The organism is Phyllobacterium sp. UNC302MFCol5.2 (assembly GCF_000686005.1).
In the GTDB taxonomy this organism is placed as follows: domain Bacteria; phylum Pseudomonadota; class Alphaproteobacteria; order Rhizobiales; family Rhizobiaceae; genus Phyllobacterium; species Phyllobacterium pellucidum.
In genome coordinates this window covers 113,682-171,352 of the sequence record NZ_JMLL01000015.1, presented here as the reverse complement: position 1 = coordinate 171,352, position 57,671 = coordinate 113,682, and the positions used below count along the sequence as shown (strand labels likewise).

At 59.2% G+C, this 57,671-nt stretch carries 48 protein-coding genes (2 of these 48 cut by a window edge); 30 read left to right on the top strand and 18 right to left on the bottom strand.

What is annotated here, in order from left to right; all coding sequences use genetic code 11:
* Both galE and BR48_RS0120160 read left to right on the top strand, forming a co-directional pair.
* Positions 1–20, top strand: partial view of a UDP-glucose 4-epimerase GalE gene (gene galE / locus BR48_RS0120165; protein ID WP_027232965.1) — the 3' end only. The gene continues 1,000 nt to the left of window position 1, outside the view; the window shows 20 of its 1,020 coding nt (coding positions 1,001–1,020); its start codon lies beyond the left edge, outside the window; it ends in the stop codon at positions 18–20.
* A 136-nt stretch (positions 21–156) separates the two neighbouring features.
* Positions 157–1,155 carry a LacI family DNA-binding transcriptional regulator gene (locus tag BR48_RS0120160; protein ID WP_027232964.1) on the top strand — a complete coding sequence of 333 codons (999 nt, stop codon included), beginning with the start codon at positions 157–159 and terminating at the stop codon, positions 1,153–1,155.
* Between the two features lie 40 nt (positions 1,156–1,195).
* Here BR48_RS0120160 and BR48_RS0120155 read toward each other — a convergent pair whose 3' ends face one another.
* The 5 genes from BR48_RS0120155 to BR48_RS0120135 are packed head-to-tail and all read right to left on the bottom strand — an operon-like array spanning position 1,196 to position 5,022.
* Entirely contained in the window at positions 1,196–1,993 is a 798-nt protein-coding gene (locus BR48_RS0120155; RefSeq protein WP_027232963.1) for a transporter substrate-binding domain-containing protein, read from the bottom strand.
* Complete coding sequence (locus BR48_RS25100; RefSeq protein WP_051615279.1) at positions 1,990–2,940, bottom strand: isoaspartyl peptidase/L-asparaginase; 951 nt, start codon at positions 2,938–2,940, stop codon at positions 1,990–1,992. The genes BR48_RS0120155 and BR48_RS25100 overlap by 4 nt, the downstream gene beginning before the upstream one ends.
* A 3-nt stretch (positions 2,941–2,943) precedes the next feature.
* Positions 2,944–3,678 (bottom strand): amino acid ABC transporter ATP-binding protein, encoded by a 735-nt coding sequence (locus BR48_RS0120145; protein WP_027232962.1) that lies wholly within the window; start codon positions 3,676–3,678, stop codon positions 2,944–2,946.
* A gap of 1 nt (position 3,679) precedes the next feature.
* A complete protein-coding gene (locus tag BR48_RS0120140) occupies positions 3,680–4,351 on the bottom strand; it encodes an amino acid ABC transporter permease (protein WP_027232961.1) in 672 nt (223 codons plus the stop codon).
* On the bottom strand, positions 4,351–5,022 hold the full coding sequence (locus BR48_RS0120135; RefSeq protein ID WP_027232960.1) for an amino acid ABC transporter permease: 672 nt from the start codon (positions 5,020–5,022) through the stop codon (positions 4,351–4,353). The genes BR48_RS0120140 and BR48_RS0120135 overlap by 1 nt, the downstream gene beginning before the upstream one ends.
* Positions 5,023–5,345: 323 nt before the next feature.
* On the opposite strand from BR48_RS0120135, the gene efeU reads away from it, so the two are divergent.
* The 13 genes from efeU to repC all read left to right on the top strand — a co-directional run bounded on the left by efeU (position 5,346) and on the right by repC (position 20,657).
* Positions 5,346–6,188, top strand: a complete 843-nt coding sequence (gene efeU, locus BR48_RS0120130; RefSeq protein WP_027232959.1) for an iron uptake transporter permease EfeU — start codon at positions 5,346–5,348, stop codon at positions 6,186–6,188.
* A gap of 14 nt (positions 6,189–6,202) precedes the next feature.
* Positions 6,203–7,393: an iron uptake system protein EfeO gene (gene efeO / locus BR48_RS0120125; RefSeq protein WP_036815045.1), complete on the top strand. Its 1,191-nt coding sequence runs from the start codon at positions 6,203–6,205 to the stop codon at positions 7,391–7,393.
* Positions 7,394–7,398: 5 nt separating this feature from the next.
* Positions 7,399–8,706, top strand: coding sequence for an iron uptake transporter deferrochelatase/peroxidase subunit (efeB, locus tag BR48_RS0120120; RefSeq protein ID WP_027232957.1), 1,308 nt, complete (start codon positions 7,399–7,401; stop codon positions 8,704–8,706).
* 11 nt (positions 8,707–8,717) lie between these two features.
* Positions 8,718–9,545 (top strand): iron uptake system protein EfeO, encoded by an 828-nt coding sequence (gene efeO / locus BR48_RS0120115; protein ID WP_027232956.1) that lies wholly within the window; start codon positions 8,718–8,720, stop codon positions 9,543–9,545.
* Positions 9,546–9,720: 175 nt separating this feature from the next.
* On the top strand, positions 9,721–10,293 hold the full coding sequence (locus BR48_RS0120110) for a GbsR/MarR family transcriptional regulator (RefSeq protein ID WP_027232955.1): 573 nt from the start codon (positions 9,721–9,723) through the stop codon (positions 10,291–10,293).
* 4 nt (positions 10,294–10,297) lie between these two features.
* Positions 10,298–12,058, top strand: a complete 1,761-nt coding sequence (gene cydD / locus BR48_RS25095; protein ID WP_051615277.1) for a thiol reductant ABC exporter subunit CydD — start codon at positions 10,298–10,300, stop codon at positions 12,056–12,058.
* On the top strand, positions 12,058–13,749 hold the full coding sequence (gene cydC, locus BR48_RS0120100) for a thiol reductant ABC exporter subunit CydC (RefSeq protein WP_027232954.1): 1,692 nt from the start codon (positions 12,058–12,060) through the stop codon (positions 13,747–13,749). The genes cydD and cydC overlap by 1 nt, the downstream gene beginning before the upstream one ends.
* A 78-nt stretch (positions 13,750–13,827) precedes the next feature.
* Positions 13,828–15,405 carry a cytochrome ubiquinol oxidase subunit I gene (locus BR48_RS0120095; RefSeq protein ID WP_027232953.1) on the top strand — a complete coding sequence of 526 codons (1,578 nt, stop codon included), beginning with the start codon at positions 13,828–13,830 and terminating at the stop codon, positions 15,403–15,405.
* Between the two features lie 6 nt (positions 15,406–15,411).
* Positions 15,412–16,566: a cytochrome d ubiquinol oxidase subunit II gene (cydB, locus tag BR48_RS0120090; protein WP_027232952.1), complete on the top strand. Its 1,155-nt coding sequence runs from the start codon at positions 15,412–15,414 to the stop codon at positions 16,564–16,566.
* 16 nt (positions 16,567–16,582) lie between these two features.
* On the top strand, positions 16,583–16,708 hold the full coding sequence (cydX, locus tag BR48_RS25590) for a cytochrome bd-I oxidase subunit CydX (protein ID WP_051615275.1): 126 nt from the start codon (positions 16,583–16,585) through the stop codon (positions 16,706–16,708).
* A 266-nt stretch (positions 16,709–16,974) separates the two neighbouring features.
* On the top strand, positions 16,975–18,174 hold the full coding sequence (gene repA / locus BR48_RS0120080) for a plasmid partitioning protein RepA (protein ID WP_027232951.1): 1,200 nt from the start codon (positions 16,975–16,977) through the stop codon (positions 18,172–18,174).
* A gap of 83 nt (positions 18,175–18,257) precedes the next feature.
* Positions 18,258–19,223: a plasmid partitioning protein RepB gene (gene repB / locus BR48_RS0120075; protein WP_027232950.1), complete on the top strand. Its 966-nt coding sequence runs from the start codon at positions 18,258–18,260 to the stop codon at positions 19,221–19,223.
* A gap of 159 nt (positions 19,224–19,382) precedes the next feature.
* Positions 19,383–20,657, top strand: a complete 1,275-nt coding sequence (gene repC / locus BR48_RS0120070; RefSeq protein ID WP_027232949.1) for a plasmid replication protein RepC — start codon at positions 19,383–19,385, stop codon at positions 20,655–20,657.
* A 165-nt stretch (positions 20,658–20,822) separates the two neighbouring features.
* On the opposite strand, the gene BR48_RS0120065 is transcribed toward repC, so the two are convergent.
* From BR48_RS0120065 to BR48_RS0120050, 4 genes are all read right to left on the bottom strand, one after another.
* Entirely contained in the window at positions 20,823–21,167 is a 345-nt protein-coding gene (locus tag BR48_RS0120065) for a DUF779 domain-containing protein (protein ID WP_027232948.1), read from the bottom strand.
* Positions 21,168–21,228: 61 nt separating this feature from the next.
* Positions 21,229–22,746: an aldehyde dehydrogenase gene (gene adh / locus BR48_RS0120060; protein WP_027232947.1), complete on the bottom strand. Its 1,518-nt coding sequence runs from the start codon at positions 22,744–22,746 to the stop codon at positions 21,229–21,231.
* A gap of 158 nt (positions 22,747–22,904) precedes the next feature.
* The gene (locus BR48_RS0120055) at positions 22,905–23,873 is read right to left on the bottom strand and encodes a GAF domain-containing protein (RefSeq protein ID WP_027232946.1); all 969 of its coding nucleotides are present in this window, start codon (positions 23,871–23,873) and stop codon (positions 22,905–22,907) included.
* Between the two features lie 79 nt (positions 23,874–23,952).
* Positions 23,953–24,405 (bottom strand): Lrp/AsnC family transcriptional regulator, encoded by a 453-nt coding sequence (locus tag BR48_RS0120050; RefSeq protein WP_027232945.1) that lies wholly within the window; start codon positions 24,403–24,405, stop codon positions 23,953–23,955.
* Positions 24,406–24,527: 122 nt separating this feature from the next.
* Between BR48_RS0120050 and BR48_RS0120045 the strand changes: the two genes are divergently transcribed.
* The 4 genes from BR48_RS0120045 to BR48_RS0120030 all read left to right on the top strand — a co-directional run bounded on the left by BR48_RS0120045 (position 24,528) and on the right by BR48_RS0120030 (position 30,759).
* Entirely contained in the window at positions 24,528–27,581 is a 3,054-nt protein-coding gene (locus BR48_RS0120045; protein WP_027232944.1) for an aminotransferase class III-fold pyridoxal phosphate-dependent enzyme, read from the top strand.
* A 126-nt stretch (positions 27,582–27,707) separates the two neighbouring features.
* Positions 27,708–28,724, top strand: a complete 1,017-nt coding sequence (locus BR48_RS0120040) for an amino acid ABC transporter substrate-binding protein (RefSeq protein ID WP_027232943.1) — start codon at positions 27,708–27,710, stop codon at positions 28,722–28,724.
* A 168-nt stretch (positions 28,725–28,892) separates the two neighbouring features.
* On the top strand, positions 28,893–29,675 hold the full coding sequence (locus BR48_RS0120035) for a ThuA domain-containing protein (RefSeq protein WP_027232942.1): 783 nt from the start codon (positions 28,893–28,895) through the stop codon (positions 29,673–29,675).
* A gap of 34 nt (positions 29,676–29,709) precedes the next feature.
* Entirely contained in the window at positions 29,710–30,759 is a 1,050-nt protein-coding gene (locus BR48_RS0120030) for a Gfo/Idh/MocA family oxidoreductase (RefSeq protein ID WP_027232941.1), read from the top strand.
* Between the two features lie 4 nt (positions 30,760–30,763).
* Here BR48_RS0120030 and BR48_RS0120025 read toward each other — a convergent pair whose 3' ends face one another.
* From BR48_RS0120025 to BR48_RS0120015, 3 genes are read right to left on the bottom strand one after another with little or no spacing between them, the layout of a single operon-like run.
* On the bottom strand, positions 30,764–32,314 hold the full coding sequence (locus tag BR48_RS0120025; RefSeq protein ID WP_027232940.1) for a SpoVR family protein: 1,551 nt from the start codon (positions 32,312–32,314) through the stop codon (positions 30,764–30,766).
* Positions 32,315–32,326: 12 nt separating this feature from the next.
* The gene (locus BR48_RS0120020) at positions 32,327–33,652 is read right to left on the bottom strand and encodes a YeaH/YhbH family protein (protein ID WP_027232939.1); all 1,326 of its coding nucleotides are present in this window, start codon (positions 33,650–33,652) and stop codon (positions 32,327–32,329) included.
* Positions 33,653–33,673: 21 nt separating this feature from the next.
* Positions 33,674–35,623: a PrkA family serine protein kinase gene (locus tag BR48_RS0120015; RefSeq protein WP_027232938.1), complete on the bottom strand. Its 1,950-nt coding sequence runs from the start codon at positions 35,621–35,623 to the stop codon at positions 33,674–33,676.
* A gap of 467 nt (positions 35,624–36,090) precedes the next feature.
* On the opposite strand from BR48_RS0120015, the gene BR48_RS0120010 reads away from it, so the two are divergent.
* The 4 genes from BR48_RS0120010 to BR48_RS0119995 all read left to right on the top strand — a co-directional run bounded on the left by BR48_RS0120010 (position 36,091) and on the right by BR48_RS0119995 (position 40,897).
* Positions 36,091–36,825, top strand: a complete 735-nt coding sequence (locus BR48_RS0120010; protein WP_027232937.1) for a DeoR/GlpR family DNA-binding transcription regulator — start codon at positions 36,091–36,093, stop codon at positions 36,823–36,825.
* A gap of 254 nt (positions 36,826–37,079) precedes the next feature.
* The gene (deoC, locus tag BR48_RS0120005) at positions 37,080–38,009 is read left to right on the top strand and encodes a deoxyribose-phosphate aldolase (RefSeq protein WP_228017049.1); all 930 of its coding nucleotides are present in this window, start codon (positions 37,080–37,082) and stop codon (positions 38,007–38,009) included.
* Positions 38,010–38,013: 4 nt separating this feature from the next.
* Positions 38,014–40,398, top strand: a complete 2,385-nt coding sequence (locus BR48_RS0120000; protein WP_027232935.1) for an aldehyde dehydrogenase family protein — start codon at positions 38,014–38,016, stop codon at positions 40,396–40,398.
* Between the two features lie 43 nt (positions 40,399–40,441).
* Positions 40,442–40,897: an RbsD/FucU family protein gene (locus BR48_RS0119995; RefSeq protein WP_027232934.1), complete on the top strand. Its 456-nt coding sequence runs from the start codon at positions 40,442–40,444 to the stop codon at positions 40,895–40,897.
* A 59-nt stretch (positions 40,898–40,956) separates the two neighbouring features.
* Here BR48_RS0119995 and BR48_RS0119990 read toward each other — a convergent pair whose 3' ends face one another.
* Entirely contained in the window at positions 40,957–41,616 is a 660-nt protein-coding gene (locus BR48_RS0119990) for a peroxiredoxin (protein ID WP_027232933.1), read from the bottom strand.
* A 277-nt stretch (positions 41,617–41,893) separates the two neighbouring features.
* Between BR48_RS0119990 and BR48_RS0119985 the strand changes: the two genes are divergently transcribed.
* Positions 41,894–42,172 carry a HigA family addiction module antitoxin gene (locus BR48_RS0119985; RefSeq protein ID WP_051615273.1) on the top strand — a complete coding sequence of 93 codons (279 nt, stop codon included), beginning with the start codon at positions 41,894–41,896 and terminating at the stop codon, positions 42,170–42,172.
* Positions 42,173–42,194: 22 nt separating this feature from the next.
* On the opposite strand, the gene BR48_RS25965 is transcribed toward BR48_RS0119985, so the two are convergent.
* Positions 42,195–42,416, bottom strand: a complete 222-nt coding sequence (locus BR48_RS25965; RefSeq protein WP_081815964.1) for a cysteine rich repeat-containing protein — start codon at positions 42,414–42,416, stop codon at positions 42,195–42,197.
* Positions 42,417–42,644: 228 nt separating this feature from the next.
* Between BR48_RS25965 and BR48_RS25090 the strand changes: the two genes are divergently transcribed.
* The 3 genes from BR48_RS25090 to BR48_RS0119965 all read left to right on the top strand — a co-directional run bounded on the left by BR48_RS25090 (position 42,645) and on the right by BR48_RS0119965 (position 48,064).
* Positions 42,645–43,790, top strand: a complete 1,146-nt coding sequence (locus BR48_RS25090) for an efflux RND transporter periplasmic adaptor subunit (protein WP_036815042.1) — start codon at positions 42,645–42,647, stop codon at positions 43,788–43,790.
* Positions 43,787–46,936, top strand: coding sequence for an efflux RND transporter permease subunit (locus BR48_RS0119970; RefSeq protein WP_027232931.1), 3,150 nt, complete (start codon positions 43,787–43,789; stop codon positions 46,934–46,936). The genes BR48_RS25090 and BR48_RS0119970 overlap by 4 nt, the downstream gene beginning before the upstream one ends.
* A 105-nt stretch (positions 46,937–47,041) precedes the next feature.
* The gene (locus BR48_RS0119965; protein WP_027232930.1) at positions 47,042–48,064 is read left to right on the top strand and encodes a FecR domain-containing protein; all 1,023 of its coding nucleotides are present in this window, start codon (positions 47,042–47,044) and stop codon (positions 48,062–48,064) included.
* Positions 48,065–48,088: 24 nt separating this feature from the next.
* Here BR48_RS0119965 and BR48_RS0119960 read toward each other — a convergent pair whose 3' ends face one another.
* A complete protein-coding gene (locus BR48_RS0119960; RefSeq protein ID WP_027232929.1) occupies positions 48,089–50,260 on the bottom strand; it encodes an adenylate/guanylate cyclase domain-containing protein in 2,172 nt (723 codons plus the stop codon).
* 271 nt (positions 50,261–50,531) lie between these two features.
* Positions 50,532–51,599 carry a diguanylate cyclase gene (locus BR48_RS25085; RefSeq protein WP_081815962.1) on the bottom strand — a complete coding sequence of 356 codons (1,068 nt, stop codon included), beginning with the start codon at positions 51,597–51,599 and terminating at the stop codon, positions 50,532–50,534.
* Between the two features lie 308 nt (positions 51,600–51,907).
* Here BR48_RS25085 and BR48_RS0119945 point away from each other — a divergent pair, with 308 nt between their 5' ends.
* The gene (locus tag BR48_RS0119945) at positions 51,908–52,537 is read left to right on the top strand and encodes a hypothetical protein (protein ID WP_027232928.1); all 630 of its coding nucleotides are present in this window, start codon (positions 51,908–51,910) and stop codon (positions 52,535–52,537) included.
* On the opposite strand, the gene BR48_RS25080 is transcribed toward BR48_RS0119945, so the two are convergent.
* On the bottom strand, positions 52,538–55,057 hold the full coding sequence (locus BR48_RS25080; protein ID WP_051615271.1) for an EAL domain-containing protein: 2,520 nt from the start codon (positions 55,055–55,057) through the stop codon (positions 52,538–52,540).
* 155 nt (positions 55,058–55,212) lie between these two features.
* On the opposite strand from BR48_RS25080, the gene BR48_RS0119935 reads away from it, so the two are divergent.
* A complete protein-coding gene (locus tag BR48_RS0119935; RefSeq protein WP_027232927.1) occupies positions 55,213–55,449 on the top strand; it encodes a hypothetical protein in 237 nt (78 codons plus the stop codon).
* Positions 55,450–55,454: 5 nt separating this feature from the next.
* Here the strand turns inward: BR48_RS0119935 and BR48_RS0119930 are convergent, their stop codons facing one another.
* A complete protein-coding gene (locus BR48_RS0119930) occupies positions 55,455–56,051 on the bottom strand; it encodes a membrane protein (RefSeq protein ID WP_027232926.1) in 597 nt (198 codons plus the stop codon).
* A 188-nt stretch (positions 56,052–56,239) separates the two neighbouring features.
* Between BR48_RS0119930 and BR48_RS0119925 the strand changes: the two genes are divergently transcribed.
* A protein-coding gene (locus tag BR48_RS0119925; RefSeq protein WP_197030374.1) for a patatin-like phospholipase family protein crosses the window boundary here: on the top strand, positions 56,240–57,671 show its 5' portion. Its footprint extends 1,016 nt past the window's final position; only the first 1,432 of its 2,448 coding nucleotides appear in the window; the start codon lies at positions 56,240–56,242; its stop codon lies beyond the right edge, outside the window.

The following is a 57,671-nucleotide window of genomic DNA, read 5'->3' as shown; positions in this document are numbered from 1 at the left end:
AGACGCTCGCCAACGTCTAGACGAGTGTCGGCTGACGATCACGCTTTTATCATTGAACCCCATGCGGCGAACCGGTTAAGCAGGAGGGTGGTCTGACGCCACCCCGCACCGATCGCCATGGGGGGCAGCCTGGACCGTAAAGGGGGGCTGTGTTGCATGATTGAGCCGCGCAAGGGGACTGGACAGCCGACGATTGCCGACGTCGCCGAGCTTGCGGGCGTTTCGCGTGCAATCGCATCGCGCGCGCTTTCGAGCGAGCCGAGGCCGGTCTCGGCCGACAAGCGCGAACGTGTGCTCAAGGCGGCGCAGACGCTCGGCTACAAGCCGAACCTCCTCGCACGAAGCCTGACGACGAAGACGGTCAATCTCGTTGCCGTGGTGGTCAATCATATCCACGACCTTTCGGATCTCGACCTGTTCGATCTCCTGATCAGCGAGATCCAGTCCATCGGCAAGCAGGTGATCTTCGTTCGGGTCGGGTCCTCGCAAGGGATCGAGGAGTTCCTGCGCAACGGGATTGCCTATCACGTCGACGCTGCGCTGGTTTTCTCCGACTTTGCCGACGCCGCCACCGTGCGCAAGATGTTTCGCAATGACAGCGTGCTGATGCTGAACGGCATGCGCGACGCCGCCGCGCCCGCCATTATTCCCGACGAATTGACCGGAATCACGGCCGCAGTTGCGGATGCTGCCGGCAAAGGTGTTCGCACCGCTCTTCTCGTGACAGGGCGTGCGGCATCGGCCGTCGAGCAGGCACGGGTCGCACACTACAGGTCGGAACTTCAACGCAATGACATCGCGCTCGCCGGCGAGTTGCGCGGGGACTATTCCTACCAGAGCGGCCGACGCCTTGCGGTGTCACCCGACTGGAAGGAGGTGGACGCGGTATTCTGCACTTCGGATGCTATGGCCATGGGCGTGCTCGATGTTCACAGAGACGGGGTCCTGCAGACGCGTCCCAAAGCCTTTCGGCTCTATGGCTTCGACGACGTGACTTTGGCCGAGTATGAGGCCTATCCGATTTCATCCATAGGCTATGACAAGTCGATCTATATCAAGGAGATTCTGCGGTTCCTCACGCACCCGAAGGAGTTTCGGTCGGGCGGAACTCTGGTGCGGGTTCCGACCTATTTCGTTGCGCGCGACAGTTCCTGAACGAAAAGAATTGGGCCGGCAAGCCGGCCCATACCTGTCTTTACCAGAGCGGATTCAGCGTCGGCGGATTGGCCTTTTCGCCCCACCATTTCTTGTAGTTGGCCTCATATGCGCCGGACTGGATGTAGTCCGAAACGAACATGTCGAGCCAGCGTACAAATTCCGGGTCGCCCTTGGCGACGGCAATGCCGATCGGGTCGTTGGAAAAGAGGCCCGGAAGGGTAACGAGGTTGTCGTTTTTGGTCGCGAGGTAATCGAGGAGCGAAGAATCCTCGATCGCTGCATCGGCACGCTTCTGCTGGAGCAGAAGGACGCCATCCGGCGAGAAATTATCAGTATAGACCAGCTCAGCATCCGGAACCGCTTTTTTCAGGAAGCTTTCGCCGGTCGTTCCGCGGCCGACGACGACCTTCTTTCCGGCAAGGTCCTTAAGCGAAGCAATGCCAGCATCCTTCTGGACGATCACGCGCAGGCCGGCGCGGTTATAGGGAATGGAAAAGTTGACCGTCTTTGCCCGCTCAAGCGTCGCGGACGTATTGGCGACAACGATGTCGAGCTGACCGGACACGAGCATGGAAATGCGCGCATCGCCGGAGACGTCGGTGAATTCGACCGGCACGCCAAGCTTGGCCGCGAGTTGCGTCGCAACATCGACGTCATATCCGACTGGATTGTTCTTGTCGTCGCGGAAGCCGATCGGCTCGCCGCCGAGCGAAACGCCGATGCGCACCGTGCCGCGGTCGCGAATCTCTTCCAGCTTGCTGGCCTGCGCGGCGCCGGTAAATGCCACTGCCGCGGTCAGAGCAACGGCGGCAATCCTTGCAATCATGGTTTTCATGCATTTCCCCTTTGTGTTGTGGGCCGTGGATCGTATTGCCTCGCAATCCGCAGCTCAGGTTTGGATAATCGTGGCTCCCAGAACCAATATTTGATCTCTCCCGGGCAGCGGAAACTTGCGACGTCATGATTGCCCGCCGCATCGATTGCATGAACGACGACCCCGGCCAGGAAACCGGTGTCAAGTTCGGCAAGATCGTCGATCGCCATATCGACCGCTTCTCGCAATGAGTAGCCGAAGCGAAGGGCAAGCACGATGCTGCGCGCCGTGCCGCAGCGTATCGTCATTTCGCCGGTGTGGGTGCAGGCGGCCGCGCCATAGCGGCTATCGGCATAGAACCCTGCGCCGGCAATTGGCGAATCGCCGAGGCGGCCCGGATATTTCCAGGCCCAACCCGAAGTCGAGGTGGCGGCATGGATGCCACCCGCCATATCCTTCGACAGGAACACAGTGGTGTCGCGCACCCGTTCGGGGTCGGTGATGGCGCGGCTGAGGGGGGCGAGCGCTATGTCGGGGAACGCCGACAACTGTTCTGAGGAGAGCTCCTTTTCGAGCCTTTGCCACCAGACACGCTTGCTGTCGTCGAAAAGAACGTCGTCGAGCGGAAATCCGATCTCGGTTGCAAAGCGTCGGGCGCCGTCGCCGGTCAGCATCACATGCGGCAGCCGCCGCATGACTTCGCGGGCGAGCGCGGCCACGGCCAATGTATCCGGCACGGCACCTACCGCGCCGACATCGCGCGTCGTTCCGTCCATGACGCCTGCGTCAAGCTCCATCTTGCCGAGCATGTTGGGCCAGCCGCCATAGCCAACGCTGCGCACCTTGACCTCTCGCTCCACCTCGGTGATGCCGGCGACCATTGCATCGATGCCGTGGGCATTCTGCTGCAAGAGCTCGACAGATTTTTCGAAACCGGGCCAGGCCTCGGAATTTGCGATGAGGATCATGTTCTATTCTTTGCGCATTTTGGAGAGGAACTGGGCGATGCGAGAATTGGCCATCCCGCCATCGCCGGCAAAAAAACGGTCGGTCGGCAGGTCGACCACGAGGCGGCCCTTGTCGAGAAAGACGATGCGCGAGGAAATCGTCCGCGCGAATTCGATCTCGTGGGTGACGAACACCATTGTCGTGCCCGTACGCGCAAGCTGCGCGAGAATATTGAGCACCTCGGCGGTCATCTCGGGGTCGAGCGCACTGGTGATTTCGTCCAGCAGCAGGTAGCGAGGCTTCATCGCCAGAGCGCGACAAATTCCGACACGCTGTCGCTGCCCCCCAGAAAGCTGGGCCGGATAGGCGTCAGCGCGTGCCCCAAGGCCAACAGAATCAAGCAAGGCGCGGGCCTCGGACTCGGCCTGCGCGCGAGGAATCCTGAGCACCTGGATCGGGGCAAGCGTGACGTTTTCGACCGCGGTCATATGCGGGTAAAGGTTGAAGAGCTGGAACACGGTTGCCGAGCGCTTGCGCGCCTCGGCAAGGTCTTTCGGGTTCGAAACATCGAAATCGTCGATGGTGATGAGCCCGCCGTCCAGCCGTTCGAGCCCGTTCATGCAGCGGATCAGCGTGGACTTTCCCGACCCGCTGGAGCCGAGAATAGAGACGACCTCGCCAACGTTGACGTCAAGATCGATTCCGTCGAGGACCACGGCGGAGCCGAAGGATTTTTGTACGCCGCCGGCGCGGATCATCTCACAGACCTTTCCATGCAGTGTGAGCGCGCAGGCGCCGCTCCAACCGTGCGCCCCCAAGAGCGATGAGCTTGGCGGCGATGTAGTAGAGACCGCCGACAACGGTCCAGACGATGAATGGCTTCAATGTACGCAGATTAAGAATGTTGCCGATCTTGGTGAGATCGACGACGCCGATGACGGAGATCAACGATGTCACCTGGAGCTGGTTCACGAGGAGTCCCGTCAGGGGCCCAATGGCAAAGGCCATCGCCTGCGGCGCAACGACGTGGCGCAATATTTGCCAGCGCGACAGGCCGAAAACCCGCGCGGATTCGATCTGGTCGCGGCCGATAGACTCGATCGCCGCAACGGCTATCACGTAAATGAACGCAGCCGTGTTGCCCGATAGCGTAATAACAGCGGCCTCGACCGGCGTAACATTAATCTTCAACAGTGCGGGCAGGCCGAAAAATACAAGAAACAGCTGGACCAGAACCGGCGAGTTTTTAAGGAGCTCCGCGAGAAATGTAATAAGCGGCGTAAGCAGAGGCACGCGATAAAAGCGTATGACCGCCCATATCGTGCCGATCAGGAATCCGATGAGCGTCGTTACAAGAAAGAGCGCCACCGAGACGCCGAGCCCCTGCGCCAGCAATATAAGGTCGTAGGAGGTGAAGCTCGTATACCGCATCAGGCGACGTCCGGCATACGGTCGCGATTGAGGCGCCGATGCAGCGCGCCTATCGCGAGCGAGATAAGATAGGTCAAGCTTGCATAGACGATCAGGAGCACAGCATAGACCTCGAACGGGCGAAACGTATCGGAGGCCACGATCTTCGCCGAACCGGTCAATTCATTGAGGGTGATGGTCGAAAGGATCGACGAGGTCAGCACCAGATTGATAAAGACTGAACCGAGCGGCCTTATCGATGTGCGCAGGGCAATCGGCATAACGATCTTGCGAAATATCGTCGGTTTCGACAGCCCGCTTACCTCTGCAGCCTCAAGGATGCCTGTATCGATGGCGAGAATTCCCGAGCGAATGACATCGGAACTGAACGCACCTCCCGCAATCGAAAGCGCGAGAACTCCGGTCGTGAAGGCATCGATGTAGATGCCGATTTCCGGAAGCCCGTAGAAAAAGAAGAACAGCTGGACGATGAATGGGATATTGCGGAAGAGATCCACATATATGAAAGCGGCACGCGACAGGAGGGGCGAAGATGACGTGCGCAGGGCCGCGACGAGAAGTCCGATGACAAGGCTGCCGAACAAAGCCAGTGCGCAGGCCTCGGCCGTCAGAAGCGCGCCCTTCAGCAAGAATGGCACGTGCCGCGCCAGTATCATCAGGTCAAATTTCAAACGGCTATCCCCAAGCGAGTGAAACCGGTTTCACATTTGCCGAACGCAGACAGAGTGTCAAGTCGGATAGACAAGGTTCTATAAAGCGCCGTTCAGAATTGTGGCAATAATGCGGCAGCTCTCCATCTCGGCGCTTGAAGCGGATAAGCGCTATAGTGGACAAGCTTACTCAAGATACGGAAATAATTGAGGAATTCAGTCCAGATATAGATTAGAACACTTCTAATATATTGTTATTGCTTCGTTTTTAGCGAAAGTTTATGACTTGGCCCGCGTATAAGCCGTGTCATTCGCACGGCAAACCTGCGCTGGGGTTTGAATTCATGCTTGTTCCGTTTCTGATAATGCTGCGCGAGGGTATCGAGGCAGCACTTATCGTGGGTATCGTCGCTAGCTATCTCAAGCAGACCGGACGCCGTGAATGGATGCCTGCCGTATGGGTGGGCGTTCTCCTTGCAGTCGCCTTGTCGCTCTTTGTTGGCGCTGCACTGCAACTGGTCAGCGCCCAGTTTCCGCAAAAGGCGCAGGAGTTCTTCGAGGCAATCGTCGGCCTGATAGCGGTCATCGTGCTTTCGTCCATGGTTTTCTGGATGCGCAAGGCCGCGCGCTCGATCAAATCCGAGCTGCATACGCATATCGACGAGGCCCTCGCCCATACGTCCGGGCAAGCAACGGCACTGATCGCCATGGTGTTCTTCGCAGTGGCGCGCGAAGGGCTTGAATCGGTGTTCTTTCTGCTCGCCATCTTCCAGCAGAGCCCATCGAGCGAAGCACCACTTGGGGCCGTCCTTGGCATTCTGGTGTCGATTGCGCTCGGTTACGGCATCTATTTCGGCGGCGTGAGGATGAATCTCCGCCGGTTCTTCTTCTGGACGGGCCTGTTCATTCTCGTTGTTGCCGCCGGCATTCTGGCGGGCACGCTGCGCCATTTCCACGAGGCAGGTGTCTGGAACAGCCTGCAGACCGTGGTCATCGATTTGAGCGGAATCCTGCCTGTAAGCAGCCCGCTCGGAACCATCTTGTCGGGCATGTTCGGCTACCAGGATATGCCGACGCTGGGCGAAGTGATCGTCTACTTCTCGTTCCTTGCGATCAGCCTCTACTTTTTCTTGCGACCTTACGTTTCGGCTGCCGCAAACGCGCCAGCGACCAAGCCCTCGAACTGATCGGACGATTCTTCATGTCGCAATCCACCGGCTCCGCCTCCCCTCGCCCCGCATCACAGAAATTGATGCAATTGGCGGTCGTGGGGGCAGCGGCTCTCGTCGTCGCCGGCGGCGCCGCATTCTATTACGCGTCGAAAAGTGTAAAGCCAGTGGTAGTGGGCAATGCCATCACGGTTACAATCAAGAACGGCGCCTGCGATCCCAATGCGATTACCGTGGCCGCCGGTCCCTCTACGTTTACGATCGTCAACCAATCGGATCGCGCGCTCGAGTGGGAAATTCTCGACGGCGTCATGGTGATCGAGGAGCGGGAGAATATCGCGCCGGGAATCAGCCAGACGCTGCAGGCGAAATTGAAGCCCGGCGACTATGAGATCACCTGCGGGCTCCTCAACAATCCGCGCGGAACTTTGCATGTGACACCGTCCGCCGTATCCGACGCCGAGGCGGCGCGGCCGGCACTTCGCGCCTATCTTGGGCCGCTCGCCGAATTCCAGGTGTTTCTCGTCACCCAGGGAAACAGCCTCGTCAAGGCGAGCCAGTCCCTCGATGCCGCCATCAAGGCGGGCGATCTCGAAAAGGCCAAGGCAGCCTACCAAAGCGCGCGCGTTCCCTACAAGCAGATCGAGCCGATGGCAGATCAATTCGCGGACCTTCACAATGCCATCGATCCTGTCGCCGATTATCTCGAGAAGCGCGAGCAGGATCCGGCGTTCACCGGCTTCCATCGCATCGAATACGGCCTCTACACACAGAAAAGCACGGCGGGGCTCGAAAACTATTCGACCAAACTGCTGGCCGACGTGACAGCACTGAAAGACCGCATTCGCGGTTTGCGAATTTCCCCAGAGCAGATCGCCAAGGGTGCGCAGCGCCTCATGGCGTCCACGGCAGAGACGAAGGTGGCTGCGGGTGTCGACCACTACGCGCAGACCGATCTTTCCGACTTCGAGGCAAACGTCGCGGGCGTATCGCGGATGATGGCGCTGCTGAAGCCCGTCGCGGTGACCGCAGCCCCGCAGGTTGTCGGGGATATTGAGTTGCGTTTGACCGATGTGAGCACCGAGCTGAAGGCCCTTCGCGGGCCGGAGGGCTATCCTTCCTATGACGGCGTCAATGCCGATACCCGGAAGGTCCTTTCGCAGAAGATGCAGGCGCTGGCGGATGCGATCGGCAAGCTCAACGCCGCCGTGGGATTGGAGTAACGACGATGACGGCGAACGACAAGGGCCTCGTCACCACGCGCCGAAATTTACTGTTTGGCGTCGGCGCGGCTGGCGGTGTCCTCGCCACAGGGCTTGGCAGCGCAAGCGCGGCCGCGAAGCAGGAGGAACAGGTCACCGACGCTCCCGTCAGTGACAAGACGCAGGAGCGCCAGCCCTTCTACGGCGTGCATCAGGCCGGTATCATCACGCCCCGCCCGGCTGCCGGAATGATCGCAGCCTTTGACGTTCTCGCCTCGACGCCTGAAGACGTCGAGCGGCTGTTCCGCACCTTGTCGGAACGCATCGCTTTTCTGATGCAGGGCGGCAAGCCCCCTGTTTTCGACGACAGATTGCCGCCGTCGGATTCGGGCATTCTCGGGCCCGTCGTCCCACCAGATAATTTGACCATGACGGTCTCGCTCGGCTCGTCGTTCTTTGCCAAGCGCGATTGGCTCGGGGCACACAAGCCGAAGCGGTTGTCGCGAATGAAGGCGTTTCGCAATGACGCGCTTGATGGCGACCTTTGCCACGGCGATCTGGCGTTGCAGATATCGTCCAACACGCCCGATACCAACATTCACGCGCTGCGCGATATTATCAAGACCATGCCGGACCTTCTGGTTTTGCGCTGGAAGCAGGAGGGCTCTGTCCCTGTGTTGCCACCAAAGCCCGACGGCAGTCATGAAAGCGCGCGCAACTTCCTCGGCTTCCGCGATGGCTCGGCCAATCCGGACGCCAATAATACCGAGCTGATGGACCGTATAGTGTGGGTTACGGAGAACAGCGATGAGCCCGAATGGGCGCGTCGGGGCTCCTACCAGGTGGTGCGCATCATCCGCAACTTCGTCGAACGCTGGGACCGGACGCCGCTTGGCGAACAGGAGCGCATCATCGGGCGCAAGAAAGCAACCGGCGCTCCGTTTTCTGGCGAAACCGAACATGACCTACCGGATTATGCGAAGGATCCAGAGGGCAAGGTGACGCCGCTCGATGCCCATATCAGGCTTGCCAATCTGCGCACGCCGGAATCCGGAGCCAATCTCATCCTGCGCCGTCCGTTCAACTATTCGAATGGTGTCAGCAAGTCCGGTCAGCTCGAACAGGGACTGCTGTTCATCTGTTACCAGGCCGATCTTGAAAAAGGGTTCATCACTGTGCAGCGCCAGCTGGATGGTGAACCGCTGGAAGAATACATCAAGCCGATCGGCGGCGGCTTCTTCTTCACACTACCCGGCCCACTTGATGAAACCGACTTCCTGGGCCGGACACTACTCGAAGCAGCGGGTCACGCCGTGACTCGCGTCAGATCTTAAGGGGATAATCGATGAAGCTTAAACTTACACTCTCTGCCAGCCTGTTCGCCCTTTCCTCGGCCATCCTTCCTGGTGTCGCGGTGGCCGAGGTATCGCCACTCGATCTCGTGCAGCCGATCGCCGACTACAAGATTTATGTGTCGGAAAACTCCGAGAAGCTCGTGGCTGATACCAAGGCATTCACTGACGCCGTCAAGGCCGGTGATGTCGAAAAGGCGAAGTCGCTCTTTGGCGCGACCCGCATGAGCTATGAGGCGATCGAACCGATCGCAGAACTCTTCAGCGATCTTGACGGCTCGATCGACTCGCGTGCCGACGATCATGAGCTTGCTGAAAAGGACCCTGGGTTCACGGGCTTCCATCGGATTGAGTATGGCCTTTTCGCTCAGAACAGCACCGAGGGTCTTGGTCCGGTTGCCGACCAGCTCATGGCTGACGTAACCGAGCTCAACAAGCGCATTACCGACCTCACCCTGCCGCCGGAGAAGGTCGTCGGCGGCGCTGCCGTTCTGATGGAAGAAGTAGCTGCCACAAAGATCTCCGGCGAGGAAGATCGCTACAGCCACACCGACCTTTGGGACTTCAAGGCCAACTTCGATGGTTCGCGCAAGATCTTCGATCTTGTTCGTCCCCTGATCGAAAAGGATGAGGCCGCCTTCGTGACCAAGGTTTCGGCCAATTTCGACGCGGTCGATACGACCCTGGCGAAGTACAAGACCGCCGATGGCTACGAGCTATACGACAAGCTGAGCGAAGACGACCGCAAGGTCCTTGCCGCTGCCGTCAACACGCTCGCCGAAGACCTTTCGACCTTGCGCGGAAAGCTCGGCCTGAACTGACAAGCCTGAGAATCGAGAGGTGCAAGAGGCCCGGTCATCGCGACCGGGCCTTTTTGTTTGCCCGCTCGGCATGCGGCATTTTCGCCCCGCTCCGTACCCATTCTTGACCCGATCGCTTTCTTTGCTACTGTCATTTCAGTAATTTCTGAAATAACAGATAAAGCGAAAGAGTACCATGAATCTCCCGCCGCTCGTACAGTCCTTCGTTTTGCATTTTGGCGAAATGGGAAGCCGCTGGGGCATCAACCGGACGGTTGGCCAGATCTATGCGCTGCTCTATGTCTCGCCGGATCCGCTTAACGCGGATCAGATCGTCGATGCTCTTGGCATCTCGCGTTCGAACGTTTCCATGAGCTTACGCGAATTGCAGGCCTGGAATCTGGTTCTCTTGAAACACCTGCCCGACGATCGCCGCGATTTCTTCACGACGCCCGACGACGTCTGGCAGATCCTGCGTACGCTCGCGGAAGAGCGCAAGAAGCGCGAAGTCGATCCGACACTGTCGGTCCTGCGAGAAATTCTGATGCAGCAGCCGGCGAGTGAGGCGGAACGGCATGCGCAGGAGCGGATGAGTGAAATGCATGGGCTCATCGAGCGGCTGACGACCTGGTATGAGGATGTCAAGCAACTTGAGACCGACCGGCTGGCAACCCTGTTGACGCTGGGCGCCAAAGTCACGAAACTGCTGGAGGCGAAGGATAAGATCGTCTCGCTCGGCAGATCGAAGCGCACTACTGAAAAGGGTTGATGGCATGAAACCCGCAGCAGATGCATCATTGGCGCTTCGCTCAGAGGTGAGCCCGGCAGATGCATGCACTGTGCGGGAATCGACTCATAAGCCGTCTTCCAGTCTGCCGATTGACAAGCAAAAGCCCGCTCGCGCCAAGGCGGCAGCGTGGTTGCAACTAGCGGCGGCCCTCCTCTGGCTTCCGCAGGCATGGTTGCTGGCAATGGCGGTTGGCCAGATTATCGCGGGCACCGATTGGCGCAATATTGTCTGGCTCGCCGTTGGGGTTGTCGCCCTCGGCGTCCTGCGGTCTGCTCTTGACGCGGCGGGTACGCGGGTTGCGTTCCTTTCCGCCCGCAAGTCACTTTCCGAACTGCGCCAAACCGCTATCGCCTCCCTGGCGCGGCGCTCGCCTCTCGACATGACGCGTCCCGCCTCCGGGCTTGCAGCCAGTGCGATAACCGAGCAGACCGAGGCTATCCTGCCCTATCTGGCCCGCTTCCAACCGGCGCGGCTCAAGGCGACATATGTTCCCCTTGCCATCCTTGCCTCCATTGTCCCGTTCTCCTGGGTGCCGGCTCTGGTGCTGCTCATGGCCGCGCCGTTGATACCGCTATTCATGGCGCTGATCGGCTGGCGCGCCAAGGCTGCCAGTGAGAAGCAACTGGTCGAGATGGGTAGCATGAATGGCTTTCTTCTTGATCGCCTGCGTGGAATGACGACCATACGCGTTTTCGATGCAGTTGACCTGACGGCCGACCGGTTGCGCGCCAACGCCGAATCCCTGCGCTCGCGTACAATGGCTGTACTGCGGGTTGCTTTTCTCTCTTCAGCTGTACTTGAACTCTTTGCCGCCCTCGGCGTAGCCATGGTCGCCGTCTATATCGGTTTCCACTATCTTGGACAGTTGCCATTCGGTGCCTGGGGTGGGCGGCTCGATCTGAGCGAGGGCTTGTTCATCCTCCTGCTTGCGCCGGCCTTCTTCGAACCGCTGCGGGAACTTTCATCTGTATGGCACGACCGTGCTGCCGGTGAAGCGGCGCTGGCCGCACTTGCCGAGCTCAGCGATCAGGGCATCGCCATCGTGGGCGGGTCTGGCGGCAATGATCAGGACGACGATGATAAGGCCGCGTCAGTCTCAATCGAAGCGCTTGGCTATTCTCACGCGGGGCGTGATCGCGATGTGCTGGAGGACTTCGACCTCGAGGTAAAGCCCGGCGAGCGTGTCGCGGTACTTGGCCCGAGCGGGTCGGGCAAGTCCACTCTTCTTGCGCTGATCGCAGGGCTGGCTCCCCTCGAAAATGGCAGGATCATCATCGGCGGCGAGCATCTTACGAGCGCGACTGCAGATCAGTTGCGCAATCGAATGATTTGGATCGGCCAAAGGCCGCATATATTTGCCGGCTCACTATATGAGAATATCGCGCTTGGGCGTCCCGATGTCGACATGGCTCGGACCGACAGTGCACTGGCTGTTGCCGCCCTCGAACACGTCGCCGAAGCCCACGGCAGTTTTCAATTGGGTGAGGGCGGTTCCGGCCTTTCGGGCGGCGAGATATTGAGGTTGGCGCTCGCGCGTGCTGCTGCTGGCTCAGGAAAGAATCTTATCCTCGCCGATGAGCCGACGGCACATCTGGACACGTTCACCGCTCGCGAAATCACCGAAGGCCTCCTCGAAATCGCCAGGGGCAAGACACTGATCGTTGCAACGCACGATCCAATACTCGCCGCCCGCATGGATCGCATCGTCAGGCTATTCCCTCAGATCGCGCAGGAGGCTGCGTGATGGGGATCCTCCACACTTTCCGGCCGATCATTGCATTATTCTACCGAGAGCGCCGCAGCATGCTCCTTGCTGGTGCATTGCTCGCAGCGGCCACGGTTCTTGCCGGTATCATGCTGCTTGGCCTCTCCGGCTGGTTCATCACTGCGACGGCCATTGCCGGACTCTCATCTGCAACAGCATTTGCATTCGACGTATTCGCACCGGCTGCTGCCATCCGATTTCTGGCTCTCGCGCGAACGGCAGCGCGTTATGGCGAGCGCCTGACAACGCATGATGCAACGCTCGGCGTGCTCGCTGGTTTGCGCGAACAATTGTTTCGCTACTGGTCACGCCCGCAATCCGCAAGGTTGCTCGTTCAGCGGCCGTCGCGCCTGCTGTTCCGTCTTACCGCCGATATCGACGCGCTCGATTCGCTATATCTGCGCGTGCTCGTACCGGCAGCAGTTGCGATCGTGACAGCGCTCGCCGTTGCCGTAACTCTTGGGATGATGCATCCGCTTGTCGGTCTTGGCGCAGGGACATTCCTGCTTCTCACAGGGCTTGGCGTGCCGCTCATCGCCGCAAGGTTCGCGGGTGCCTCGTCGATACGCCGCGCTCACGCGCTTGAGGCGCTCCGCTCCCGCAGCATCGATCTCGTTGCCGGACAGACAGATCTATTGATGACCGGTCGGCTTGCGGCGCAAGTGGAAGGGGTGGCGGCCGCCGACCGCCGGGCGGCTGCCGCCGATAGCCGTCTGAACTGGATCGAGGTTTTCGCCGGCGCAGGGCTTGGGGTCGCCTCGGCGCTCCTGCTTGGCGGGACGCTCATGGCCATGGCGGCCCTGGCCAGCGCGGGCGCGATCAATGGTCCCGTTGCGGCGCTTGGCGTTCTGGTGGCCCTCGCAGCGCTCGAACCCTTTGCAGCATTGCGCCGGGGCGCCGTGGAGCTTGGCCGCACCTTACTCGCCGCACGGAGAATTGGACCAAGCCTTGCACCCCCCTCCCCTCCCGTGCCACGAACAGCGGCGCTGAACGGCGAAGCGGTTCGTACTGCGAATGCTAGGGTCACCCATGACGGCGCCCCCCTCCCCGCCCTCCACGCATTAAACTTCACAGTTGCCGACGGCGAGCGTGTTGCACTGATCGGGCCGAGCGGTGCCGGCAAGTCGACCCTGCTGGCGCTCATTGCCGGTGAACTTGGCGCCGCCGATCGCGGCGAAGTCGCAACCGCAAAATCTGCTCTGCTGACGCAGAGGACCGAACTTTTTCAGGACACGCTGCGTGACAATCTGCGGCTGGCAGCGCCGGAGGCGGATGACGCGCAACTGCATCGCGCGCTTGATCAGGCGGGGCTCAACGAGCTTGTTGCATCGCTTCCGATGGGTCTCGGCACCAGTCTTGGTGAAGGCGGGCTCGGCCTCTCCGGCGGACAATCGCGGCGCCTTGCTCTTGCGCGACTGCTTTTGCGCGATGCGCCGCTCTGGCTGCTTGACGAGCCGACCGAAGGCCTCGACGGCGCCACCGCCCGCGACGTGCTGCAACGGCTCCGCAGTGCCATGCCGGGCCATGCGGTCGTGATCGCGACGCATATTCGCCGCGAGGCCGAACTCGCTGACAGGATCATCATTCTCGAACACGGGCGGATCGTCGCTGCGCCGCGCCGTGGGGAGAAGGTTTTCGATACCGCCCTCGCCGCGCTACGGCCGGACTGAGGGCCAGCAACTTCATTCGGCGGCACGCAAATGTGCTGCCGGTCAACAGGGGGGTCGGGGTAGGCCCGACTAGATGCAATGGAACTCGATATCGTGGCGCTTTCGCGCCTGCAATTTGCGATAACGGCGTTATATCACTTTCTCTTCGTCCCGCTGACGCTTGGACTTTCAATACTCCTGGCGATCATGGAAACGGTCTACGTCATGACCGGCCGCGTCATATGGCGCCAGATGACCAAATTCTGGGGTACCCTATTCGGTATCAATTTCGCCATCGGCGTCGCGACCGGCATCGTGATGGAATTCCAGTTCGGTATGAACTGGAGTTATTACAGCCACTATGTCGGCGATATTTTCGGCGCGCCGCTCGCGATCGAGGGGCTGATGGCATTCTTCCTCGAAGCGACATTCGTCGGCCTGTTCTTCTTCGGATGGGACAAGCTGTCGAAGGTCGGCCACCTCGTCGCGACCTGGTGCGTTGCCGCCGGTTCCAACTTTTCGGCGCTGTGGATTCTCATCGCCAACGGTTGGATGCAGAATCCCGTAGGCGCGACCTTCAATCCGCAGACAATGCGCATGGAAGTATCTGATTTCTATGCAGTTTTGTTCAATCCTGTCGCGCAGGCGAAGTTCGTTCACACCGTTTCGGCTGGCTATGTCACTGCATCGCTTTTCGTTCTCGGCGTGTCGGCGTGGTATGCGTTGAAGGGGCGTCACATTGGGCTCGCCAAGCGTTCGATGACCGTCGCCGCCTCGTTCGGCCTCGCATCCGCCTTATCGGTCGTCGTTCTCGGTGACGAGAGCGGATATCTGTCGACTGAGCACCAGAAGATGAAACTCGCCTCGATCGAAGCGATGTGGGAGACGGAACCTGCCCCCGCCGCTTTCACCGTTTTCGGCTTCCCCGATCAGGAATCGCGGGAAACGCATTTTGCAGTGCGCGTCCCGTGGGTTATGGGATTGATCGGTACGAGGTCGCTGACGACGCCAATCCCCGGCATTGAGGAACTTGTCGAACACGCCCGTTTGCGTATTAAGGAAGGCATCATCGCCTATGACGCCTTGCAGAAAATAAGAGAGGTCGGCAGCACGACGGCCGTTTCCGCCGAGGTGCGCGATGCTTTCGAGGCGAATGGTGCCGATCTCGGCTACGCCCTACTGCTGAAGCGCTATGTCGACGATCCGCGTCTTGCCACACCCGAGCAGATCGACAAGGCGGCCTGGGATACGGTTCCTAACGTCCCGAGACTGTTCTGGTCGTTCCGCATCATGGTTGGGCTCGGTATCTTCTTCATTATCCTGACGACGACCTTCTTTATTCTGTCCGTTCGCCGCAAGATCGATGCCTATCCCTGGCTGTTGCGGGTCGCTGTGTTTGCGATCCCCCTCCCCTGGATCGCCGCCGAACTCGGCTGGGTGGTCGCCGAATCCGGTCGTCAGCCCTGGATCATCGAGGGCGTTCTTCCGACAGCCGCGGCGGTCTCCAGCCTCGGTGCATCGACGGTGCTCCTTACCATTTGCGGCTTCGTGCTGATCTATACGGTTCTGATCATCATCGAGATGGGCCTGATGCTACGCGCGATCCAAAAGGGCCCCGACCCCGACACCGAGCCGGAAGCCGAACTCATTTCCCCGCACATCGTGCCAGCGGAGTAAGCAAACATGATACTGCACCAATTCATCGACTATGAGCTCCTGCGCCTTATCTGGTGGGTCCTGCTGGGTGTTCTTCTCATCGGCTTCGCCATTACCGACGGCTTCGACCTCGGGATTGGCACGCTCCTGCCCTTCGTCACCAAGACCGAGACAGAGCGGCGCATTGCGATAAACGTCATCGGCCCCACCTGGGAAGGCAACCAGGTCTGGCTCATTCTTGGCGGCGGCGCTATCTTCGCCGCATGGCCGCCGCTTTACGCGGTTTCCTTCTCGGGCTTCTATCTCGCGATGTTCGCAATCCTCGCGGCATTGATCTTGCGGCCGGTTGCCTTCAAATACCGTTCGAAGCGCGATAGCGACCGCTGGCGCAGCGGCTGGGACATTGCTCTTTTCATCGGCGGGTTTGTGCCGTCGCTTATCTTCGGTGTTGCGGTGGGCAATGTCCTCCAGGGCGTTCCGTTCCGCTTCAACAACGACCTTCGCGTCTTTTACGAGGGTACGTTCTTCGGCCTGCTCAATCCGTTCGCCTTGCTGTGCGGCGTGCTTTCGGTCGTGATGCTCATCATGCATGGGAGCGCCTATCTGATGCTGAAGACCGACGGCCCGATCGCCGAACGCGCCCGCAGCTATGGCGCGCTCGCGGCACTCGTGACGCTCGTACTTTACGCTCTTGCAGGTATCATTCTTTGGCTGGGCATTGATGGCTACGTCATCACGAGCGCGATCGATCCTCACGGCCCGTCAAACCCACTCATGAAAACGGTGGCGGAGGCGCCGACTGGCTGGTTTAGCAACTATGGCGCCTATCCCGTGCTGCTCATCGCCCCGATACTGGGACTTGCCGGCGCTGCCCTGGCCTTTTACGGCTTTCGCGCGAGGGCGGAAATAGCGACGCTTCTCGTGAGCGCTCTGTCGATCTTCGGAATGATCGCAAGCGTTGGGGTGTCGATGTTCCCGTTCATCCTTCCCTCCTCGCTGGATCCACGGTCGAGCCTGACGGTTTGGGATGCATCTTCGAGCCATCTCACGCTGTTCATCATGCTGGTCGTGACCGCGATCTTCATCCCGCTAATCGTCGCCTACACAAGCTGGGTCTATCACGTGCTCTGGGGCAAGGTGGATGCCAATTCAGTCGACGACAAAAGCGGCCACGCTTACTGATCGAAGGGATCGAATCATGTGGTATTTCTCCTGGCTTCTCGGATTGCCATTCGCTGCGGCCTTCGCCGTCCTCAATGCGATGTGGTACGAACTCGTAGAGGACGATGCGACACGCAAGGACGGCACCGATCAGCGCGAGTGATCACAGCTTGTTCTACACATCAGTTTACTGCGGTAAACTCGATTGATTTCTTGCGTTGAATCAATCACCTAGAGCCGGCGTCGATGTGATGGCAAATATCGTTTAGAGCGGCTGACGCCTTCACGGATTTGCCGGCTCTTCCACAGGCGAAATCCTGTTAACCTTTTGTTAACCCAAAAATTCTTGCCGGATCAGACGAATCGGAGCTTAATGGCGCTTCGTAAAGCGTTTGCTTTGAAAAAGCGCTATTAGAGGTTTCGATTCAGATGAATATCGCAATGCCTCTGCCCAAGTTCGAGTTCGACGACAAGATCCTCGATCAAGGGGCGGAGATTTCCCGCCGGCTGGACCAACTTCGGATGGAGAAGTTTCCTCCGAATGCGAAGAAGACATTGCGTTCCTTTTCGATGGCCGAGGTCGCCCATTATCTCGGCGTCACGCAGAACAATCTGAAGCGACTGCACCTCGAGGGCAAAGGCCCTGTACCTGCACAGGCTGCGTCAGGTCGCCGTTCCTATACGGCCGAGCAGATGATGGACTTGCGGCACTATCTCGATCGCAATGGCCGCACCGAAGTGAAGAAATACGTGCCGCACCGCAAACCGGGCGACAAGCTGCAAGTCATCGCCGTGGTCAATTTCAAGGGCGGATCCGGCAAGACGACGACGGCTGCGCATCTTGCCCAATACCTCGCACTGACCGGACACCGCGTTCTTGCGATCGATCTTGATCCGCAAGCCTCATTGTCGGCTCTGCATGGCTTTCAACCCGAACTCGATCGCAATTTGTCACTCTACGAATCCATTCGTTACGACGATGAGCGCAAGCCGATCTCCGAGGTCATCCTGCCGACCAACTTTCCCGGGCTCGACATAATCCCGGCAAATCTCGAACTGCAGGAATATGAATACGACACCCCGCTGGCTATGCAGGACCGCTCCTCGCTCGAAGGCCGGCAGTTCTTCACCCGTATCGGCAAGGCGCTCGAAGAAGTGGACAACCGCTACGACGTTGTCGTGGTCGATTGCCCGCCGCAGCTTGGCTATCTGACGCTGACAGCCATGTCGGCGGCGACGTCCGTTCTTATTACCGTTCATCCGCAGATGCTCGACCTCATGTCGATGTCGCAGTTCCTGTTGATGCTCGGCGGGATCCTGAAGACAGTCAAGCAGGCCGGGGCGAAGGTCCAACTCGACTGGTTCCGCTACCTGATCACGCGCTACGAGCCGACGGACATTCCGCAGGCCCAGATGGTCGGCTTCATGCAATCGATGCTGGCCGAGGAGATCCTTTCCAATCCCATGCTGAAATCCACGGCAATCTCCGATGCCGGGCTAACAAAGCAGACCCTCTATGAGGTCGAGAAGAACAGCTTCACGCGATCAACCTATGAACGCGCAATTGAGTCGCTGGACGCGGTCAACGCCGAGATCGCAACGCTCATTCACCGTGCGTGGGGACGCTGACCATGGGTGAGGGGTTTACCGCAGTAAAAAACGCGAAATTGGAACGCAGGACCAATTGCTTACAGCTTAGCGGGAGCAGATAGATGGCCCGTAAGGACATTTTCAGCAGTGTCATGAACCCGGCGCCGGTCAAGACCGAGCGCAACAATGCCCTGAACTATGTGGTAAGTGGTGCGTCGCGCTCGATAAAGAGCTCCTTCGAGGAACTCGCCAAGGGAAGCGTCGTCGAACTTGATCCCGATCTCGTCGATGGATCGTTCGTTGCCGACCGTATCGACGAGGACGACGAGGCGTTTCAGGAGCTGCTGACCGCGGTGCGGGAGAGGGGGCAGGATTCGCCCATTCTTGTGCGGCCGCACCCAGCGGCGGCCGGGCGCTACCAGGTTGTCTTCGGCCACCGCCGTGTCAAGGTAGCAAAGCATCTCGGCCGGCAGGTCCGCGCCGTCGTGAAGGCGCTCGAGGACCAGGACCATGTGATCGCACAGGGCCAGGAGAATGCGGCCCGTTCGAATCTTTCCTTCATTGAGCGCGCATTGTTTGCAAAGCGGCTGGGCGATCTCGGCTACGATCAGTCCATCATCAGGTCCGCATTGGCGATCGATGCGACGACGTTCTCGAAAATGCAGTCCGTCGGCGCCCACATCCCGGAAGATATCATCCTCGCTATCGGCGCTGCGAAGGCGACGGGACGGGATCGGTGGTGGCAGCTTTCGAAGCTATTGGAAATGCCAGGCAATGCGGCGAAGGCGAAGGCACTGGTCGCGTCGGGTGAACTAGAAGCGGAGACCGGCGACGCGCGCTTTGGGCAACTGTTCGATTTGTTGAGCAAGGCCAACAAGCGCCCCGCTAAGGCCGCTGCTTCGCGCAAGAAGGCCTGGGCGCCGACGGACAAGTCGCTCCGCGTCGATATCAACGACAACGGCAAGGCGTTTACCCTGGCGCTCAAAGCCAAAAACGCTTCGCGCTTCGGATCCTATATTACCGACAGGCTGGAGGAGCTTTACCGCGAATTCCAGCAATCGGAAACGGTCAATAAATCAGGAGATTAACCCGCAAAAGAAAAAAGCCCACCTCAACATCGCTGTCTCGGAAGGCTTCTCTCATATCTCTAGCAGGATCGAGAATCGCATTTCCCCGAATCAGTGTCAAGATATTTTGACGTCGTTCTGGCGAGTGGATTTCTTTTGCCTTTAGAAAGGTAAGAGGCAATGCAGACGGGGAATGCATTCACGACGCCCTTTGGGCGGCGGTCGCTATCGCTTGGCATGTTGGCAACCCAACACCTGGCCCTGGAGATAGATCCGGCAACGTCGATCGACAAATGGAAGCTGTTCAGGAGCCTGTGCGAGGCGAGGGCGCTGGTAGGAATTTCGGACCGCGCTCTGGTGGTACTGAACGCTCTGCTGACGTTCTATCCACAGGCGGAGCTCAGCGAAGCAAACGGGCTTGTTGTCTTCCCGTCAAACGCGCAGCTGTCGTTGCGGGCGCATGGAATGGCTCCCGCCACATTGCGTCGCCACCTCGCTGCTCTGATCGAAGCGGGGCTCATTTTCCGCAAGGACAGCCCCAACGGCAAACGCTTCGCACGCAAGGCGCGGGGAGGGGAGGGTGGTGAAGCATTCGGCTTCTCGCTGGCTCCCTTGGTGGCGCGGGCCGAGGAACTCGCAGCAATGGCCGAACAGGTGAGAAGCGAACGGCTTCAGCTGAAGCTGATGAAGGAGCGCGTAACGCTGCTCCGGCGCGATATTGTCAAACTTATTGAACTCGGCTTCGAGACTTTGCCCGATCTTGACTGGAGCGCGCAGTATAGGCGGTTTCGCAGTGTCATTGACGGGATTCCGCGCCAAGCGACCATCCACGATCTGGAACCCGCTGTGGACGGTCTGGAATGCATCCACATGGAAGTGTCTAATACCTTGGAGAAGCAGTTAAATTCTAAGAATATGAGCGCCAAAGAGTCCCATACTGAGCGCCACAAACAAAATTCAAACACCCAATCCACTTCTGATCTTGAACCCGGCTTTAGAAAAGACCAGGGGGCAAAAGTCGTTGATCAAACGGGACGGACAAAGATAGAGCAGTCGGTATCAGACAAGACGGCCAGAAGCGCGCAGACACGGCAAACTGCGCAGGCCGACAGGCCAATCCCGCTTGCATTGGTTCGCCAGGCATGCCCGAGCATTGCCGCCTATGGGCGCGACGGTATTTCAAGCTGGCAGGACCTGATGGCCGCGGCCGTGGTCGTGCGCTCGATGCTTGGGGTGAGTCCTTCGGCCTATGAGGAAGCTTGCGATATACTGGGCCAGGAAAATGCGGCGATTGTCGTAGCATGCATCCTCGAAAGGGCAGACCATATCAACTCGGCCGGCGGTTATCTGCGTTCCTTGACGGACAAGGCGGCACGCGAGGAGTTTTCGGTCTGGCCGATGCTCCTTGCTCAGCTGCGGGCCAATGGCAGCCACGTTCAACTGGTGACCACATGACGAAGACGGAATTTTATGACAGCTACGCTTGGCGAGCGAACATAGGGTTGCGCCGAACGAGCGGAAGTGAAAGTCGTATTGCCTTCCGCTTCGGCAAAAACATTAACCTAAACAGAGGATTAACGTGTGGACCGCGTTTGGCCTCCCGGGGGAGCGAAGCCGCGGTCACTGGTTGCTGCCAACGGCACAGATCGTGGAGCGTGTGAGGAACCGCACTTCACGGCCATTGTCGAGCGAGAACATGCCGCCCCGTCCCGGAACGACGTCGATGATCAGGTCGGTGTGTTTCCAGACATCGTACTGGGAGGCGCTGATGTAAACCGGCGCGCCGCCGATCTCGCCAAGCTTGACGTCCTGGTCACCGATAATGAAATCGCCTTGCGCATAGCACATGGGCGAAGAACCGTCGCAGCAGCCGCCGGACTGGTGAAAGAGGATCGGCCCGTATTCTGATTGCAGGGTCGAAATCAATTCGAGCGCAGCAGGGGTGGCGGTGACTTTTTCTTCCATGGGAGCCTCCAAGTGAAATTGACGGCGCCAGCCTTCCCAGCGCCATCAATGATCCAACCGGTCAGAAGAAGCCGAGTTTCTTTGGACTATAGCTCACAAGCATGTTCTTCGTCTGCTGGTAGTGGTCAAGCATCTTCAGATGATTTTCCCGGCCGATGCCAGACTGCTTGTATCCGCCGAACGCGGCATGCGCCGGGTAGGCGTGGTAACAATTGGTCCACACGCGTCCGGCCTGGATGGCGCGGCCAAAGCGATAGCAGGTATTGGCGTCGCGGCTCCAGATCCCGGCGCCGAGACCGTAGAGCGTGTCATTGGCAATCGACAGGGCCTCGTCATTATCCTTGAAGGTGGTCACGGAAACCACTGGACCGAAGATCTCTTCCTGGAAGATGCGCATGCGGTTGTGACCCTTGAATACCGTCGGCTTGACATAGTAGCCGCCGGCAAGATCGCCTGGAAGTTCGTTGCGACCGCCACCGATCAGGACCTCGGCGCCTTCCTGCCTGCCGATGTCCATGTAGGAGAGGATCTTCTCGAGTTGTTCGCTGGAGGCCTGCGCGCCGATCATGGTCGCTGGATCGAGCGGGTCGCCCTGGACGATAGCCTCGACGCGCTTCAACGCACGCTCCATGAACTTGTCATAGATTGCTTCATGAACGAGGGCGCGGCTAGGGCATGTGCAAACCTCGCCCTGATTGAGCGCGAACATGACGAAACCTTCGATCGCCTTGTCGAAGAAATCGTCATCCTCAGCCGTGACATCCTTGAAGAAGATGTTGGGTGATTTGCCGCCGAGTTCGAGTGTGACGGGAATGAGATTCTGGCTTGCATATTGCATGATCAGCCGGCCAGTCGTCGTCTCGCCGGTAAATGCGATCTTGGCAATGCGCGGGCTGGAGGCGAGGGGCTTGCCTGCCTCAAGGCCAAAGCCGTTGACGATATTGAGGACGCCTGGCGGCAGAAGGTCGCCAACCAATTCGGCAAAAACGAGGATCGATGCGGGTGTCTGTTCGGCAGGCTTCAGCACGACGCAATTGCCGGCAGCGAGAGCGGGTGCAAGCTTCCAGATCGCCATGAGAAGCGGGAAGTTCCACGGAATGATCTGGCCGACGACGCCGAGCGGTTCGTGGAAATGATAGGCGACCGTGTCGTGGTCGATCTCGGAAATGCCACCCTCCTGCGCGCGGATGGCGCCGGCGAAATAGCGCAGATGGTCGATCGCCAGTGGCAGGTCGGCTGCGGTCGTTTCGCGAATGGGCTTGCCGTTGTCCCAGGTTTCGGCTTCGGCCAGGATGTCGAGGTTGTCTTCCATCACTTGGGCGATCTTGTTGAGGATGACGCTGCGCTCGGCCGGGCTGGTGCGGCCCCAGGCCTCCTTGGCAGCATGCGCTGCATCGAGTGCTGCTTCGACATCACTGGCGTCAGAGCGGGCGATTTCGCAAATTACCTGGCCGTTTACGGGCGACGTATTTTCGAAATATTTGCCGGACCTCGGCTCGACGAATTTACCGCCGATGAAGTTGCCGTATCGCGACTTGAATTTGGGTTTGGCTGTGCGGTTGAACTCTACCTTGTTCATGTGATTTCCTCCCTGACGCGAGCCGGTTTTGACGAACTCGCGCGTTAAATACCGCCTCCTGCGGCAGGGTTGGAGCATCGGCGAGAAAGCCCGGCCTGTCAGCCGGGTGCCGGCAACATGACAGTGCGAGTGTCGCAGATCTGAGACAATTGCCCGCGCTAATTGAGTCCGAGGCGCTTAAGCTTCCGATGCAGCGTGGCGCGGCTCATCCCAAGCATTCCGGCCGCAAGGGAAACATTACCCCCTGCATTGCTTAGGGCGCGGCGGATGACGCTGCGCTCGGCCGAGGCGAAACCGCGTTCGGGATCGATCTCCTGGCCAAGGAGATTGGCGGCCGGCAGGGGACCGCTGAGGCTTTCATCAGTCAAGCCGAAGACGTGGCGTGCGGACCGTGACGCGCCGATGACGAGATCGTCCTGGTCGACGGCAATCAGCGCATTGACGACGCGATCGCCGGCAATATTGTCGCCTGCCATGACGATGCGCGCCTTGGGAAAAGCAAGACGGAAATTCTCGGCCTCGACACGGCGGGCCGCATCGACGACCGCCATGGCAATAAGCTTGACAAAGTCTTCCGTGAGATCGGACCGCGCCGACGAGACATCGATCACGGCCATCAAGCGACCGCGATGGTCGAAGATGGGCGCGACAGTGCAGGAAAGGGCGGTGTTGCGGCTGCGAAAATGCTGGTCGCGGTGGATGGTCAGCGATCGTTGCTCGGCAATGGCGGTTCCAATCCCGTTCGTGCCTTCGCTTTCTTCGCTCCACACGGCTCCCGTCCAAAGCCCGATCTTGTAGAACGTCGTATCGTCACCGGCATAGCCGCGACGATCGACCGGCACGCCCTCCTTGTCGGCGAGGAGAACGCAGCAACCGGCACCGCCGACGGCAGTATAGAGGCGGTCGAGGGTTCCGGATGCCGTGTCGATCAACGAACCGAGCCGTTCGCGCGCCTCCGATAGTTCGCGGTCTGTCAAAACGTTCGGTGGCGTATGTTCCTCCGGGTTGAGCCCATAGAGGCGCATGGACCGTCCCCACGATGCGACAAGTGCTGACTGCGCCGCAGCATCGCCGGCAAGCGCCGTTTGGATGTGTTCCGCGTGCAAGACCTCATGCAGTCTTCCCATGCTCTCCTCCCAGAGTGCTGGCGATCCGCCGATCCATAGCAGCATAGGTCGCGGCGGTCCGCCGTCAAGTCGGCAACAGCTAAAGTGCGAGGCTGGCGTCGCCTCGGTCGATGTCGCGCCGCAGGATGATCGACGTCGTTACATCGTCGACCTGATCCATCGTCGCGACCCTGTCGCGAATTATGTTGAGGTGATTGATCGATGGCACTTCAATTTCGACGATCAGGTCAAGTTGGCCGCTGACTGACGAGACACGCCGAACTTCGGGATAGGCGGCAAGGCGGTCGAGGACGCCGAGCGAGGGCGTGCGAACCAGGCTGATGAGTAGAAAGGCGCAAATCAGCCCTTCGTTCAGCTGGCCGATATCGGCGCGATAGCCGCGAATGACACCTGACTTTTCGAGAAAGAGTATCCTTTCGCTCGTCGCGCTGCGCGAAAGACCGATCTCGCCGGCGAGAGTCTTGATGGGAATTTTGGCATCGCGCGAAAGGATGCTCAGGATCGCGCGGTCCTTGTCATCAAGCTCTTTCATTGCACTTTCATCCTCGCCGACCAAATGCCGGTCAGGGCCGTCAAAACGACGATGAAACCGGCGGATTAACGGATGCCCGATTTTTTGGCCCATGCCAAGCTTGAAGAAAATGGAGCCTGCGCATGATTGATCTGTCTCATCCGGCACCGTCGTTCTCGGACACGGAAGCCCTCACAATCGCTCGTGAGCACTTCGGTATCGAAGGCCGGATCAGCCCGCTTGCCAGCGAGCGGGACCAGAATTTCAAGATCGATGCGAACGATGGTCATTCCTTCATCCTGAAGATCGTCAACGCCAGCGAGCCGCGTGATCAGAGCGATTTTCAAACGGCATTGCTTGAGCACCTTGAAAAGCACGCCTGCGAACTCGCTGTGCCCCGGCTGCGCCGCACCTTGACCGGTCTGGCGCTCGCAAGCGTCGAAGGGCCGAGCGGCGGACTGCATGCCGTTCGCATGGTGTCCTGGCAGATCGGCGAACCACTCGCGACAATGGCGCGAACGCCGGCAACGCTTGGCAATCTCGGCAAAGTTCTCGGCGAGTTGGACCGGGCAATGCAGGGCTTCATCCACACCGGCGCGCTGCGAACTTTCGATTGGGATATTCGGGCGGCGGGGTTGTCGCGGCAGCGAGTGCAATATGTCAACGACGCAGGCGATCGCGCCTTGCTGGAACGCTGGCTCGATCGCTTCAACCGTGATGTCGCCCCGCGCCTGCCTGCCTTGCGCGCTGCCGTCATTCACAATGATGCCAATGACTGGAATGTGCTGGTCGACGCCTCCGACCCCACTCGGATCGCCGGCCTCATCGATTTCGGTGATGCACTGCACAGCGTGCTGATTGCGGAGGTCGCCGTTGCCTGCGCCTACTCCATTCTGGAAGTCGAGGACCCGATCGGAGCTGCCGGGTTGATTGTTGCAGGTTTCAACGCGCAGTACCCGCTTCTGGAGGAGGAAGTCGACCTGCTCTTCGACCTGATTGTAATGCGGCTCGTCATCAGCGTAACCATGTCGGCACAGCGCAGCGACAAGACTGCCGAAAATCCGTATCTGCAAGTGAGCGAGGCACCTGCCTGGAACTTGCTGCGGCGGCTCGACCGGATGAACCCGGGCCTTGCCACCGCAATCCTGCGACAGGCCTGCGGCTACGACGCATTCCCCGGCGCGAAAGCCATCGTCCGTTGGATAGAGGATAACAACAAGTCCTTCCAGCCGATTCTTGCGACGCATCCGGCGCGGCTCGCGAAGGGCATCGTGCCATATGGCGATCCACAAAACCCGATGACCATGCTTTCGGCTGGAAAGGAGCCCGAGAAGGCGACCGAGTGGTGGGATGCCTATTCTGGCGATCAGAAAATTGCGCTCGGCATCGGTCCCTGGGGGGAGGAGCGCTCGGTCTATACCGGCACGATGTTCGAGTCGCGCTTCATTGCAGGAACACGGCGCACCCGGCACCTCGGCCTCGATCTCTTCATGCCTGCCGGGACGAAGCTCTTTACCCCGATCGACGCCGTCGTCAGAGAAGTAATGATCGAAGAGGACCCCCTCGGTTATGGCTGTCTGGTCAAGCTAGAACACCGGCCGGAAGGCTGTCCGCCATTCGCGACGCTCTGGGGGCACCTCGCGCATGAGGCAGTCGGTCGTTTGCGCCCTGGTGAAAAACTAGCCGCCGGCAACCTTATCGGGGAGATGGGTGCTCCTTCGGAAAATGGCGGTTGGGTTCCCCACCTGCATCTCCAGCTGTCGGTCGACACACAGTTGGCGGCGATGGAGATACTGGGTGTGGGCGAGCCGGCATTTCTCCCGGTCTGGGCCGAGCTTTTCCCCAATGCCGCAGCCTTTGCGGGATTGCCGCCGGAGACGTTCGAGCAGTCTGGGCGGAGCCGAAGCGAGATCGTTGCCGAGCGCAAGTCCATCCTTCTGCCCAACCTTTCCATTTCCTATGCCGAGCCGATCAAATTTGTCCGCGGGGAGGGCGCCTGGCTGATCGATGATCGCGGCAGGGCGTATCTCGACTGCTTCAACAATGTCTGCCATCTCGGCCATGCCCATCCCGATGTCGTAGAGGCATTGCGCAAGCAGGCCGGAATTCTGAATACGAACACGCGCTATCTCCACGACAACATCGTCGATTACGCCGAGCGACTGACAGCGACCCTTCCCAGTGACTTGTGCGTGGCAACCCTTGCCTGCAGCGGCAGCGAGGCTAACAGCCTGATGTTGCGGATGATGCGCGCCCATACGGGCCGCGAGGAGGCGATCGTGCTCGATTGGGCGTACCACGGCACGACCCAGGAGCTTATCGATCTCAGCCCCTACAAATATAAGCGGAAAGGCGGCAAGGGCCGGAAGTCGCACGTCTATGAAGCGACTATACCTGACACCTACCGCGCGCCTGCCGATTGGCCGGCGGATAAGATCGCGCAGCGGTATGCCGAGAGCGTTGCCGAGCAGATCGCGGCGATGCGCAGGGCCGGCAAGGGACCGGGCGTCTTCCTGGCCGAGTCCATCCCCAGCGTGGCGGGACAGGTCTTCCTGCCCGAAGGCTACCTTGGGGAAGTCTATGCCATGGTGCGCGCCGCCGGCGGAATTTGCGCGGCAGATGAGGTGCAGGTCGGGTTTGGGCGCGTTGGGAGCCACTGGTGGGCTTTCGAGACGCAAGGCGTCGTGCCCGACATCGTCACCATGGGCAAGCCGATCGGAAACGGCCATCCGATGGCAGCCGTGGTGACGACCCGCGAGGTGGCTGCCTCGTTCAATAACGGGATGGAATATTTCAATACGTTCGGTGGTAATCCCGTTTCCTGCGCGGTCGGGCTTGCCGTGCTCGACGTGATCGAGCGTGACGATCTGCGCGGCAACGCGCTCTCGATCGGCAACTATCTGCTGGAGCGTTTCAGGGCGATGCAGGCGCGTTATGAAGTGATCGGCGACGTTCGCGGCCAGGGTCTGTTCCTCGGCATCGAACTTGTTACCGATCGCAAGACCAAGCAACCGGCCACGGAGATTGCCCGCACGATCAATAACGGGGCAAGGGAGCGGGGCGTGTTGATGGGAACCGAGGGACCGCACGACAACGTGCTGAAACTGCGTCCCCCGATGATTTTCAGCCGCGCCAATGCGGATCTGCTGATCGAGGTCATGGAGGAGACGTTCGCAGCGGTCATGGCCGAGGCATAAAAGGCGCAAGCCCGGCACAGTCTGCAGCAGGCGACGCCGGTAAACTCAAACATCGAAACCAATGGGTCTTCGGACATGTGTCCGGCGGCACGGACAGGCTTTGCCTGCCAAACGAGGGAGAACACAATGAAACTGACATCCGTTATTGCACTGCTGCTGGCGTCGGCAGCGTTCGCGGCATCGCCCGCGTCGGCCGATACGCTCGCAACGATCAAGGAGCGTGGCAAGCTCAATTGCGGCGTAAGCGAAGGCGTGCTCGGCTTTTCCAATGCCGACGACAAGGGCGTCTGGACGGGCTTCGACGTTGATTTCTGCAAGGCCGTAGCGGCAGCCGTCCTCGGCGATCCTAGCAAGGTGACCTATGTGCCGCTTTCGACGAAGGCGCGATTTGCGGCTCTTCAATCAGGCGAAGTCGATCTCCTGTCGCGCCAGACGACGTGGACGCAGTCGCGCGATACCGGCATGGGCATGCGCTTCGTCGGGACGATCTATTATGACGGCCAGGGCTTCATGGTGAAGAAATCCGTTGGCGTAAACAGCGCAAAGGAACTCTCCGGCGCGACGCTATGCACCGAAACCGGCACAACCACCGAAATGAACGCCGCGGATTTCTTCAAGGCGAACAACATCAAGTACGACATCATCTCGTTCGAAAAAGCCGATCAGACGATTGCTGCATTCAATACGGATCGCTGCGACGTCTATACGACAGACGCCTCCGCGCTCTATGCGCAGCGTCTTGTCCTGACCGATCCGGATTCATCGCTGGTATTGCCGGAGATCATCTCCAAGGAGCCGTTGGGACCGGCCGTCCGCCAGGGCGACGACCGTTGGTTCGGCATAGTCCGGTGGACCTTGTTTGCCCTGATCAACGCGGAGGAACTCGGCGTCACCAAGGATAACATCGCTGCACAGTTGGAATCCGACAATCCCGAAGTTCGCCGCTTCCTTGGTGCGGAAGGCAATACCGGCGAATCCATGGGTCTCGACCAGAAGTGGGTTTACAACATCGTCGCTGCGACCGGTAATTACGGCGAGATGTTCGAGCGCAGTCTCGGCAAGGGTAGCCCGCTCAAGATTGATCGCGGCATCAACGCCCTGTGGAACGCCGGCGGCCTGATGTACGCTCCGCCGATCCGCTAACAACGGAAATCCCCTTCGTTCATTGGAGGGGGTTTCATGCATCCTGCTTCTGAAGAATATGGAACCAGACCAATGCGTTGATCATTGGTCTGGTTGAAGGCATCGCCTTCTGAGCGTCATACTGGGCGCGTACCCTCCCGATCGTATCCGAGAAACAGGAATAGAGACATGGCTATCCGAACACTCGTCTGGGGCGAAAACGTTCATGAACAGACGAATAAGACCGTTGCCGGGATTTACCCCGAAGGCATGCACACACAGATAGCAAAACTTCTTGCCGCGGACGAAGAGATTTCCGTCAAGACAACGACCTTGCAAGAGCCTGAGCATGGTCTGACCGAAAGGGCGCTCGGCGAAACCGACGTGCTGGTTTGGTGGGGGCACCAAGCCCATGGCGATGTCGGCGATGAGATCGTTGAACGGGTGGCAAAACGCGTATGGGAGGGCATGGGGCTGATCGTTCTCCACTCCGGCCATTTCTCGAAAATTTTCAAGCGGCTGATGGGTTCGCCTTGTGCCCTCAATTGGCGCGAGGCCGGCGAGCGTGAGCGGCTCTGGGTTGTCAATCCGGGTCATCCCATTGCGCGGGGGCTTCCTGCCTATTTCGAGATCGAGAACGAGGAAATGTATGGCGAACCGTTTTCCGTGCCCGAACCGCTCGAGACGGTGTTCGTATCGTGGTTCCAGGGCGGCGAGGTCTTTCGTTCGGGTCTGACCTATCGCAGGGGCGCGGGCAATGTGTTCTATTTCCGGCCGGGTCATGAGACTTATCCGACCTATTACCACGAGACGGTTGGCCTCGTTCTGCGTAACGCCGTGAACTGGGCCTATAATCCTGAGCGGTATCCCACTATAACAACCGCGCCGAATGTGCCGGTCGAGAAGGCGCTCGAGCCGATCGAGGCGCGGGGCGGCAGCGTTCACGCCGAAGGCCAGGAAGGCTTTCGCTGATATCGCTGGATTGGCATCAGGAGCAGGTGGGTCGATGCGTCTTTTGATCTTGGGTACCGGCCAGATGGCTAATGCACATGCGCGCAGTTTCGCCGAGATCGGGACGGTGACGCTTGCAGGCGCCGTGGATGTCGATCCCGCCCGCGCCGAGGCGTTTCGCGCGAAATACGGTATCGAAAAGGCGTTCACCTCGCTGGCAGACGCACTTGCCTGGGGAGACTTCGATGCCGTTGCAAATGTTACGCCCGACAGCGCGCATTATTCGACGACCCTGCAATGCCTCGCCGCCGGCAAGCACGTCTTCTGCGAAAAGCCGCTGGCCACGAATTCGGTAGATGCGATGGAGATGGCCGAGAAGGCCGAATCCGCCAATCTCGTGGGCATGGTCAACCTGACCTATCGCAACGTTGCCCAGCTGCAGGCGGCGCGCAAGCTGGTCACGAGCGGTCGGATCGGGACGGTCAAGCATGTCGAGGCGTCATATCTGCAAAGCTGGCTGGTCTCAAGGCAATGGGGCGACTGGCGCACGGAAAGCCAATGGCTATGGCGCCTCTCCAAGAACCATGGCTCCAACGGCACCCTGGGGGACGTCGGTGTCCACATTCTCGATTTCGTGGTTTATGCAACGGACACCGAAATCGACGAAGTGTTTTGCCGGCTAAAAGCATTCGACAAAGCCGAGGGCAATCGTATCGGCGAATATGAACTCGATGCCAATGACAGCTTCACCATGAGCGTGAGCTTCAAGAACGGCGCCCTCGGCGTGGTGCATTCCAGCCGCTGGGCGACAGGTCATGTGAATGAACTGCGGCTGCGCGTTTATGGCGACAAGGGATCGCTCGAAGTGCTTCATCGCCACGACGGTTCCAGGCTTCTTGTTTGCCTTGACGCCGATATTGAGACCGCAACGTGGAGGGAGATCAATGTCGATCCAGTTCAGACTAACTATCAGCGCTTCGTCGAGGCCGTGGCCATCGGCCTGACCCTCGAGCCGTCTTTTCGCCACGCGGCCAGGCTGCAAATGGCGATTGACCTTGCAAACGTCACCGAGAGTGACCGCCGCGAGCACCGCCTCTCGACCTGAATCGCTATCCGGAGAACTTGTCCGTCGATGTTTCGTAGAGAACGTTGCCGAATTCGGCATCGACGCCGACGAGACTGACGTCATAGCCCCACAGGCGACGTACATGGCGCAAGGTTGCGTCCCGGGTGCTTTCGCTGAGCACAATGCCGTCGCGAGCCGTATGCTGTAGCCGAAGGTGGCGATTGCCGAGCAGATCGACATCGACAACCTGGATATTGGGCTGGTTCATGCCGATGTCATAGCTGCGGGCGAGGGAGCTGCGAATTTTCTCATAGCCTCGTTCGTTATGGATAGACGCGACCTGGTAGTGCTTTTCCTTCGATTCATCATCGAGAGCGAAAAGCCGCATCTTGCGGATGAGCGCAGGGCTCAAATATTGCAGCAGGAATGATTCATCCCGGTGATTGGCCCAAGCATCGAGCAAGGTGCCGCGCCAGTCGCCATTGCCGGCAAACTCGGGGAACCAGTCGCGGTCCTCGGCCGTCGGTTTGGTACAGATGCGCTCGATATCCTGCATCATGGCGAAACCGATCGCATAAGGGTTGAGTCCCGAAAAACGCGGATCGTCAAAACCTGGCTGGAACACCACATTGGAATGGCTATGAAGCATCTCCAGAAGGTGGCCTTCGCTTATCTTTCCCCGGTCGAACAGCATGTTCATGATCGTGTAGTGGACAAACGTTGCGCAGCCCTCATTCATCACTTTGGTTTGCCGCTGCGGATAGAAATACTGGGCGACGACACGGACGATGCGCAGGATCTCGCGCTCCCATGGCTCAAGGATCAGGCTGTTCTTCTCAAGAAAATAGAGAAGGTTCTCTTCCGGCAGGTTGAGGGCTTTCTTGCGCTCCTGCGCCTCCATTTCGGCCTCGGTCGTGTCCTCGCTTTGCCGTGGCTGCGGCAAGGTTCGCCAAAGATCGCTGAAAATCTTTTCCTCATACTCCAAGCGCTCGCGAACGCGCGCCTGTTCCTTGGCCGAGGAAATGCGGGGCGGACGGCGGTAGCGGAAAACCGCCTGATCCATCAGGGTATGCGCTGCATCGAGGATGGATTCGACGGCCGCAAAACCATATCGTTCCTCGCAACGCGAAACATAGCCCTTGGCGAACTCCATATAGTCGAGGATGGCGCTGGCATCGGTCCATTGCCTGAAGAGGTAGTTGTTCTTGAAGAAATGGTTGTGGCCGAAGGAGGCATGGGCGATGACCAATGCCTGCAAGGCCATCGTGTTTTCTTCCATCAGATAGGCGATGCATGGATTGGAATTGATGACGATCTCATAGGCGAGGCCGCGCCTGCCCTTGCGGTAGAGATATTCCTCGTAGACGAAATGCTTGCCGAAAGACCAATGCTGGTAGATGAGCGGCATGCCATTGGACGAATAGGCATCCAACATCTGTTCGGAGGAAATGATTTCGAGCTGATTGGGATAGCAGTCGAGCCCGAGATCATCGAGGGCGACCTCCTTGATCGCGTGATAGGTCCGGGACAATGTATCGAAGGTCCAGTCGGACCCGGTGAACAGAAGGTCGGAAGCGCCCGCACTCTTACTCATCTATGACCCCGCTCAGCCGTTCTTGGCGGAAGATGGTTGCTTGGCGAAGAGCTGGCGGAACACCGGGTAGATGTCGCCTGGCTTGGCTATTCGCGTCATCTGGAAGTTTCGCCAATTTTCCCCGACCTGTCGATAGGAACGCCACAGCGAGGTACCATTGTCGGTCGAGCGGAATATGGCGCTCTCGCGTTCGTCCAGAATCTCGACATAGGCATAATACTGGCAAAGCTTCATGATCTCTTTGTTCAACAGATTGACGCAATGTTCGGAATCGCCCGCGAGGTTGTCGCCGTCCGAAGCCTGGGCGGCATATATGTTCCAATCCTGGCTCGGATAGCGCTCAAGGATAATGCGCTGCATTTCCTCCAGCGCGGTCGATACGACCGTGCCGCCGCTTTGGGTGCTGCGAAAGAACGTCTCTTCGTCGACTTCGTGCGCCTGATGCGTATGGCGGATGAAAACGATGTCGATGCGCTCGTAACGCCGTTTCAAAAAGAGGTGGAGTAGCACGAAGAAGCGCTTGGCCAGGTCCTTCTCGCGCTCGCCCATGGAACCTGAAACATCCATGAGGCAGAACATCACGGCGCTTGCATTAGGCAAGGGCTGCGGCTCGAAGCGATTGAAACGAATATCAACAGGGTCGATATATCCAACCACTTTGCGGCGGCGCTCAAGACGTTCCAACTCGCTGCGCATTTTCGCAAGGCGGTCGAAGGCAGCGCTGCCGGGCTTCGGGTGCTTTGCTTCGAGTTCCTCGATTTCCTTGGCGATTGCTTCGACCTGAGCAAGCTTGGGGCGCTGCAGTGCGATGCGGCGGCCAAAACTGTTGCGCATGGTTCGCCCGACATTGATGTTGGTCGGGGCGCCGGCAATGGTAAAACCAGCACGGCGCGAGCGAAAGGTAACGGCCTCTTTGAGACTGGACTTGATCATGTCCGGAAGTTCTAGGTCTTCGAAGAACAGATCGAGCACCTCCTCGCGCGACAGCACGAACTGGAAATCATCCTCCATGTCGCCTTCGGACGCAGCGCCCTTGCCCGCACCCGTGCCGCCTCCCTGACCGGGTTTGGCGAGGCGGTCACCGGCAGTGAATTCCTTGTTACCAGGCAGGACGTGTTCGCGCCTGCCGCTGCTTCGATCCGCCTGAAAGCTTGGCTCGCTGGTGCCGTCCAGGGGAAACGGGACGCTGTGGCCCGCATCCACATCGACGATCTTGCCCGACTTTATCTTTTCATGGACGACGCGCTTCAGCTCTCCGCGCGCGCGGCGCAGAAAGCGTTGACGATTGCTCAGGCTCTTGTCCTTGGGGTTAAGGCGGCGATCGATGAAGCTCGGCATGCAAGCACCTTTCTTCGGCGATCACCCCGCCTTGTTCACGCGCATGTACCAATCCACCAGTCGACGAACCTGCCGTTCCGTATAACCCCGCTCGACCATGCGCTGGACGAACTCCGTATGCTGCTTCTCGGTGGCGCCATCCTTCTTCGAACCGAAGCTGATGACCGGCAGCAGATCCTCGACCTGGCCAAACATGCGCTTCTCGATGACTTCGCGCAACTTTTCGTAGCTGGTCCAGGACGGGTTGCGGCCATTATTTTTGGCCTTGGCGCGCAGGGTGAACTTCACGACCTCGTTGCGGAAGTCCTTGGGATTGGCGATGCCGGCCGGCTTTTCGATTTGCGACAGCTCACCGTCGAGAATGCCTCGATTGAGAATCTGGCCAGTATCGGGATCCTTGTAGTCCTGGTCCTCGATCCACGCATCGGCGTAGGCGATATAACGGTCGAAGAGGTTCTGGCCGTATTCACTATAGGATTCGAGATAGGCCTTCTGTATCTCGTGGCCGATGAACTCAGCATAACGGGATGCCAGTTCCGATTTGATGAAATCGAGGTAGCTGGATTCGATCTCCTGCGGGAATTGCTCGCGCTTGACCGACTGTTCGAGCACATACATCAAGTGGACGGGGTCAGCCGCAACCTGTTTGGTGTCGTAGTTGAACGTTTCCGAGAGAACCTTGAAGGCAAAGCGCGTGCTGATGCCATTCATGCCTTCATCGACGCCTGCGGCGTCACGGTACTCTTGCACCGATTTCGCCTTAGGATCGGATTCACGCAGGTTCTCGCCGTCATAGACGCGCATCTTGGTGTAGAGCGGGGAATTTTCGTGCTCCGCAAGCCGGGTTGAAACCGTAAAGCGGCTGAGAATTTCCAGCACTTCCGGTGCGCAGGGATTGTTGACGAGTTCGCTCTCACGCAGCAGCTTTTCGTAGATCTGCTTTTCTTCCGTCACCCGCACGCAATAGGGCACCTTCACGACAGACATGCGGTCGAGGAAGGCCTCGTTGTTCTTGTTGTTCTTGAACTGGAGCCATTCGGATTCGTTCGAGTGGGCAAGAATGATCCCCTGGAACGGGAAGGCGCCGAAATTCTCGGTGCCGTTGTAATTGCCTTCCTGTGTCGCCGTCAGCAGCGGGTGCAGGACCTTGATCGGCGCCTTGAACATTTCGACGAACTCGAGCATTCCCTGCGTGGTCCGGTTAAGGCCGCCGCTATAGGAATAAGCGTCGGGGTCGGCCTGGCTGAAATTCTCGAGCTGGCGGATATCGACCTTGCCGACGAGCGAGGAAACGTCCTGGTTGTTCTCGTCGCCAGGTTCGGTCTTGGCGATGCCAATCTGGCGCAGCCGCGATGGAGCAAGCTTGACGACACTGAACTTGGAGATGTCACCGGCAAATTCGTCGAGCCGTTTCGCCGCCCAGGGGGAGATCAGCCCGTTGAGGCGTCTGCGGGCAATGCCGTATTTGTCTTCGAGGAGGCCAGCCATGCGATCAGGCTGGAACAGGCCGAGCGGCGATTCGAAGATGGGGCTTATCTGGTTGCCCGCCTTGAGGGTGTAGATGGGGCGGCGCTCCATCAATTGCTTCAGCCGTTCCGCAAGTGAAGACTTACCACCGCCAACCGGCCCGAGCAGATAAAGTATCTGCTTACGCTCTTCCAGACCCTGAGCGGCATAGCGGAAATAACCGACAATGCGTTCGATCGTGTCTTCCATGCCGTAGAAATCGGCAAAGGCCGGATAGATCTTGATCGTGCGATTGAGATAGATGCGGCCGAGGCGTTCGTCGGTACTGGTATCGACCAGGGTCGGTTCGCCGATGGCATCGACCATGCGTTCGGAAGCGGTGGCAAACATCTTGGGATCGTTGCGGCAGGCCAGCAGATACTCTTGCAGGCTCATCTCTTCCTGCTTTTCGCTGCTGTAGATCTCTGAGAAGAGACTGAATACGTCAGATGCCTGCGTTGTCATTTCCAACCTCCAGCCGCATGCAAGTTCGACGGAACTTGAGCTGAAGGGGCCGCCCCTCCGCTCAGAGGATTGCATGCCGTATCGTTACACTGTCAGGTGAGTCGCTCCACTGTGCAAGACACTAATTGTTGTTATCTTGTGTAGATGCAATTTAGGCACATAGTTGTGTCTGCAATGAGGTGAGGATCACCTTTCGTCGTCTGTCCTTCACCAAAGATGTAAGTAGTCTCTCTGGCAAATTGTATAGGTAACGACAAAGAATCTGCGTCAATATGTCAGAAAAGTGGAGCAACGGCGGTCAAGCTGTGCCGAGGGTACCATAAGCCAGCGACTATGACGGCGGCAGAACTCCTTCGCTTTTCTGCACGAGCAACATAGTTATGCGGCTTCGTTGCGGTTCATTGCTCCTTGAACGCGATCTGTTATGTTTTTAACAGTTGTCACAATGGTTGAGGGGACGAAACGCAATGGTAAGCCGCAAGGCACGGCGAATAGCAGATCTCTCGGGAGCGCTCCGGGCGCGGCGGGTATTGCGTCTCAAGGATGCAGCCCTGCTGCTCAACGTTTCCGAAATGACCGTCCGCCGCGACGTTGCTGAAAATCCCGACCAGTTCGGCTACCTTGGCGGCCATATCGTTCCGGCTGGCGATTTCTGGAACGACAGTCCTTACGATTTGTCGCAGGCGGTGGACACCCATGCCGCCGCCAAGGTGAGGGCCTGCGCGCATGCCGCCAGATATATTCGCCCCGACGATACGATCTTCATCGATTGCGGCACGACGCTGCTCAGCCTCATCGACCATGTTCCCGCCGACTACCGGATCACTGCCATCTGTTATGCGCTTAATGTCGCCGAGCGGCTGACGCGGCGCCCGAACATCAGCCTGGTGATGCTTGGCGGGCTTTATTACGCTTCGTCCGCTTCGTTTTCCGGCGATTCCGGCCTTGAAACCCTCTCCAAGCTTGGCATCAATACTGCGTTCATTTCGGCTGCCGGACTGGATATGAGCCGGGGCGCGTCTTGCGCGCACTTTCATGAAGCACCGGTCAAGCAAAGAGCGATCGAGTTTGCTGAAATGAGCCTGCTTGTCGCCGACAGCAGCAAAATGGGCAAGGTCAAGCCCGTTCTGTTTGCGCCCGTTGCGGCCTTCCAGGCGATCATCACCGAGGAAGGCGAGATGGACGTGCCTAAAGCCCCTTGACGCCATCGCCATTTTGATGGAAAAATAACAAAACCTGATACTATTCTAACAATGATGGCGAGGGCCGGTGCGAATGTTCTGGTCTGTCGGCGCGAAGCGCCTATGCTAGACTTGCATTCGCTGGAGGAAGTTTTCTCGTGGAAAAAGCCCGGATTATCACTGCATCAGGCGATGGCGGGGTTGTGACAGCCGGTTCCTCGCCAACGAGGCTGGTGGACCACGCCAGGGCGAATGGCTGGCCGCGCAATCCTGGCATGGAACTCGACCTTTCCTGGGTGCTTGACGCGCGGGTTAACCTTTCCGCCGTCGAGCGCCGTGTCGCAAGCCTTCCCGGCAGGCGTACGGTCAAGAAGGACGCCCAGGCAGCGTGGCTGTTGAAGGCGGTCACCTGTATCGATCTGACGACACTCAACGGCGACGACACGGCCGAACGGGTCAAACGCCTGTGCGCCAAGGCGATGCACCCGGTGCGGCAGGATATTCTCGACGCTTTGGGCATGGGCAAGCGGTCGATCACCACCGGAGCCATCTGCGTCTACCATCGCTTCGTAGCGACGGCGGTGGAAGCCCTCGGCGATTCCGGCATTCCCGTCGCCGCGGTCTCGACCGGCTTTCCGGCGGGGCTTAGTCCGCACCACCTCAAGGTGAAGGAGATCGAAGCGTCGGTTGCCGACGGTGCAAAAGAGATCGATATCGTCATCACCCGCGAACATGTGCTGACTGGCAACTGGACCGCACTCTATGCGGAGATGCAGGACTATCGCAGGGCCTGCGGCGATGCGCACGTAAAGGCGATCCTCGCCACCGGCGACCTCAAGACCTTGCGCAATGTGGCGCGTGCCTCGCTCGTCTGCATGATGGCCGGTGCAGATTTCATCAAGACATCGACCGGCAAGGAAGGCGTCAACGCAACGCTGGCTGTTACGCTGGTGATGTTGCGCATGATCCGCGCCTACGAGGAGCGCACGGGGTTCAAAATAGGCTACAAGCCGGCTGGCGGCATTTCTGCGGCAAAGGACGTGCTGAACTATCAGTTCCTCATGAAGGAAGAACTTGGCCGGGAGTGGCTCGAGCCCGATCTCTTCCGAATCGGCGCATCGAGCCTTCTTGCCGACATCGAGCGGCAATTGGAACATCACGTTACAGGCGCCTATTCGGCGCTCAACAGACATCCGATCGGATAATGCCATGACAGTCGCGACCTATTTTGACGAAATGTCCTACGGCCCCGCGCCCGAGGCCGATACCGAAGCCCGCGATTGGCTGGCTCGCCACAAGTCGAGTTTTGGCCACTTCATCAACGGCGCCTTCGTGCCCTCTACGTCGGGGAAGACGTTCGATACGTTCGAGCCCGCCACCGGCAAGCGCCTTGCCAAACTCGCCGTTGGCGACAAGGCGGACGTCGACAAGGCGGTCGCCGCAGCCCGCAAGGCACAAGTTTCCTGGGCAAGGCTTCCCGGTCACCTTCGTGCTCGCCACCTCTACGCGCTTGCCCGGATGATCCAGCGGCACGCCCGCCTGATCGCAGTGGTCGAAGCCATAGACAACGGCAAGCCGATCCGCGAGACGCGCGATATCGATGTGCCGCTCGCCGCTCGCCACTTTTATCATCATGCGGGATGGGCGCAGATCCAGGACACTGAATTTGCCGATAACGTTCCGGTCGGCGTCGTCGGCCAGATCATTCCCTGGAACTTCCCCTTTCTCATGCTCGCATGGAAGATTGCCCCCGCCCTGGCGCTCGGCAATACGGTTGTTCTTAAGCCAGCGGAATTTACCTCGCTGACCGCCTTGCTTTTCGCGGAGCTGGCAGCAGCGGCCGGCCTTCCGCCGGGCGTTCTCAATATTGTCACCGGCGAGGGTGAAGCCGGCGCGCTGCTCGTCGATCATGGCGATATCGACAAGATTGCCTTCACCGGATCGACGGAAGTCGGCCGCATCATTCGCGAGCGCACGGCGGGCAGCGGCAAATCGCTTACCCTCGAACTTGGCGGCAAATCACCCTTCATCGTATTTGATGATGCCGACGTCGATGGTGCGGTCGAAGGTGTCGTCGATGCGATCTGGTTCAACCAGGGTCAGGTATGCTGCGCCGGATCGAGGCTCCTCGTCCAGGAAGGCATCGCCAAGCTTTTCCATGACCGGCTGAAGCGCCGCATGCAGACTCTGCGGGTCGGTCTCCCGCTCGATAAGTCGATCGACATGGGCGCCATCGTTGCGCCAGTGCAGCTCAGCCGCATTGAAGCGCTGGTGAAGAAGGGCCTAGCCGAAGGCGCAGAACTGCACCAGGCGCAGATCGAAATGCCGAAGGGTGGAAGTTTCTACCCGCCGACGCTTCTGAGCGGCGTGCAACCCACCTCGATCGTTGCGACCGAAGAGATCTTCGGGCCGGTTGCCGTGTCCATGACGTTTCGCACGCCCGAGGAAGCGGTCCAACTCGCCAATCATTCGCGCTATGGTCTTTCCGCCAGCGTGTGGAGCGAGACGATCGGCCTTGCGCTCAACGTCGCGGCCAAGCTTGCGGCCGGCGTCGTCTGGGTCAATGCGACGAACCTGTTTGATGCCGCGGTCGGCTTTGGCGGCAAGCGCGAATCCGGCTTTGGACGTGAGGGCGGGCGCGAAGGCTGCTACGAATATCTGAAGCCCAAAGCGTGGATCGGCCGCAAGGCGCGCGTTCTACCGAATTTGCCCGAGCTCAAGCCTGTAGTCGGGGATTTTTCCGCGCCGGCGATCGACCGGACGGCCAAGCTCTTCATCGGCGGCAAGCAAGCGCGGCCGGACGGCAATTATTCGCGCGCCGTGATCTCGCCCAAAGGAAAGGTGATCGGGGAGGTCGGCGACGGCAACCGCAAGGATATTCGCAACGCCGTTGTCGCCGCGCAGGCGGCTTCCGCCTGGTCGAGCGCGACGACGCACAATCGCGCGCAGATCCTCTATTACATCGCCGAAAACCTTTCCGGACGCGCCGACGAATTTGCCGCGCGGATTGCCGCCATGACCGGGTCTTCCGCAGCGGCGGCGAGGGCGGAGGTGGACGCCTCTATCGCACGGCTCTTTACCTATGGCGCCTGGGCGGACAAGTTCGAGGGCGCGGTGCATGCTCCGCCCCTGCGAGGTGTGGCCTTGGCAATGCCGGAACCATTGGGCGTAGCTGGGGTCATATGCCCGCCCGAAGCTCCGCTACTCGGTTTTGTCAGCCTCGTTGCGCCGCTTGTCGCCATGGGCAACCGCGTGGTTGCGGTGCCGAGTGAGGCCTACCCGCTCGCCGCGACTGATTTCTACTCGATCCTCGAGACGTCGGATGTGCCAGCGGGTGTCATCAACATCGTGACCGGATCGTCAATCGAACTCGCCAAGACCCTTGCAGCTCACAACGATGTTGATGCTGTTTGGGCGTTTGGCAGCGATGAACTATCCGCCATGGTCGAGAAACTATCTGTGGGCAACCTCAAGCGGACATTCGTCGATTACGGCAAGGCCACCGATTGGAACGATCGCGCCGCCGGCGAAGGCACGCTTTTCCTGCGCCGCGCCGTCGATGTAAAGAATATCTGGATTCCTTACGGCGAATAGGAATAGTCAGAGACCCAAGGCCCTGCAACTCTGGAGGAATTTCATGCTCAAGAATATCGACCCGGCGCTCAATGCGGACGTTCTCCACGCGTTGCGGTCCATGGGTCACGCCGACACGCTGGTGATTTCAGATACAAACTTTCCCTCCGACGCCATCGCTCGGCAAACGACGTTGGGCAAGCTCCTGCGTATCGACAATGTTTCCGCTGCTCGCGCGATAAAGGCTATTTTGTCGGTGATGCCGCTGGATACGCCGATTCAGCCGTCGGTCGGTCGCATGGAAGTCATGGGTGCGCCGGGCGAAGTGCCGCCGGTCCAGCGTGAAGTGCAAGCTGAGGTCGATGCGGCGGAAGGCAAGGCCTCGCCCATGTATGGCATCGAGCGCTTTGCCTTCTACGAGGAAGCAAAGAAGGCCTATTGCGTGATTACCACCGGGGAGACCCGCTTCTACGGGTGCTTTATGCTCACCAAGGGTGTCATTCCGCCCGAGACAGCCTGACAAGCAATCGCCGCCGGCGCCGAGGCACTGGCGGCGATGAACTGTTTTCCCAGAGGGTTTTAAGCCTGCGGCTGCTTTGTCTTGCGCAGGTAGGGCAGAACCCGTTCGAACTCACCGAAGCGCTCCTTCGCCTCTTCGTCCGAAACGGCGGCCGTGATGATCACGTCTTCTCCCTGTTGCCACTGCGCCGGCGTCGCCACCTTGTGCTTGGCTGTCAGCTGGATACTGTCGATCGCGCGCAGGATCTCGTCGAAGTTCCGGCCGGTCGTCATCGGATAGGTAATGGTCAGTTTGATCTTCTTGTCCGGTCCGATCACGAATACGGAGCGCACGGTTGCATTGTCTGCTGGCGTGCGGCCTTCGGATGTATCGCCTGCTTCAGCCGGCAACATGTCGTAGAGCTTCGCGACCTTGAGCTCCTTATCGCCGATTAACGGATAGTCGACCTCGTGGCCCGTCGCCGACTTGATGTCAGCCTTCCACTTGGCGTGGCTTTCGACAGGATCGACAGAAATACCGATGATCTTGGCGTTGCGCTTGGCAAATTCAGGAGCAAGGCCAGCCATGTAGCCGAGTTCCGTCGTGCAGACCGGCGTAAAATTCTTGGGATGGCTGAACAGCACGGCGTAGCTATCCTTGATCCAGTCATGAAAATGGATCTCGCCCTGCGTCGTGTCAGCGGTAAAATCCGGTGCGGTATCATTGATACGTAGGCCCATTGTCGTTCTCCCAGTCCGATGACGGTTGAAACCAACGCGATTGCTTACAGGCGACGCGTGGCCCGGCGTTGGATTGGAGCGAAATCTAGCACGGCCCATTGGCGCTGAACAATCACCGGCTCCAATATCTTTGGTATGGGGCCGGCAAAGTAGGGTCACGCGTTATTGATCGGCGAAGTCGAACTGCCGCTTTCGCGCCACGATTTTTTCACTCGCCTGACATGCAGCGCAACTATGATTCGAGACACAGGTGATGCGAGACAGATCGGCAAGCAAGATGAACACATCAGCAAATCGATGGACGCCGCATTGGGCAATTCACCCGGGCCAGCATCTCCTTGAGTGCATCCAATCCCGCGGCCTGTCCGTGGAAGACTTTGCCGACCGAGCGGACCTGCCCGCAACCACGCTTGATGCCATCATCGCGGGACGGCATCCCATAACCTACGACATCGCCCTTCGGATCGAACGCTCCTTCGGCATCATGCCGGACTTCTGGTTCCTTTTGCAGTCCAAATGGCACCGTCAGCAGGAAACCATGAAGACGCCTGCATAGGGTGGTTGCCAGGATCATTGCCTTATTTGGGTGCGTGCGCCTCGACAACCTTCTTGCAGGCCGGCGATAGTTGGTCCAACTGCTTTGCTAGGCACTCGAAAATACGTCCACCACCAGGCGCTACGCCGCTACAGTATTTCTGATAGTCCGGCATGCATGCTTCCCGCTCGGCAGCTGTCTGTGCCGCTGCCATGCCGCCGGAAAGTCCAATGCCGATCGCAAGTAAACCAAAGACCAACCGCATCACAACCTCCCAAAATATGCCGCTGAAGATCTATCCTCCGATTGCGGAATAACGTAGCATCCGACTGGATTTCCCTGCAACCAACGTCAATCGGGGAGTTTGATGGCAGGTCTATTAGGGTTGCATGCCCGCAGGCGCGACGACAATGCATATCGCCCGCAAAGACAGCTGGGCGGAGACCCAAATTCAATATTTGCGGCCATTTTGAGAGCCGTGCCCCGCAAGAGAATGGTCCTCTCCGCTGCTTTGCTTACCGGCGCTTTCGCACTCGCCGCCTGCAGCGAACAGAATACCTACGAGCCGCCGCCGCCGCCAAAAGTTGATGTGGCCCTACCGGTCAAGCAAAATGTGACGCCCTATCTTGAAACGACCGGCACCACGGCCTCCATCAATTCGACGGCTCTGGTCGCCCGCGTTCAGGGGTTCATCCAATCGATCAACTACCGGGATGGCGATGCGGTGAAGGCCGGGACGGTGCTTTTTGTCATCGAACCGGAGCCTTACCAGCTGGCGCTCGATCAAGCGAACGCTGCCAAGGCATCCGCCGACGCGGCGCTGAAGCAATCCCAAGCAGAATTTGAGCGCCAGAAGGCCCTCGTCGCCAAAACCTTCGCCACCCAGCAGGATCTCGAAAAAGCCGAAGCCGCCCGTGACGCCAATATTGCCGCCCAGCAGCAGGCGACAGCCAGCATTCAGCAAGCCGAACTCAATCTGAGCTATACGCAGGTCAAGGCGCCCTTCGATGGTGTCGTCACCGCGAGGCTCGTTTCGGTGGGCGAACTTGTTGGCCCCAATAATGTATCGACCCTCGCGAGCATCGTGCAGTTCAACCCGATTTATGTCGACTTCAACGTCAGCGAAAAGGAGGTCTTGCGTGTTCGCGCGACAATGCAGAAGCGCGGAGTGACGACGCAGGATCTGAAGAAGATACCGGTCGAGATCGGCCTGCAAACCGAGAAGGGCTACCCTCACGTCGGAGCCCTCGACTACGCCGCTCCGATAATAACGGCGAATACGGGCCAGCTTGCCGTCCGCGGTGTGTTTGACAATGAAAATCGGCAATTGCTGCCAGGCTATTTCGTGCGCGTGCGCGTGCCGCTTTTCGAGGAGCCGGACAGGCTGCTCGTACCCGACCGCGCCGTCGGCAGCGATCAAAGCGGGCGTTATGTGCTTATTGCAGGCAAGGACGATATCGTAGAACAGCGCACGGTTCAGCTCGGCCAGCTTGTCGGCGAATTGCGTGTCGTCAGTTCCGGCGTCACCGCCGATGACCGCGTCGTTGTCTCCGGCCTGTTGACGGCCATTCCCGGCCAGAAGATCGAACCGCATATGACTGTTCTCACCGCCACTGCTGCTGACGGCGTGACGCAATGATCTCCAAATTTTTCATCGAGCGTCCGGTCCTTGCCAATGTCATCGCCATTCTCATGGTGGTCATCGGGTTCGTGTCGCTCTACCGGCTGCCGATTGCGCAATATCCCAACGTCGTGCCGCCAACTGTGCAAGTGACGACCCGCTATCCCGGCGCCAGCGCCCGTACCCTGATCGATACGGTGGCGCTGCCCATTGAACAGCAGGTCAACGGCGTCGAGGGTATGCTCTACATGCAGTCCTATTCCGCGTCCGATGGCAGCTATACGCTGACGGTCACCTTTGCGATCGGCACCGATCTCGATGCGGCGCAGGTTCTGGTGCAGAACCGGGTTTCGGCGGCGCTTGCCGCTCTGCCGCAGTCGGTGCAGGTACAGGGTGTAAACGTACAGAAGAAATCGACGTCGATCCTTGAAATTGTAACCCTGACGTCGCCTGACGATCGCTTCGACAGTCTCTATCTCAGCAACTATGCCACGATCCGTCTTAAGGACGAGCTCGCGCGTGTGCCCGGCGTCGGCAATGTGAGCGTCTTCGGTGCGGGCCAGTACTCCATGCGCATCTGGCTCGACGCCAACAAGATGCGTGCACGCAGCCTGACCGCGCAAGATGTCATCCAGGCGCTGCAACAGCAAAGCACGCAGGTGACCGCAGGGCAGGTCGGCATCCCGCCGGTGCCGGCGGACCAGTCGTTTCAATATACGATCAATGTTGAAAGCCGCCTCAGCGATCCCGAGCAGTTCGGCGCCGTCATCGTCAAGACCGGCACCAATGGGGACTTCACGCGCGTTCGCGATATCGGCCGCGTCGAACTCGGTGCGCAGACCTATGGTCAGTACTTCAAGCTCGACGGCAAGCAGGCCGCGGGCCTCGCAATCTTTCTGTCACCCGGCGCCAACGCGCTGAATGTCGCCAAGCTTGTCAGCGATCGCATGAAGGCGCTCGCCGCCGAATTCCCGCAAGGCGTCACCTATTCGATACCGTTTGATACCACCACATTCGTCAGCCAGGCGATCAACGAGGTCTACAAGACGCTGTTTGAGGCGGCGCTGCTGGTGCTGATCGTCATTCTCGTCTTTCTGCAGGATTGGCGCGCCATGCTCGTGCCGGCAACGACCGTTCCGGTCACGATCATCGGCGCCTTCGCGGCGATGGCGGCCATGGGATTTTCCGTCAACCTGTCGACACTGTTCGCGATCGTGCTTGCCATCGGGATTGTGGTCGATGACGCCATCGTGGTTGTCGAAGGCGCTGCCCACAATATCGAGCAGGGCATGTCGGGGCACGATGCGGCGATCAGTGCCATGGATCTGCTTTTCGGACCGATCGTCGGCATTACCCTCGTGCTGATGGCGGTGTTCCTGCCCGCTTCGTTCCTGCCCGGCATCACCGGACAGATCTTCTCGCAATTCGCGCTGGTTATCGCGGCGACGGCGTTGATCAGCGCGATCAATGCCGTAACCCTCAAGCCGACCCAATGCGCCCTGTGGCTGCGGCCGACCGTACCGATGGAAAAGCGCAATGTGTTCTATCGCGGCTTCAACGCCGTCTACCAGCGCGTCGAAAACGCCTATATCCGGCTGATCGGATCAATGGTCAGCCGCGCCGGACTCATGGCAATCATCGCTTTGGCGATCATCGGCGCGGCGGGTTACGGCCTGACGCGCGCCTCGACGAGCTTCCTGCCCATCGAGGACCAGGGCTATCTGCTGGCAGCGGTCCAGCTTCCTGATGGCGCGGCGCTGGGGCGGACGCAAAAGGTTCTGGAGGATGTCGGCAAGGTCGCAAAGGAAACGCCAGGGGTGAAACAGGTCATCACCATTGCCGGCATGTCAGCCCTCGACAATAGTTCCACCCTCGCCAATGCCGGCCTCGCCTACATTATGCTCAACGATTGGAGCCAGCGCGGGAAGGGTGAAGATCTTGGATCGCTCTACCAAAAGCTGAATGCAAGCCTCGCCGCGAATTCCGAGGCCCGCATCATCGTGCTGCCGCCGCCGCCGATCCAGGGCATCGGCAATGCGGGCGGTTTTACGATGCAGGTCGAAGTCCGTGACGGGAGCTTCGATCTCGCAAAATTGCAGAGCGTCACGAATACCATGGTCGCTGCTGCGGAAGCGCAATCCGGCATCCAGCGTGCAAGCGCGCCGTTCCGGGCGACCGTGCCGCAATACGATGTCCAGATCAATCGCGAGAAGGTGGAGACGCTGCTTCTCACCGCCGATCAGGTGTTCGATACGCTCGCGAGCTATCTCGGCTCCAGCTATGTCGACCAGTTCAACAAATTCGGCCGCGTCTTCCAGATCTATGTCCAGGGCGATGCACAGTTCCGCCTGGCGCCAGACGACATCAACAATCTCACCGTGCGCAACAAGAATGGCGACATGATCCCGCTCGGCACTGTCCTGACCATTACGCCAAGCGTCGGTCCTTCCCTGATCAGCCTCTATAACCTTTATCCGTCTGCCTCGATCACGGGCGTTCCCGAAGCCAACTTTTCCTCGGGACAGGCAATGCACCTTATGGAACAGATTGCCGAGAAGACCATGCCGCCGGGCTTCGGTTTCGATTGGACCGCGCTCTCATTCCAGGAAAAGATTGTCGGCAACCAGATGTATCTGGTCTTCGCGCTTGCCCTCCTTTTGGTGTATCTCGTTCTGGCCGGCCAATATGAGAGCTGGATCGCGCCGGTTTCCGTCCTGCTCGCGGCCCCGATGTCGCTCGTCGGACCGGTTGGAGTACTGCTTGGCGCGAACACGCCCATCAATCTCTATGTCCAAATCGGCTTGATCCTGCTCATCGCGCTTTCCGCTAAAAATGCCATCCTGATTGTCGAAATGGCGCGGGAATTGCGGGCCTCAGGGAAGTCGATTACAGAATCCGCAATCGAAGCGGCGAGGTCCCGCTTCCGGCCTATCCTCATGACATCGTTTGCCTTTATTCTCGGCGTGGCGCCGCTCGTCGTGGCGACGGGTGCCGGCGCCAGTGCGCGCAAATCGATCGGCATAACCGTGTTCAGCGGCATGATCGCTTCGACCTGCCTTGCAGTGCTGTTCGTGCCATCATTCTTCGTCATTATGCAGCGTTTCGAGGAGTGGCGCTCAGCGCGCAAGCAGCCAGCCAAGGCGCCGATGGCCGAAGCCAAATAGTGGGCGAAAAGCGCGTTCGCCCAAACATCTGACTTAACCCAAAGGGATGACACGACTCTTGACGGGGTGACATGGTAACCTTCCGCCTTTGGTGAAGGGGGTGCCATGACGTGGATGCGTGGTGCCGCGATCGTGGCGTTGAGCCTCTCGCTGTTTAGCCCGAGGCCTGTTGTTGCTGCTGAAGCAATTGGCGAAGCGGTCCGGATCAAGACCGAAGTAACCGGCGCGGGCGGGACGTTGGCCGTTACCGATCCCGTACATCGCAACGAGAAGATCAGCACGTCCCCGGACGGCCTCGGCCAGTTCGTGTTCAAGGACGGCACCAAGCTTGCGGTTGGGTGGGGCTCGTCCGTTACCCTCGACAAATTCGTCTTCGACGATTCCGACACCGTCAAGAGGCTCTCCATCAAGGCCGCAAAAGGGACATTCCGCTGGATCAGCGGCAGCTCGAAATCGTCCGCTTATGAGATACTCACGCCCGCCGGCACGATTGGCGTACGCGGCACGGCGTTCGACTTCTATATCGATCGCGATGGCACCACTGCCGTCGTGCTGCTTAGCGGTGCTGTCGGATTTTGCGGCCCGGGTGGATGCCGGCAACTGACGAAGCGCTGCGACTGCGTTGTCGCGAAACCCAATGGCCGTATGACGAACCCCGGCCGCGTCAACCAGAGCATCTTCAAGACGCTGGGCAATAACCGCGCCCTGCCGTTCCTGTCCGGCAATCAGCAACTTTCGACCGGCTTCGGAAGATTTGTAACCGGTTGCGGGCTTTCCAAGGCAGTGTCGGATCCTGCCCAGACCGCACCCGAAAGAAACAGGCCCGAGCGACCGGCGCCGGCGGCTCCCGCTCCACCGGCGCCGACGCCGGTGGCACAGAACGACCCGGACCCGCCGGCACCGCCGAGCCCACCGGCTGCTCCGACGCCGCAGTCGGAACCGCCTGATACGCCAACTGTGCCGGATAAGCCGGACGATCCCGGCAAGCCAGACAAGCCGGATAAGCCTGACAAGGGACATCATCACGGCAAACATGATCGCCATGACCATGATCGCGACGACGATCATCATGACGGCGATCGCAGGGGCCGTGGCGGCTGGGATGGTGGCGGTCGACACCAACGTTAGTCGAACTGTTCTCGCCGGCACCGGCTATCTTGAATGGCCGTTGCCTTTGCGCCTCGGCTCATCGAGATAATGTTGGGATCTGCGTGTTATGCGGCCGTAAAATTCCGGCAGCCCAACGCCCAAATCCGCGGCTTTCGACTTGGCGGCATTGACCATTCTGCGGCTGGTTGTCGACTGCGCGCGCATTGCCTCAATCAGTTGGCGGTGAATGGCCTGCAATTCGGCGAATTTCGCCGACGTCGAGACTTGCTCATTACCGACCACGGCAAAGAGTTTCGTCCGCGTGCTCTTGCCCTTTAGCGCAAGGTCGCCGACCTCCAGCAATGCGTAGTCCGGCAGGAGACGCGCGGTGTTGTTGGACACGAGAATATCGAAGCCCACATCCTTGCACGACGATTCGATACGCGCCGCGACATTGACGGCATCGCCGACCGCCGAATAATTGAACCGTGCCTCGGCCCCCATATTGCCGACGCAGGCGATGCCGGTGTGAATGCCGATGCCGATGCCTACGGGTTGTCCCTCGCCGAATCCAAAGGCGTCGCGGGCGTTGAGCTTAACGAGTGTCTCGCGCATGCCAAGCGCCGCCTGCACTGCCTTGCGGCCATGGTCGGCGACATCGACGGGTGCATTCCAGAACGCCATGATCGAGTCGCCGATGAACTTGTCGAGTGTTCCCTCATTGGCAATGACATGCTGGCTCAAGGCATCGAGAAGCGTATTCAGGAAGCCGACGAGAGCGGTCGGTTCGAGCCGCTCGCTGATTTCGGTGAAATTCCGCACATCTACGAACATGACCGTGAGTTCGCGATCATCGCCGCCAAGCTGCAAGGCATTGCGCGTGTGCTCGATGCGATAAAGCAGTGAGGGCGACAGATAGTGACCGAAGGCCTTGCGAACCTCCCGCCGTTCTCGATCAGTCACCAGAAAGCGGAATGCCGTCGCCCCGAAATGCGTGACCGACCAGCCGACGATCGGGGCGAGAGGGTCAAACAGCAGTCCAGCATAGTAGAAGGCGAGCCACGATGCGGCGAGGCCGAGCGCGGTGATCAGCAAGCCGCAGGCGAGTGCAAAGGCGGGACTGATGAAGGTTGTGACAAGGACAAGGAAGGTACCGCCGACGGCGACGGCAAGGATCTCGAGGCCGTTGGCCCAATCCGGCCGTGACAGGAATTTGCCGGATAGAATCTGTTCGACCGTCTGCGCATGCAGCGAAACGCCCGGAACATTTTGTCCGAGCGCGGTGGCGCGAATATCCTGCAACCCCGCCGCTGATGTTCCAACGAAGACGATACTGCCTTCGATGGCGGAGGCGAGTTCGGGCGAGTTGCCTTCCGCGCCAAGTACGCGCCGAGCCGAGATATAACGTTCGGCTCGGTCTGGGGTAACATAGAGCCACAATTCACCTGCGGCGGTGACGGGCACCGCAAACTCGCCGATCTTCACCTGTGTTATCGTGTCGGGGACATCGGGCGCATCGGCGAGAACATAGGTCGAGGCGCCCTGTGCGACGCGAAGCGCCTCGATAGCAAGGTTGGGGTAAAGCTGCTCGCCGTCGCTCAGAAACAGCGGAACCGTCCGCACGACCGATGTGGAACTGCCGGGATTGAGGCTGATATGGCCAAGGCCGGCGGCGTTTGCCTCAAGTTGCGGTCGCAGCGGCGTCGCCGACTTGATACGGGGTGGGGCGCCGAATGGGCTTTCTCCGGTAAACGCAAATCCCGCCTTCACGGGCGGGCGGTAGCTTCCTTCATTCGACAGTCCAAAGCCCAACACGACCGGCTTTCCCAGAACGGCGTTGGCGAAAATCGCATCATTGTCGGGAAACTTGCCGAGGAGCGCGGGATCGATACCCTTCACATCGCGAACCACGTTGCTCGGAGACAGGCGATCCGGCTCGGCAAAAAGAATATCGAAGGCGATGGCCGAGGCGCCAAGATCGTTCAGTTTGTCGACAAGGGCAGCGATCCGGTCGCGCGGCCAGGGCCATTGTCCGTATTCTAGCAGTGATGCCTCATCGATATCGATCACCTTCACCGGCATGGGCTCGAAGGCGCGCGGCAGGATGCGTTGATATTCATCGAAGGTGACGTCGCGGGCAAGCTTCAGGATGGGTGGATCACCGGCCCGGAGGATGGTGAGCACCGCCACGAAGGCAAGGCCGATAATTACCCCCAATTGCTGCGCGCGTGTCATGACCGCATTTGCCAGCCCTCCCTGGCAGCGCATCGACGGCAATTGCGCTGTCGCCCCTTGCACCGCCAGGAAATGGCATGCTGCCCGTTTCTTTGGCTCTATGCAATCGCTTCAACCCAATGGGATGGGCGCGCTCTTGTCCCGCCGAGCGTTCAACTATGGAGGCGACGGTCAGCGGCTTCGTTGGTATTCGATACCCGATCCCGTGGCTGGCCGAGCACACCCGTGCGCTTCACGGGAACAGCATGCCTTCGACAGCAATGATTGCTGATCACGCGCTGAGATCGTGCGGCGGTTCGAACCGTTGGAATCGGTTGCGGCCAGCAGCCTTTGCTGCGTAGAGCGCGATATCTGCCCGCTTGAACACGTCCGATGGTAAGCCCGCATCGACGAGGGCGATGCCGACCGAGGCACCAAGTCGCAGCGTCCTTCCATCATGCTCGATCGGCTGGCTCAGCGCTTCGACGATAATGCGTGCAAGGTCCTCGGGCGCATCCCTGCCTTGCGATGGCTTTGTAAGAACGGCGAACTCGTCGCCGCCGATACGTGCGACGATCTCGGCGGCGCGGCAAGCATGTGCCAGGCGGTGTGCCACTTCCTTCAGACAATCGTCACCGACCGCGTGCCCGAGCGTGTCATTGACTTTCTTGAAACCGTCGAGATCGATCAGGAGCAACGCACCCGCATCGGTCATCTCGCCATGTTGCTTGCACATCTGCGCAAGTTTCGCCTGGAATTGGGTCCGGTTGGCAAGGCCGGTCATCGGATCGTATTCGGCGAGATAGCGGGTCTGATCGAGGAGCAGCTTTTGCTCGGTGATGTCCTGCTTCATGCCAAAGATGCGCACGGGCTCATTGTCGGAGCATTCCACGGTAGCGGTAATGCGCATCCAGCGGTGATTGCCCTTTGCCGTGACGATTTCGGCTTCCATGGTGAATCCGCTATGCTCTTCGACGGCGCGGCTGCGGCGCCGAATGAGTTCGCGCGCGGATTCCGCAGAATAGAACGACATGATCTCGTTTCGATCGAGCGGCGAGCCCCGTGGCAGATCAAAGATATCGTAGACGACGTCGGTCCAACGCAGCGTTTCATCGGGAAGGCTGCACTCCCAGATGCCGATCCGGGCTGCCGCCGCCGATTGATCGAATATTCTTTGGCTGTGAGCGAGCGCGGCTGCCTGCTGGCGGATGCGCGACTCCATGGCATCAAGCTCTGCCTTTATGCGCGACGCGGTTTCGGCATCATCGCGCCGACCAAGGGACGCGATCATTTCGGCTACCAGATCGGCAAGTTGGCGTGTCTTCGCGCTGGATACACTGCGCGCAGGCGTATTTGACATGTTGAGCTCAATTTGAAACTGCGAGTGCGGCACCTGCAACAGTTGCGTTATAGCGATTAAGACTTTCTATATGAAGACGGCTACAGTCATGGTTGCCTTGCGCTTTGTGATCGCTACGGTAAATGAATTGATCGGCATGGTGAGGATCAAGGAATCTATCAAGGTGTAACGGTGCACCTATGGGTTGAATTTTTCACTCTAAAGTTGAATTGTGTTATTGGGCACCCTTATATTAGAGCTGTTTCAATTGATAAAAACTGTACTGCGATAAACACTGTTCGAAGCTTTTGTGGGGTAGGGGAAACTCATTGACCAAACGCATAGACGCCAAGCTCAAGGTCATTCTATTGGGCGGATCATCCAATGTGGGCAAATCAACCATTGGGGATGTGCTTGCGGGCAAGCTTGGCTGGCGCTGCGTTTCAACCGACAGCCTCGCCAAACATCCAGGCAGGCCATGGCCCAAGCGGAAGGAAAAGGTCCCGAACCACGTTTCGGAACACTACCTCAATTTGCAAGCCGACGAATTACTGGAGTCTGTGATCCTTCATCACAGGCGCATGTCGCCGCTCGTTGCGGAATTTATCTGGTCGATACTCAAGGGCGCCAATGACGAGAGGACCGTGCTCGAAGGCTCCGCTCTCTGGCCGTTTATCACGGCGGGTCACCGCCTGAAGGAAATCGGCGCCGTCTGGCTGACGGCAAGCGCGGAGACGTTGAGGTCGCGCATCCATGAAAGCAGCGGTTACCAGAATGCCGACGAACGAAGCCGCGCGATGATTGCAAGTTTTCTGGAGCGAACCATCCTCTTCGACCAGAAGACCACCGAACTTGTCAGGGAGCATGGCTGCAGGGTGCTCGATACGGATCAGTTCGCAACGACCGACGACATTGTTGGCGAGATCATCAGTCAGTTCCCTTCCCAATCGAAGCGATAACTACGAGTTTGCTTCACGGACGTCGAGATCCTGCAGCAAGTTTCCGAGTGGTTGCGGGCGGTGGAACAGGAAGCCCTGTCCAAAGCCGATGCCGAGCGAGCGCAAGATGCCGACAGCGCCGGTGTCTTCGATATGCTCGGCAACCACATCGACGCCGAGTTCGCGCGCAACGCTGCCGATCGACCGGACGACCGCTTGATTGAGCCGGCTGTTTGAGAGCTTTTCGATGAAGGCACCATCGATCTTGATGCTGTCGACATCGAAGTGGTGCAGGTAGCCGAAGGAACTGAGGCCCGCGCCAAAATCGTCGAGACTGATGCGGCAGCCAGCAGCCCGGGCTTCCTTGACGAAATTTTCGGCCGCCTCGTAATTGTTGACGGCCGTCGTTTCCGTGATCTCGAAGATCAGCCGCGAGGGCGAGACGTTTGTACGTTCCGTGGTCGTCTTGATGAACGACCACAGAGTCGGATCGCTGATCGTGTTGGCTGAAAGGTTGAGCGCGATCGCAACCTTATCGGTGGCCATCAGCCGCTCGCCATATTGCTCCAGCGTGTGTTCGATGATCCAGCGGTCAACGATACCCATCAGGCCGAAGCGCTCCGCCGCCGGGATGAACTCCGCCGGGGCAATCAACGTGCCGTCCGGAGCGCGCATTCGCGACAGGATTTCGATGTAGACCGTATTTTCGGTCGTATCGGAAATCTCCCTGATCTCCTGGCCGTAGATTTCCAGCCGTCCTTCCGCCAGCGCCTCGAGAATGCCCGATGCAGCCTGGACGCTTGCGAGGTTCTCCTTCGCTGCGCCAGTGTTTTCATCGTAAATCGCTGTGCGGTTGCGCCCTTCCGCCTTGGCAGCGTAGCAGGCAGCGTCCGCCCGCGCGACTGCCTCGTTAAGTGTGAGGTTGGGGTCGTCGAGAAATGCGATACCGACACTCGCGCCGATTTCCTGCAGTTTCCCGTCCCATTCGAGGCGCACCTTGCGGATCTCTTCGATCAGGCGCTCGGCTATTGCCTTTGTGTCCTCGGGGTTGGCCGAGGGCAGGACCGCGGCGAACTCATCACCGCCCAGACGGCCGATGACGGCGTCATGCGGGAGAACGCTGTTCATGCTCGCAGTTGCAAGCTTCAGCAGCGCATCGCCAGCCGCGTGGCCGAGGGTGTCGTTCACCATCTTGAAGCGGTCAAGGTCGATGTAGAGCAGCGCGTGTCGCCGGTCGGGGCTGGCAAGTATGGAGGCGGTGGCCACTTCGAATGCACGCCGATTGAGAAGCCCGGTCAAGGTATCGTGGGTCGCCGCGTGCGAGAGTTCACGTTGCAAATTGCGCGCGTTGGTGACGTCCTGAACGACGAGCACCGAGCCGGTGACCGCGCCGGCTGAATTGAAAATCGGCGATGCAAGGTCACGTATCGAGCGGCGTTCGCCATCGCTTCGGACGACGACCGCGTTTTCGACGCGATCGACCGTCGATCTGTTCTCCATCGCTCGCATCGTCGACGACGTCAAAACATGGTCGCTAACTTCGTCAACGAGGCGAAGGGCGCCGCTCACCGGGGCGCCGATCAGTTCGCTGGCAGATCGCAGCAACAGCCGTTCAGCGGCAGGGTTGGCAAAGGTGATGATATCGTCGACATTCGTTGTCAGCACCGCGTCGCCGATCGATTGCAGCGTGACGCGATAAAGGTCCTTCTCGCGCGCCAGTGCCTCGGCGCTGTGGACCTGCTCGGTAATATCCCAGATGCTGCCCATCAGCATCTCCGGCATGCCTTCGCGCTTAACGAGGCGGGCAAGAGCATATACGTGGCGCACCTCGCCGTCGGGCTTGACGATGCGATAGCTCGTCTTCATGGGAATACCGGTCTTGAAGGTCGCCTCGACCGCCTGTTCCGCTATCGCCGCGTCTTCCGGATGCAGGAGACGGTGCCAGGTGGCGCGAGGGACCTCGTCGGTGCCCGACCCGATGCCGAATATTTCGCGCATCCGCCGGTCCCAAAGCACTGTTTCGGTCTCGATGTTGAAATGCCACAGGCCAATCTGGCCCGCGTCCAGCGCCAGTTCAACGCGCTGGTTCAGCAGCGCCAGCTGATGTTCGGCATTCTTCTGGTCGGTAATATCCGTCTGAACGCCTATCATGCGGGTAGGCTTTCCGTCCGCATCCCACTCAACCACGCGGCCGCGATCGAGCACCCAGACCCAATGGCCGTCCTTGTGGCGCAGCCGGAACTCCGTTTCGATCTGCGGAATTTCGCCCGCAATATGCCGCTGTCCACTCTCGATGGCGCGCTGCTTGTCGTCCGGATGAATAAGCGTCAGCCAAAGATCGCCGCTGTCACCAAGTTCGTCCTCCCGGTAGCCGAGCATCCTTTTCCAGGTGGAGGAATAGTAGCACTGGCCGGTGACAAGATTGGAATCCCATACGCCCAGACCCGCCGATTCCAGGGCGAAGCTCCAGCGATTTGCCTCGGCGCTGTCGGCAGACTGATTGGGCCTTGTATGGAGGCGCATGTTGCGTACATCGGTCATGGCGGGAAGCTAGCATGGAAAGCAGGAAAATACAGTTAATGCCACCATACATCCTTTAGTCTATGTGCGATGCACAAAAACCCTTATTGCAATGCAGCAAAATTGGGCTATCGTGACTGTACTGGGAGGAGCAAATCGTTGCTGAGGGTGACAACATGCTCCAAATCGTAATCCTGATCTGCGCGACCAGTCTTTCGCCAGCCGAGTGCCAGACCAACACGGCTCTCGATGTGATCATCGGCCCGCAGGCAAACAATCCCATGATGTGTGGATTGCAGGGCCAGGCCTTCATCGCAAGAACTGCCATCGTCGGGCGGTCCCCGAACGAATATGTAAAGATCCGCTGCTCGCCGCCAAAATCCACGAAGGCGGCTGCTATCGAGCGCCTTTAGGGTTTCTATTGCTGGCCGCAGGCCTGCATCTGCGCGCCATAACTATAGGCCATCTCCGCCGTGCTGCGCGCGACCTTTTGCATGTTTGCATTGGTCTTCCAGTCGCCCCGGGCAAAGGCGTTGTGGCCGAAATAGTAGGCGAGATAGAGGTGATAGGCATCGTTGAGCTCGATGCCGTTCTTCTCGTGGCTTTGACTATGGTACCAGCCGACGAAATTCACGGCATCGGCAAAACTATTCCTGTCGGCCATGAACTTTCCGGTCTCGTTCTTGTACCGTGCCCAGGTGCCGTCGAGGGCCTGGGAATAGCCATAGGCGCTTGACGGCCGTTTCCAGGGAATGAAACCCAGCAGCTTGGTGCGGGGTGGGCGCGAATAGGCGTTATATCCGGATTCCTTGCGGATCGTCGCCATCAGGATCGGAACCGGCACACCATATTCCCGCTCTGTCTTCTTGGCTGCATCGTACCAGTTGTCAAACCAGCCGTCCTTCTGGTCGAAGACGGAGCAGACATCGTTGATGCGGCTCGGCGCGGTCGCGCAACCGGCAAAGATGAGCAACAAGCCAATTGCCGCCGATGGAAAAAGGATGGTTCGCCGCATGCCTGTCCTATACGGCGCAAAGGTTAAGAGTTTTTTGCCATGAGGCCCCAAGCTTCGGCGTAGATGGCCGGGCTGAACAGAACCGCTTCTATTTACATGGGAAACGCTTTAGGATGGCATCCGGGAACTTCGATATCTGCCTGCACATGATGATCTGACATCTTGAATGGAGTCGGAGGCGTGAATTGGTGCTTTCGTTCTTTGATATTTTCCGGAACGAACTCGATGTTGTGAATTACCGCCGACGCACCATCCAGGATGGAGCGGTCGCACGCGCAAGATCGCTTACCCGCCGGGGCAGTACCGACCTGTTTCTTCCCGATGTCGAAGTGCCATTCGCGGAAAATCCGCATTTCCTGACCCCGCGCACCGATGCTGCTCTCGCCGAGAGCGAGGTTCCCGGGCGAGAGACAACCCGGACCGTTCCCGGAAGCAATCTTGTGGGCCTTGCGCTTTCCGGCGGCGGCATACGTTCAGCGTCCTTTTCGCTTGGAGTGCTCCAGGGTCTCGACTCCCTGTCGAAGCACAATGAGCCGCGGGTGATCGATGCCATCGATTACGTTTCTGCTGTATCCGGCGGCGGTTACATCGGCACGTCGCTTGTTGCCGGTTTGATGCAGGAAAATGCAACGTTCCCCTTCGACAGCCGCCTTGATGAACAGGAAGCGCCCGAGACGCAGCATCTGCGCGACTATTCGAACTTTCTCACCGCCAATGGCGGCATCGATTACCTCGTCAGCTTCGCGCTGATTTTGCGCGGGATACTCGTCAATGCCGTCATCGTTCTGCCGGTGCTACTGCTCCTTGCGGCCCTGACCGTTGCGATTTATCCGCGACCCGACCTCTACAAGTCTTTCACATTGACGCTGATACTGGCCGGTCTCACGGCGGTCTTCATGGTGGCAAGCGCCATCTACATTTCCTTCAGGCCAGGCACCCTCCGATCGAGGGAGATCCTCGGGCAGGGCATCGGCTTGCTCGTTGTCCTCGTTCTGGTCGCGGCCGCGTTCCAGGCCCAACCCTATATCCTTGCGGCAATTATGTCGCGCGCTGGTGGTCCTGCGAATATGGATATGACTTGGCTTTCACGGCTGTTTGCGTTGCTGACATCCGTCGCCACGGTGCTCATTGCCGCATCTCAGAAGCTCGCCAATGTGGCGAAGGCGTCAATAGGGGAGGCGACGTGGACTGCCAGTCTCAAAAAATATGCAAGCCGCATTGCCCTCTATGTGGCGGCAATCATCGTCCCGCTTTTGCTTTGGCTGGTTTATATCGGCTTGAGTTACTGGGCGATCCAGAACTATTCCGGCAATCGCTGCGCCGCCGGCACGGCCGACTGGATGCGATGGCTCACTCTGTGCGATTTTAGCTCGCTGGCAATCTATCTCGTGGTCGCGCTGGCTATTGTCGTGGTCACCCTCTTCATCGGGCCCAACGCAAACTCCCTGCACAAGCTCTACCGTGACCGCCTGAGCCGCGCTTTCCTGTTCGAGCGGGCGCAGATGGGCACCCACAATGCGCCAAGCGATGTGGATACCTGGAAGTTCTCATCGTTGAAACCGCGCGCGGAAGCGACGGGAAGTTGGCTGCCGTCGGCCGCCTATGCGCCATATCTTCTGA

Coding starts and splice junctions, on each gene's coding strand:
- BR48_RS0120160 (WP_027232964.1), top strand. CDS start 157: ATGATTGAGCCGCGCAAGGGGACTGGACAGCCGACGATTGCCGACGTC.
- BR48_RS0120155 (WP_027232963.1), bottom strand. CDS start 1,993: ATGAAAACCATGATTGCAAGGATTGCCGCCGTTGCTCTGACCGCGGCA.
- BR48_RS25100 (WP_051615279.1), bottom strand. CDS start 2,940: ATGATCCTCATCGCAAATTCCGAGGCCTGGCCCGGTTTCGAAAAATCT.
- BR48_RS0120145 (WP_027232962.1), bottom strand. CDS start 3,678: ATGATCCGCGCCGGCGGCGTACAAAAATCCTTCGGCTCCGCCGTGGTC.
- BR48_RS0120140 (WP_027232961.1), bottom strand. CDS start 4,351: ATGCGGTATACGAGCTTCACCTCCTACGACCTTATATTGCTGGCGCAG.
- efeU (WP_027232959.1), top strand. CDS start 5,346: ATGCTTGTTCCGTTTCTGATAATGCTGCGCGAGGGTATCGAGGCAGCA.
- efeO (WP_036815045.1), top strand. CDS start 6,203: ATGTCGCAATCCACCGGCTCCGCCTCCCCTCGCCCCGCATCACAGAAA.
- efeB (WP_027232957.1), top strand. CDS start 7,399: ATGACGGCGAACGACAAGGGCCTCGTCACCACGCGCCGAAATTTACTG.
- efeO (WP_027232956.1), top strand. CDS start 8,718: ATGAAGCTTAAACTTACACTCTCTGCCAGCCTGTTCGCCCTTTCCTCG.
- BR48_RS0120110 (WP_027232955.1), top strand. CDS start 9,721: ATGAATCTCCCGCCGCTCGTACAGTCCTTCGTTTTGCATTTTGGCGAA.
- cydD (WP_051615277.1), top strand. CDS start 10,298: ATGAAACCCGCAGCAGATGCATCATTGGCGCTTCGCTCAGAGGTGAGC.
- cydC (WP_027232954.1), top strand. CDS start 12,058: ATGGGGATCCTCCACACTTTCCGGCCGATCATTGCATTATTCTACCGA.
- BR48_RS0120095 (WP_027232953.1), top strand. CDS start 13,828: ATGGAACTCGATATCGTGGCGCTTTCGCGCCTGCAATTTGCGATAACG.
- cydB (WP_027232952.1), top strand. CDS start 15,412: ATGATACTGCACCAATTCATCGACTATGAGCTCCTGCGCCTTATCTGG.
- cydX (WP_051615275.1), top strand. CDS start 16,583: ATGTGGTATTTCTCCTGGCTTCTCGGATTGCCATTCGCTGCGGCCTTC.
- repA (WP_027232951.1), top strand. CDS start 16,975: ATGAATATCGCAATGCCTCTGCCCAAGTTCGAGTTCGACGACAAGATC.
- repB (WP_027232950.1), top strand. CDS start 18,258: ATGGCCCGTAAGGACATTTTCAGCAGTGTCATGAACCCGGCGCCGGTC.
- repC (WP_027232949.1), top strand. CDS start 19,383: ATGCAGACGGGGAATGCATTCACGACGCCCTTTGGGCGGCGGTCGCTA.
- BR48_RS0120065 (WP_027232948.1), bottom strand. CDS start 21,167: ATGGAAGAAAAAGTCACCGCCACCCCTGCTGCGCTCGAATTGATTTCG.
- adh (WP_027232947.1), bottom strand. CDS start 22,746: ATGAACAAGGTAGAGTTCAACCGCACAGCCAAACCCAAATTCAAGTCG.
- BR48_RS0120055 (WP_027232946.1), bottom strand. CDS start 23,873: ATGGGAAGACTGCATGAGGTCTTGCACGCGGAACACATCCAAACGGCG.
- BR48_RS0120050 (WP_027232945.1), bottom strand. CDS start 24,405: ATGAAAGAGCTTGATGACAAGGACCGCGCGATCCTGAGCATCCTTTCG.
- BR48_RS0120045 (WP_027232944.1), top strand. CDS start 24,528: ATGATTGATCTGTCTCATCCGGCACCGTCGTTCTCGGACACGGAAGCC.
- BR48_RS0120040 (WP_027232943.1), top strand. CDS start 27,708: ATGAAACTGACATCCGTTATTGCACTGCTGCTGGCGTCGGCAGCGTTC.
- BR48_RS0120035 (WP_027232942.1), top strand. CDS start 28,893: ATGGCTATCCGAACACTCGTCTGGGGCGAAAACGTTCATGAACAGACG.
- BR48_RS0120030 (WP_027232941.1), top strand. CDS start 29,710: ATGCGTCTTTTGATCTTGGGTACCGGCCAGATGGCTAATGCACATGCG.
- BR48_RS0120025 (WP_027232940.1), bottom strand. CDS start 32,314: ATGAGTAAGAGTGCGGGCGCTTCCGACCTTCTGTTCACCGGGTCCGAC.
- BR48_RS0120020 (WP_027232939.1), bottom strand. CDS start 33,652: ATGCCGAGCTTCATCGATCGCCGCCTTAACCCCAAGGACAAGAGCCTG.
- BR48_RS0120015 (WP_027232938.1), bottom strand. CDS start 35,623: ATGACAACGCAGGCATCTGACGTATTCAGTCTCTTCTCAGAGATCTAC.
- BR48_RS0120010 (WP_027232937.1), top strand. CDS start 36,091: ATGGTAAGCCGCAAGGCACGGCGAATAGCAGATCTCTCGGGAGCGCTC.
- deoC (WP_228017049.1), top strand. CDS start 37,080: ATGGAACTCGACCTTTCCTGGGTGCTTGACGCGCGGGTTAACCTTTCC.
- BR48_RS0120000 (WP_027232935.1), top strand. CDS start 38,014: ATGACAGTCGCGACCTATTTTGACGAAATGTCCTACGGCCCCGCGCCC.
- BR48_RS0119995 (WP_027232934.1), top strand. CDS start 40,442: ATGCTCAAGAATATCGACCCGGCGCTCAATGCGGACGTTCTCCACGCG.
- BR48_RS0119990 (WP_027232933.1), bottom strand. CDS start 41,616: ATGGGCCTACGTATCAATGATACCGCACCGGATTTTACCGCTGACACG.
- BR48_RS0119985 (WP_051615273.1), top strand. CDS start 41,894: ATGAACACATCAGCAAATCGATGGACGCCGCATTGGGCAATTCACCCG.
- BR48_RS25965 (WP_081815964.1), bottom strand. CDS start 42,416: ATGCGGTTGGTCTTTGGTTTACTTGCGATCGGCATTGGACTTTCCGGC.
- BR48_RS25090 (WP_036815042.1), top strand. CDS start 42,645: ATGGTCCTCTCCGCTGCTTTGCTTACCGGCGCTTTCGCACTCGCCGCC.
- BR48_RS0119970 (WP_027232931.1), top strand. CDS start 43,787: ATGATCTCCAAATTTTTCATCGAGCGTCCGGTCCTTGCCAATGTCATC.
- BR48_RS0119965 (WP_027232930.1), top strand. CDS start 47,042: ATGACGTGGATGCGTGGTGCCGCGATCGTGGCGTTGAGCCTCTCGCTG.
- BR48_RS0119960 (WP_027232929.1), bottom strand. CDS start 50,260: ATGACACGCGCGCAGCAATTGGGGGTAATTATCGGCCTTGCCTTCGTG.
- BR48_RS25085 (WP_081815962.1), bottom strand. CDS start 51,599: ATGTCAAATACGCCTGCGCGCAGTGTATCCAGCGCGAAGACACGCCAA.
- BR48_RS25080 (WP_051615271.1), bottom strand. CDS start 55,057: ATGACCGATGTACGCAACATGCGCCTCCATACAAGGCCCAATCAGTCT.
- BR48_RS0119935 (WP_027232927.1), top strand. CDS start 55,213: ATGCTCCAAATCGTAATCCTGATCTGCGCGACCAGTCTTTCGCCAGCC.
- BR48_RS0119930 (WP_027232926.1), bottom strand. CDS start 56,051: ATGCGGCGAACCATCCTTTTTCCATCGGCGGCAATTGGCTTGTTGCTC.